Source organism: Solilutibacter pythonis (genome assembly GCF_003697345.1).
GTDB classification, from domain to species: domain Bacteria; phylum Pseudomonadota; class Gammaproteobacteria; order Xanthomonadales; family Xanthomonadaceae; genus Solilutibacter; species Solilutibacter pythonis.
This window is the reverse complement of the sequence record NZ_RFLY01000004.1, coordinates 109,741-166,729: the sequence shown is the minus strand read 5'-3', so window position 1 is coordinate 166,729 and position 56,989 is coordinate 109,741. Positions and strand designations below refer to the sequence as shown.

53 protein-coding genes and 1 pseudogene (2 of these 54 running past the window's edge) are annotated in these 56,989 nt (G+C 63.8%); 24 read left to right on the top strand and 30 right to left on the bottom strand.

Going from position 1 to position 56,989, the window contains the following annotated elements; all coding sequences use genetic code 11:
• The 6 genes from EBB59_RS04235 to dnaA all read right to left on the bottom strand — a co-directional run.
• Positions 1-313, bottom strand: partial view of a M48 family metallopeptidase gene (locus EBB59_RS04235; RefSeq protein WP_425451794.1) — the beginning only. It extends 494 nt beyond the left edge of the window; 313 of the gene's 807 nt are visible here — the first part of the coding sequence; its start codon is at positions 311-313; its stop codon lies off the left edge, out of view.
• A 104-nt stretch (positions 314-417) separates the two neighbouring features.
• Complete coding sequence (locus EBB59_RS04230; protein WP_122100896.1) at positions 418-1,236, bottom strand: CPBP family intramembrane glutamic endopeptidase; 819 nt, start codon at positions 1,234-1,236, stop codon at positions 418-420.
• A gap of 34 nt (positions 1,237-1,270) precedes the next feature.
• Positions 1,271-3,721 (bottom strand): DNA topoisomerase (ATP-hydrolyzing) subunit B, encoded by a 2,451-nt coding sequence (gene gyrB, locus EBB59_RS04225; RefSeq protein WP_122100895.1) that lies wholly within the window; start codon positions 3,719-3,721, stop codon positions 1,271-1,273.
• Between the two features lie 181 nt (positions 3,722-3,902).
• Positions 3,903-4,991: a DNA replication/repair protein RecF gene (gene recF / locus EBB59_RS04220; RefSeq protein WP_122100894.1), complete on the bottom strand. Its 1,089-nt coding sequence runs from the start codon at positions 4,989-4,991 to the stop codon at positions 3,903-3,905.
• An 83-nt stretch (positions 4,992-5,074) separates the two neighbouring features.
• Positions 5,075-6,172 (bottom strand): DNA polymerase III subunit beta, encoded by a 1,098-nt coding sequence (gene dnaN, locus EBB59_RS04215; RefSeq protein ID WP_122100893.1) that lies wholly within the window; start codon positions 6,170-6,172, stop codon positions 5,075-5,077.
• 245 nt (positions 6,173-6,417) lie between these two features.
• Positions 6,418-7,743 (bottom strand): chromosomal replication initiator protein DnaA, encoded by a 1,326-nt coding sequence (dnaA, locus tag EBB59_RS04210; protein ID WP_122100936.1) that lies wholly within the window; start codon positions 7,741-7,743, stop codon positions 6,418-6,420.
• A 197-nt stretch (positions 7,744-7,940) separates the two neighbouring features.
• Here dnaA and rpmH point away from each other — a divergent pair, with 197 nt between their 5' ends.
• From rpmH to EBB59_RS04125, 17 genes are all read left to right on the top strand, one after another.
• Positions 7,941-8,081: a 50S ribosomal protein L34 gene (gene rpmH, locus EBB59_RS04205; RefSeq protein ID WP_076585856.1), complete on the top strand. Its 141-nt coding sequence runs from the start codon at positions 7,941-7,943 to the stop codon at positions 8,079-8,081.
• 59 nt (positions 8,082-8,140) lie between these two features.
• A complete protein-coding gene (gene rnpA / locus EBB59_RS04200) occupies positions 8,141-8,605 on the top strand; it encodes a ribonuclease P protein component (protein WP_122100892.1) in 465 nt (154 codons plus the stop codon).
• Positions 8,602-10,290, top strand: coding sequence for a membrane protein insertase YidC (gene yidC, locus EBB59_RS04195; protein WP_122100891.1), 1,689 nt, complete (start codon positions 8,602-8,604; stop codon positions 10,288-10,290). Before rnpA ends, yidC begins: the two co-directional genes overlap by 4 nt.
• A 51-nt stretch (positions 10,291-10,341) precedes the next feature.
• Positions 10,342-11,694, top strand: coding sequence for a tRNA uridine-5-carboxymethylaminomethyl(34) synthesis GTPase MnmE (mnmE, locus tag EBB59_RS04190; protein WP_122100935.1), 1,353 nt, complete (start codon positions 10,342-10,344; stop codon positions 11,692-11,694).
• A 171-nt stretch (positions 11,695-11,865) separates the two neighbouring features.
• Positions 11,866-13,308: a cytochrome-c oxidase, cbb3-type subunit I gene (gene ccoN, locus EBB59_RS04185; protein ID WP_122100890.1), complete on the top strand. Its 1,443-nt coding sequence runs from the start codon at positions 11,866-11,868 to the stop codon at positions 13,306-13,308.
• Between the two features lie 10 nt (positions 13,309-13,318).
• The gene (ccoO, locus tag EBB59_RS04180; RefSeq protein ID WP_122100889.1) at positions 13,319-13,951 is read left to right on the top strand and encodes a cytochrome-c oxidase, cbb3-type subunit II; all 633 of its coding nucleotides are present in this window, start codon (positions 13,319-13,321) and stop codon (positions 13,949-13,951) included.
• A 1-nt stretch (position 13,952) separates the two neighbouring features.
• Positions 13,953-14,129, top strand: a complete 177-nt coding sequence (locus EBB59_RS04175) for a cbb3-type cytochrome oxidase subunit 3 (protein ID WP_122100888.1) — start codon at positions 13,953-13,955, stop codon at positions 14,127-14,129.
• The gene (ccoP, locus tag EBB59_RS04170) at positions 14,126-15,097 is read left to right on the top strand and encodes a cytochrome-c oxidase, cbb3-type subunit III (protein ID WP_122100887.1); all 972 of its coding nucleotides are present in this window, start codon (positions 14,126-14,128) and stop codon (positions 15,095-15,097) included. The genes EBB59_RS04175 and ccoP overlap by 4 nt, the downstream gene beginning before the upstream one ends.
• A complete protein-coding gene (locus EBB59_RS04165; RefSeq protein ID WP_122100886.1) occupies positions 15,097-15,393 on the top strand; it encodes a hypothetical protein in 297 nt (98 codons plus the stop codon). Before ccoP ends, EBB59_RS04165 begins: the two co-directional genes overlap by 1 nt.
• A 7-nt stretch (positions 15,394-15,400) precedes the next feature.
• Positions 15,401-16,960: a 4Fe-4S dicluster domain-containing protein gene (locus tag EBB59_RS04160; protein ID WP_122100885.1), complete on the top strand. Its 1,560-nt coding sequence runs from the start codon at positions 15,401-15,403 to the stop codon at positions 16,958-16,960.
• Entirely contained in the window at positions 16,961-17,473 is a 513-nt protein-coding gene (locus tag EBB59_RS04155; protein WP_122100884.1) for a FixH family protein, read from the top strand. It abuts the gene before it with no gap.
• A 51-nt stretch (positions 17,474-17,524) separates the two neighbouring features.
• Complete coding sequence (locus EBB59_RS04150; protein ID WP_122100883.1) at positions 17,525-17,902, top strand: hypothetical protein; 378 nt, start codon at positions 17,525-17,527, stop codon at positions 17,900-17,902.
• Between the two features lie 45 nt (positions 17,903-17,947).
• A complete protein-coding gene (locus EBB59_RS04145; protein ID WP_122100882.1) occupies positions 17,948-20,341 on the top strand; it encodes a heavy metal translocating P-type ATPase in 2,394 nt (797 codons plus the stop codon).
• Positions 20,338-20,562, top strand: a complete 225-nt coding sequence (ccoS, locus tag EBB59_RS04140) for a cbb3-type cytochrome oxidase assembly protein CcoS (RefSeq protein ID WP_122100881.1) — start codon at positions 20,338-20,340, stop codon at positions 20,560-20,562. The genes EBB59_RS04145 and ccoS overlap by 4 nt, the downstream gene beginning before the upstream one ends.
• Entirely contained in the window at positions 20,552-21,274 is a 723-nt protein-coding gene (locus EBB59_RS04135; protein WP_122100880.1) for a sulfite exporter TauE/SafE family protein, read from the top strand. Before ccoS ends, EBB59_RS04135 begins: the two co-directional genes overlap by 11 nt.
• A 146-nt stretch (positions 21,275-21,420) precedes the next feature.
• The gene (locus EBB59_RS04130; protein WP_158601707.1) at positions 21,421-22,101 is read left to right on the top strand and encodes a helix-turn-helix domain-containing protein; all 681 of its coding nucleotides are present in this window, start codon (positions 21,421-21,423) and stop codon (positions 22,099-22,101) included.
• Between the two features lie 118 nt (positions 22,102-22,219).
• A complete protein-coding gene (locus EBB59_RS04125) occupies positions 22,220-23,233 on the top strand; it encodes an energy transducer TonB (protein WP_122100934.1) in 1,014 nt (337 codons plus the stop codon).
• A 67-nt stretch (positions 23,234-23,300) separates the two neighbouring features.
• Here EBB59_RS04125 and EBB59_RS04120 read toward each other — a convergent pair whose 3' ends face one another.
• Genes EBB59_RS04120 through EBB59_RS04110 form a run of 3 tightly spaced genes read right to left on the bottom strand, consistent with a single transcriptional unit; the run spans position 23,301 to position 26,754 of the window.
• Positions 23,301-24,509, bottom strand: coding sequence for an ABC transporter permease (locus EBB59_RS04120; RefSeq protein WP_122100878.1), 1,209 nt, complete (start codon positions 24,507-24,509; stop codon positions 23,301-23,303).
• Complete coding sequence (locus EBB59_RS04115) at positions 24,506-25,261, bottom strand: ABC transporter ATP-binding protein (RefSeq protein WP_122100933.1); 756 nt, start codon at positions 25,259-25,261, stop codon at positions 24,506-24,508. The genes EBB59_RS04120 and EBB59_RS04115 overlap by 4 nt, the downstream gene beginning before the upstream one ends.
• A complete protein-coding gene (locus EBB59_RS04110) occupies positions 25,258-26,754 on the bottom strand; it encodes an alpha/beta fold hydrolase (protein WP_122100877.1) in 1,497 nt (498 codons plus the stop codon). Before EBB59_RS04110 ends, EBB59_RS04115 begins: the two co-directional genes overlap by 4 nt.
• A 544-nt stretch (positions 26,755-27,298) precedes the next feature.
• On the opposite strand from EBB59_RS04110, the gene EBB59_RS04105 reads away from it, so the two are divergent.
• From EBB59_RS04105 to EBB59_RS04095, 3 genes are read left to right on the top strand one after another with little or no spacing between them, the layout of a single operon-like run.
• On the top strand, positions 27,299-28,390 hold the full coding sequence (locus EBB59_RS04105; protein ID WP_147455503.1) for a PilN domain-containing protein: 1,092 nt from the start codon (positions 27,299-27,301) through the stop codon (positions 28,388-28,390).
• Positions 28,387-29,034, top strand: a complete 648-nt coding sequence (gene gspM / locus EBB59_RS04100) for a type II secretion system protein GspM (protein WP_122100875.1) — start codon at positions 28,387-28,389, stop codon at positions 29,032-29,034. Before EBB59_RS04105 ends, gspM begins: the two co-directional genes overlap by 4 nt.
• Positions 29,034-29,729 (top strand): hypothetical protein, encoded by a 696-nt coding sequence (locus EBB59_RS04095; protein WP_147455502.1) that lies wholly within the window; start codon positions 29,034-29,036, stop codon positions 29,727-29,729. Before gspM ends, EBB59_RS04095 begins: the two co-directional genes overlap by 1 nt.
• A 295-nt stretch (positions 29,730-30,024) precedes the next feature.
• On the opposite strand, the gene hrpB is transcribed toward EBB59_RS04095, so the two are convergent.
• Both hrpB and EBB59_RS04085 read right to left on the bottom strand, forming a co-directional pair.
• Entirely contained in the window at positions 30,025-32,658 is a 2,634-nt protein-coding gene (gene hrpB, locus EBB59_RS04090) for an ATP-dependent helicase HrpB (RefSeq protein ID WP_245979018.1), read from the bottom strand.
• A 63-nt stretch (positions 32,659-32,721) separates the two neighbouring features.
• Positions 32,722-35,643: a TonB-dependent receptor domain-containing protein gene (locus EBB59_RS04085; RefSeq protein ID WP_245979016.1), complete on the bottom strand. Its 2,922-nt coding sequence runs from the start codon at positions 35,641-35,643 to the stop codon at positions 32,722-32,724.
• A gap of 322 nt (positions 35,644-35,965) precedes the next feature.
• On the opposite strand from EBB59_RS04085, the gene EBB59_RS04080 reads away from it, so the two are divergent.
• The 3 genes from EBB59_RS04080 (at position 35,966) to EBB59_RS04070 (ending at position 41,089) form a co-directional block, all read left to right on the top strand.
• Positions 35,966-36,757 carry a TatD family hydrolase gene (locus EBB59_RS04080; RefSeq protein WP_122100873.1) on the top strand — a complete coding sequence of 264 codons (792 nt, stop codon included), beginning with the start codon at positions 35,966-35,968 and terminating at the stop codon, positions 36,755-36,757.
• A gap of 82 nt (positions 36,758-36,839) precedes the next feature.
• Positions 36,840-37,979, top strand: a complete 1,140-nt coding sequence (locus EBB59_RS04075) for an efflux RND transporter periplasmic adaptor subunit (protein WP_122100872.1) — start codon at positions 36,840-36,842, stop codon at positions 37,977-37,979.
• Positions 37,976-41,089, top strand: a complete 3,114-nt coding sequence (locus tag EBB59_RS04070; RefSeq protein WP_122100871.1) for an efflux RND transporter permease subunit — start codon at positions 37,976-37,978, stop codon at positions 41,087-41,089. The genes EBB59_RS04075 and EBB59_RS04070 overlap by 4 nt, the downstream gene beginning before the upstream one ends.
• 47 nt (positions 41,090-41,136) lie before the next feature.
• Here EBB59_RS04070 and EBB59_RS14185 read toward each other — a convergent pair whose 3' ends face one another.
• The 19 genes and pseudogenes from EBB59_RS14185 to EBB59_RS03985 all read right to left on the bottom strand — a co-directional run bounded on the left by EBB59_RS14185 (position 41,137) and on the right by EBB59_RS03985 (position 56,446).
• Entirely contained in the window at positions 41,137-41,805 is a 669-nt protein-coding gene (locus EBB59_RS14185; RefSeq protein WP_245979025.1) for a hypothetical protein, read from the bottom strand.
• A 415-nt stretch (positions 41,806-42,220) separates the two neighbouring features.
• A pseudogene (locus tag EBB59_RS14360) lies at positions 42,221-42,343 on the bottom strand (TadE/TadG family type IV pilus assembly protein); the annotation flags it as partial.
• A gap of 66 nt (positions 42,344-42,409) precedes the next feature.
• The gene (locus EBB59_RS04060) at positions 42,410-42,760 is read right to left on the bottom strand and encodes a DUF192 domain-containing protein (protein ID WP_122100870.1); all 351 of its coding nucleotides are present in this window, start codon (positions 42,758-42,760) and stop codon (positions 42,410-42,412) included.
• Entirely contained in the window at positions 42,757-43,647 is an 891-nt protein-coding gene (locus EBB59_RS04055) for a type II secretion system F family protein (RefSeq protein ID WP_122100869.1), read from the bottom strand. Before EBB59_RS04055 ends, EBB59_RS04060 begins: the two co-directional genes overlap by 4 nt.
• Entirely contained in the window at positions 43,644-44,492 is an 849-nt protein-coding gene (locus EBB59_RS04050) for a type II secretion system F family protein (RefSeq protein WP_122100868.1), read from the bottom strand. Before EBB59_RS04050 ends, EBB59_RS04055 begins: the two co-directional genes overlap by 4 nt.
• Positions 44,489-46,174: a TadA family conjugal transfer-associated ATPase gene (locus EBB59_RS04045; protein ID WP_122100929.1), complete on the bottom strand. Its 1,686-nt coding sequence runs from the start codon at positions 46,172-46,174 to the stop codon at positions 44,489-44,491. Before EBB59_RS04045 ends, EBB59_RS04050 begins: the two co-directional genes overlap by 4 nt.
• A 53-nt stretch (positions 46,175-46,227) precedes the next feature.
• Complete coding sequence (locus EBB59_RS04040; protein ID WP_245979013.1) at positions 46,228-47,556, bottom strand: type II and III secretion system protein family protein; 1,329 nt, start codon at positions 47,554-47,556, stop codon at positions 46,228-46,230.
• Between the two features lie 233 nt (positions 47,557-47,789).
• On the bottom strand, positions 47,790-48,596 hold the full coding sequence (gene cpaB, locus EBB59_RS04035) for a Flp pilus assembly protein CpaB (RefSeq protein ID WP_122100866.1): 807 nt from the start codon (positions 48,594-48,596) through the stop codon (positions 47,790-47,792).
• Positions 48,597-48,604: 8 nt separating this feature from the next.
• Entirely contained in the window at positions 48,605-48,787 is a 183-nt protein-coding gene (locus tag EBB59_RS04030) for a hypothetical protein (RefSeq protein WP_122100865.1), read from the bottom strand.
• Positions 48,788-48,798: 11 nt separating this feature from the next.
• Complete coding sequence (locus tag EBB59_RS04025) at positions 48,799-49,467, bottom strand: hypothetical protein (protein ID WP_147455501.1); 669 nt, start codon at positions 49,465-49,467, stop codon at positions 48,799-48,801.
• Positions 49,460-50,242 carry a TadE family protein gene (locus tag EBB59_RS04020; protein ID WP_245979011.1) on the bottom strand — a complete coding sequence of 261 codons (783 nt, stop codon included), beginning with the start codon at positions 50,240-50,242 and terminating at the stop codon, positions 49,460-49,462. Before EBB59_RS04020 ends, EBB59_RS04025 begins: the two co-directional genes overlap by 8 nt.
• Before the next feature lie 35 nt (positions 50,243-50,277).
• Positions 50,278-50,970, bottom strand: a complete 693-nt coding sequence (locus EBB59_RS04015) for a hypothetical protein (protein WP_122100862.1) — start codon at positions 50,968-50,970, stop codon at positions 50,278-50,280.
• 128 nt (positions 50,971-51,098) lie between these two features.
• Positions 51,099-52,310: a hypothetical protein gene (locus EBB59_RS04010; protein ID WP_245979009.1), complete on the bottom strand. Its 1,212-nt coding sequence runs from the start codon at positions 52,308-52,310 to the stop codon at positions 51,099-51,101.
• Positions 52,311-52,520, bottom strand: a complete 210-nt coding sequence (locus EBB59_RS14175) for a pilus assembly protein TadG-related protein (RefSeq protein ID WP_245979002.1) — start codon at positions 52,518-52,520, stop codon at positions 52,311-52,313. It abuts the gene before it with no gap.
• Positions 52,521-52,584: 64 nt separating this feature from the next.
• Positions 52,585-52,806 carry a pilus assembly protein gene (locus EBB59_RS04005; RefSeq protein ID WP_122100861.1) on the bottom strand — a complete coding sequence of 74 codons (222 nt, stop codon included), beginning with the start codon at positions 52,804-52,806 and terminating at the stop codon, positions 52,585-52,587.
• Positions 52,807-53,069: 263 nt separating this feature from the next.
• The gene (locus EBB59_RS04000) at positions 53,070-54,059 is read right to left on the bottom strand and encodes an OmpA family protein (protein ID WP_122100860.1); all 990 of its coding nucleotides are present in this window, start codon (positions 54,057-54,059) and stop codon (positions 53,070-53,072) included.
• Positions 54,060-54,158: 99 nt separating this feature from the next.
• Complete coding sequence (locus tag EBB59_RS03995; RefSeq protein WP_147455500.1) at positions 54,159-54,605, bottom strand: hypothetical protein; 447 nt, start codon at positions 54,603-54,605, stop codon at positions 54,159-54,161.
• A gap of 96 nt (positions 54,606-54,701) precedes the next feature.
• Positions 54,702-55,487: an ABC transporter permease gene (locus EBB59_RS03990; RefSeq protein ID WP_122100858.1), complete on the bottom strand. Its 786-nt coding sequence runs from the start codon at positions 55,485-55,487 to the stop codon at positions 54,702-54,704.
• Positions 55,484-56,446: an ABC transporter ATP-binding protein gene (locus EBB59_RS03985; RefSeq protein ID WP_122100857.1), complete on the bottom strand. Its 963-nt coding sequence runs from the start codon at positions 56,444-56,446 to the stop codon at positions 55,484-55,486. Before EBB59_RS03985 ends, EBB59_RS03990 begins: the two co-directional genes overlap by 4 nt.
• 89 nt (positions 56,447-56,535) lie before the next feature.
• Between EBB59_RS03985 and EBB59_RS03980 the strand changes: the two genes are divergently transcribed.
• Positions 56,536-56,989 carry the 5' portion of an FAD-binding oxidoreductase gene (locus EBB59_RS03980; RefSeq protein WP_122100856.1) on the top strand. The gene runs 317 nt beyond the window's last position, so 454 of the gene's 771 nt are visible here — the first part of the coding sequence; the start codon lies at positions 56,536-56,538; the stop codon falls past the right edge of the window.

Below are 56,989 nucleotides of genomic sequence, written 5' to 3'. Positions count from 1 at the left end.
CCTTGCCGCCGGGCAGGGCAAAGGCATTGGGCGAATCGTCTTTGAACAGGGCATTTTCCCAGCGGTATTGCTGCCAATCGGTCGGTAGCTGGCGCACCACGGCGTTCACCACGCAGTTGACGTAGGCGCGCTGACGGGCATCCGGGGACAGCGGCTTCTGGGCTTTCACCTTGGCGAACGCTTCCTCGCCCATTCGGTCGAGTTCTTGTTGCGATTGCGCGCCGACCCGCTGCGTACGTCCGGTGGGTGAGGTGGTGGTGGCGCAGGCCGCCATGCCAATGACGATGGCGGCGAGCAGCACGGGGCGATGGATGCGCATGAGGGTTATCCGTAAAACCAGGGGGGCTTGTTGTAATCCGGCTTGCCTGAAAGCCACGTCAACACAGTTGCATGCCGTGACGACGCGAGGGTACCGCTTCATCCGGCGTTAAAGCCGTCCATCATCAGCATCGCGCATCCCAGGGCATTGTTGACCGCATGCGCGATCACCGCGGCCCACAGCGTGCCGGTTCGGCGGTAAATCGCCGCGAAAGCCATACCCATCGCGGTATAGAACGACAGCAGCCAGAGCACGCCTGGCCATGGCGCGGCGCTGAACCCGGGTAATTCGTGCATCAGTGCGAACAACAGGCCGCTCGCCACCATACCCACCCCAGGTTTGCCGGCCGCCCACAGCCGGCCGAACAACACACGGCGAAACAAGAGTTCCTCGGCGAAAGGCGCGACCACCACCACCAGCAGCCAAAGCAGAACGGGGTCGTAGGCGAACAACGCCTGGACCATCGGCAAATTGCTCGGTTCAGGTGCCTGGTTGGTGACTTCCAGCCCGTACATCAGAACACTGCCGGCGATGAACAGGACAACGCCGAAGGCGATGGCTTCGAGCCAGGTGCGTGGCTGGCGAATCGCCGCCCGCGAGTGGATTCTCTCGGCCACGCTGGCGCGACGGCGCAGGAAATACAGCGCCAATGCCGCCATCAGCGTCGCCAAGCTACTGGCCAGCAGCAGGAAGGCCAGCCCGGGTTGGGCAATCCCGGCGGCCATGCCGCCGGAATGTCTCATGGCCTGAACCGTTTGCCAGAGTCCCCAGCCAAACGAGGCCAGGAACACCACCGCGAACAGGATCAGCGCGGCAAGGGCGAAATCCAGCAGCATCGCCATCAAAGGATGACGTTCCGACCAGCGGGCTGGCGGCGGGGAGGCCGGTGGAACAACGGCGGACGGCACGGGATTCATCACCGCATTGTGCCCATCTCCGTCGCCACCGGCATCACACGTCGAGATTGGCCACCTTCAGCGCATTGTCTTCGATGAATTCGCGGCGTGGCTCCACCACATCGCCCATCAGGCAGGTGAATATCTGGTCCGCGGCCACCGCATCCTCGATCCTTACCTGCAACAAGCGCCGGGTTTCGGGGTTCACGGTGGTATCCCAGAGCTGATCCGGGTTCATTTCGCCAAGGCCCTTGAAGCGCTGGATCTGGCGGCCGCGCTTGGCTTCCTCCAGCAACCAGGCCTGGGCTTCGGCGAAGCTGGCAACCGCCTGTCCACGGTTGCCGCGGACGATCCGCGCGCCCTCCCGGATCAAACCATGCAAGGCGGCGGCGGCCTCGCCCAATGGCTTCAATTCACCATGTTCGAATACCGACAGCGGCAGGATCTGGGTCAGTTCCTCGCCCATGTGGGCACGGGTGATCGTCAGCGCCGGGGGATGGCCCTCGGTGGCCGGCTTCAGTGCCAGCGTGTAGCGCGGCTTGCCCAGCCCGGTACGGTTGAGACGCGCGGCCAAGGCGTCCAATTCCTGCGCTTCGTCCGTGTTCTGAACCAATGACTGGCTATCGAGTGGGCTGAAATCGATCAACGATTCCAATACGATTGGATCGTACCGATGCGCGTTGCGGGTGATCGCGGCACGTGCTTCGGCATAGCCCAGCAGCAGTTTTTCCAGCGCGGCGCCTTCGATCGGCGGCTCGCCTTCGGCCGGGATCAGCGCGGCGCCTTCCACCGCGTTGCCCGCCAAATACGCGTCCAGCGCGGCATCGTCTTTCAGGTACAGCTCGTTCTTGCCCTGCTTGATCTTGTAAAGTGGCGGCAGGCCGATGTAGACGTGACCACGCTCGATCAACTCCGGCATCTGCCGGTAAAAGAAAGTAAGCAGCAGGGTACGGATGTGCGAGCCATCGACATCGGCATCGGTCATCAGAATGATGCGGTGGTAGCGCAATTTATCCGGATTATATTCATCCTTCCCGATACCGGTACCGAGGGCGGTGATCAGCGTGCCCACCTCGGCCGAAGCCAGCATGCGGTCGAAACGGGCGCGTTCCACGTTGAGTATCTTGCCCTTCAGCGGCAGGATGGCCTGGGTCCTGCGGTTGCGGCCTTGTTTGGCGCTGCCACCAGCGGAATCGCCCTCGACGATGAACAGTTCGCTGAGCGCCGGGTCCTTTTCCTGGCAATCGGCCAACTTGCCCGGTAAACCGGCGATATCCAGCGCGCCCTTGCGGCGGGTCAGGTCCCGCGCCTTGCGCGCGGCTTCACGAGCACGCGCAGCATCGACGATCTTGCCGGCGATGGCTCGGGCTTCGTTCGGATGCTCTTGCAGGAACTCTTCCAAACGTTGGCCGAAAGTGGACTCCACCACCGGCCGCACTTCGGACGACACCAGCTTTTCCTTGGTCTGGCTGGAGAAGCTCGGGTCGGGCACCTTGACCGAAAGCACCGCGATCAAACCCTCGCGCATGTCGTCGCCGGAGAGCGAGACTTTAGCCTGTTTGGCAATGCCACTGTGCTCGATGTAATGGGTAAGCGTCCGGGTCAAGGCGGCACGAAAGCCCTGCAAATGGGTACCGCCGTCCTTCTGCGGAATGTTATTGGTGAAGCAGAACATGGTTTCCTGGTAGGCGTCGGTCCATTGCAGGGCCACGTCCACGGTGATGCCATTGGCTTCGCCCGCCACCGATATCACGTTGGGGTGCAGCGGATTTTTAAGCTGTGCCAGGTGCTCGACAAAACTGCGGATACCGCCTTCGTACTCGAATGTAATGCTTTCACCTTCGCCACGTTCGTCCGTCAGAGTGATCCTGACACCGGAATTGAGGAAGGAAAGCTCACGCAGACGGCGGGCCAGGATGTCGAAGTGGAACTCGACATCGGTAAAGATATCGGCCGACGGCCAGAAACGCAGGGTCGTGCCACGCTTCTCTCCCTGCTCGCCGGCCCGCCGTAGCGGGTGAACGGGCTCACCGAGGTGAAATTCCTGCTGGTGATGGCCGCCATCGCGCCAGATGTCCAGTGTCAGCTTGTCGGACAGCGCATTGACCACGCTGACGCCGACGCCATGCAGGCCACCGGAAACCTTGTAGCTGTTGTCATCGAATTTACCGCCGGCGTGCAACACGGTCATGATGACCTCGGCCGCCGAGACCCCCTCTTCCTTGTGGATATCGACAGGAATGCCGCGGCCGTTGTCGCTTACCGAAACCGAACCGTCCGCATGGATGGTGACGATGATGTCGTCGGCGTGGCCGGCCAGCGCCTCGTCCACCGCGTTATCCACCACCTCGAACACCATGTGGTGCAAGCCAGTGCCATCGTGCACGTCACCGATGTACATGCCCGGACGCTTGCGCACGGCCTCCAGGCCGCGAAGGACGGTGATCTTGCTGGAATCGTAATTACTGTTCGGCTGCCCGCGTAGGGCGTCTGTCGCTTCCGTCATACGGATGGGAACTCCCAGTGAGACGGCCCGAAAATAGGCGTCTGAAGGCGGAAAATTAGCGTGAAATTGTAGCACTTTCGTACACGGGACAGCCGTTCCGGCCTGTATTCACTGCCAGGGCGGATATCCGATTGGACTTCATTCAAGCCCAGAAACGAATCCTTGAGCGCGAACGAGAAGCTCAGCTCGCCGATAACTGTCGGCGCACGACACCTTGTTCCACGTGGAACAAGGCAACAGGAGCATCCATCAGCTCAGGCGGTGATTCGACTCCGGTCATGAATACCTGCGCTCCCCCCGCCAAAAGTTCGTCGAGCACGCGGCGACGATGCTTGGCATCGAGTTCAGAAGCGAAATCGTCCAACAACATCAACGGCCAAGCGCCGCGCACTTGGTTCAGGTGCCGAGCCTGGGCCAACAGGCAGGCCAATGCCACCAATTTCGCCTGGCCTCTCGAATAAGGTTCTCTTTCCGGCCGGGCCACGAAATCTACCCGCCAATCGGCCCGATGCGGCCCAACGCCCGTATGGCCCAATGCCAGATCACGATCACGGCCAAGCAGCAAAGCATCGGCCAGCGACATCGATTCTTTTTTCCAGCCCGCCTGAAGGTTCAATGCGACGATGCCAAACGCCGGCAACAATTGCTCAGCCACCGCCTGCAAATGCGGCAACAACGCGGCGACATAAGCTTCGCGTTGTCGTTGCAGCGGCAATGCGGCTTCCACCAATTCATGATCCCAGGCGTCCAGCTGAGTACCGGTACGCCGCACTTTTAGCAAGGCATTTCGCTGCTTGAGGGCCCTGACATAGCGCCGCCACGCATGAAGATAGTCTTGTTCCACGTGGAACAAGCCCCAATCGAGAAAACGTCTTCTCGGCTCCCCGCCACCCGCAACCAAGCCATAACTACCCGGCTCGAAGGTGGAAACAGCAAAAGTGGCGCACAGATCACCCAATTGGGCAACGTCAGTCCCATCCCGGCGTGCGCTCCAGTTGGCTCCTTCATGTCGTAATCCCGCGCGATGTTTGGAGGCGCCCGTGTCTTGCCATTCGGCATAGATTTGCAAAGCTTCCGCACCAGTACGGATCAGCCCATCGCGCACTCGTCCTCGAAAACTTCGCCCGTATCCCAGCAAATGCAATGCCTCAAGCACGCTGGTCTTTCCGGCACCGTTTTCGCCAAACAACAAATTCAAACCGGGGCCTGGTTCCAACCGAGCTTCGGTAATCGAACGGATGTCTTGCAGATCTAAACGGGTGATGCGCATTTCAGTTTTTTGGGTGCGCGGATACAGAACCGCCCGGCTTGGCCGGGCGGTGATGTTTCACGTGGAACAGAAGTTCCGACACGTCAAAGCCTCAAAGGCATCACGACGTGGCGGCTACGTTCGTTACCCGCTTCTTGCACCAACGCGGAAGAATTGGCATCGCGCATGGAAATCACCACATGCTCGTCGCGCAAGGCACTGAGCGCTTCCAGCAAATAAGTCACGTTGAAGCCGATCGCCAATCCATCCACGCGCGTATCGGCTTCGACGTCTTCTTGAGCCTCTTCCTGTTCGGGATTGTTGGTCTGGATGCGTAATTGGTTGGGCGAAACTTCCACGCGAACGCCGCGATATTTCTCGTTCGACAGGATCGCCGCACGCTGCAAAGCCGCCCGTAGCGCCTCACGATCGACCGTAACCTGTTTGTCTGCGCCAATCGGAATGACCGCTTCGTAATCCGGGAAGCGACCATCGATCAATTTCGAAGTGAATGTCACATCATCACGCTTGACGCGGATATGACTGCGTCCCAGCTCCAGGTCCAGCACGCGATCACCGCCTTCCAAAAGCCTTTGTAGCTCTTGCACGCCCTTGCGTGGAACGATGATCTGACGTTTCTGGCCGTCCTGTTCCAATGCCGCTTCGCAAAGTGCGAGACGATGACCATCCGTCGCCACGCAGCGTAAGGTCTGATCACGCAAGTCGAACAACAGGCCATTGAGGTAGTAACGCACGTCCTGCTGAGCCATGGCGAAAGCGGTGCGGTCGATCAATTCCTTCAACGCCGATTCCGGCACTTGCACGTGTTCCGTGGCGTCGACTTCGTCGATCGAGGGGAAATCAGTCACCGGCAAGCTGGCCAGGCTGAAGCGGCTTCTCCCCGCTTGCACGCTGATCTTGTCACCGGCCTGGCTGACGGTGATCTTGCTACCGTCGGGCAGGGCACGAACGATATCGAAGAACTTGCGCGCCGGGATCGTGACTTCTCCGGGTTCGGTGTCCTGGGCTTCGCTACGCGCGATCATTTCCACTTCTAGATCGGTGCCGGTCATGGATAGACGACCGTCTTCCACCTGGACCAGGAGGTTGGCGAGTACCGGCAAAGTTTGCCGGCGTTCGACCACGTTGACGACTTGGGCGAGGGGCTTCAGTAATGCCTCGCGTTGCAGGGAGAAACGCATGGTCGGTAGTTCCTTGACAGTTGCCTGAGACGGCTTTTCTAAGGTGTATAAACTATAAACGAGGTGGCGGTGGTAGCGGCGATTTCGCTGGAAAACGCCTTATCTAATTGATTTCAAAAAAGAATTTTCGGGTTTCAAATGGGTGTACAGCCGGAGGCTCTGGTTGGGTACAGGTTGTGGATGATTTTGGGTGAAAATTTAATCGACACTTTTTCCACAGCTTGCCAGACGGGTTGTGCGCAGAATCATTCGGTGAGCTTGCGCATCAGCTTCTCCCAGTCCTCGTGGATCTTGGCGTCGCTCTCCACCAGCTTGCGAATCACCTTGCAGGCATTGATCACCGTGGTGTGGTCGCGGCCGAAGGCTTCGCCGATTTCGGGCAGGCTGCGGTCGGTCAACTCGCGCGCCATCGCCATCGCCATCTGCCGGGCACGGGTGATGGTGCGTTTCTTGGTGTCGGAAAGCATCATCCGCAGCGGCAGATCGTAGTAGTCGGTCACTACTTTCTGGATGTTCGGGATGCTGATGACCGCCTGCTGTGAGCGGAACAGGTCGCGCAGGGTGTCGAAAGCGAACTCGGTGGTGATCGGTTGCGCCAGCAGGTTGGCGCGCGCCACCAGGGAATTGAGCGCGCCTTCCAGTTCGCGGACGTTGGAGTGCATCCGCTTGGCGATCAGCATCGCCACTTCTTCTGGCACTTCCGCGCCGCGTTCGCGGGCCTTGGCTAGGACGATCAGCGCGCGGGTCTCGAAATCCGGCGGGTCGATCGCCACCGACAGGCCGGAGTTGAGTCGCGATTTCAGTCTGGGTTCCAGACCTTCGACCTCCTTGGGGTAGCGGTCGCTGGTCAGGATGAGTTGTTGCTTGCCGGCCAGCAGCATGTTGAAGGTGTGGAAGAACTCCTCCTGGGTGCGGTCCTTGCCGGCAAAGAACTGGATATCGTCGATCAGCAAGGTATCGACTTGCTGGAAGCGACGTTTGAACCGATCCACGCGGCTTTCCTTGAGCGCCGCGACGAATTCGCTGTAGAACTCGTTGGAGCGCATGTAGAGCACCCGCGCGGCCGGGTTCACGCGGTGAATCTCGTTGCCGGCGGCCAGCATCAGATGGGTCTTGCCAAGGCCCGTGCCGCCGTAGAGCAGCAGCGGGTTGTGCTCGCGCGCGCCGGGCGCCCGGGCGGACATCAACGCGGCGGCGCGGGCCAGTTGATTGCTGCGGCCCTCGACGAAGTTCTCGAAGTGGTAATAGGGGTCGAGGTTGCTCTGGAACGGTTCCGCGGCCACGCCTGAGGGCGTGGTCGTGGCAGGCTTGGCGATTGCATCCGGGCGCGGTGCGACCGGCCCCGCGCCAATCGCGAGATCGACCCCGGAGATGCCGCCGAAATGGCGGGCCAGTTCCCGGATGCGCGGCAGGTGGTGATCGCGCACTTCCTCCAGCACGAAGGCGTTGGGCGCGTACAGGCGCAGGTTGTCCTCGTGCATGCGCGCATGCAGCGGCTTCAGCCAGGTATGGACTTCTTCCTGTGGCAGTTCGGCCGATAGCCGCTCCATGCACAATCCCCAGACGTCCATGGTGGAGGAAGGGGCGGGGTGCAAGGGCTGGTTCATCGAAAAAGCTTCCAGAAGTGCGGGTGGCAGGATCGCGCGAACTTGCCAGATTACCATTCCCACCCGTGACCAAGCGGGGTTTGAGCGGGATTACCGCTTGACGTCATAGGCTTTCCGGGTTAGGATTTCGGGTTCAGTTTTTTACTTATGACGGCATTGCCATGGCCACCAAGCGTACCTACCAGCCCAGCAACCTCAAGCGCAAGCGCGATCACGGCTTTCGTGCCCGCATGAAGACCGCCGACGGCCGCAAGATTCTGGCGCGTCGTCGCGCCAAGGGCCGTAAGGTCCTCTCGGCCTGAGCGCCGCCGCCGGCTGGCCGGCGGTTCATGGACAGCCCACTCGCGTGCTGTCTGTCGCGATGAACGAGCCCGCACCCGCCCGTTTCTGCAAAACGGCGCGGGTGCGTTCACGTACGCAGTATGCGCGCGTCTTCGAGTCGGCCAGGCGCTTCCACCATTCCGCCTTTACCCTGCATCGCGCCCCGGTCGAAGCGGGTATCGGAGTTTCTCGGCTCGGGCTTGCCGTCTCGCGTAAGGTCGATCCGCGCGCGGTGGGGCGCAATCGCATCAAGCGTGTATTGCGCGAGACATTTCGCCGCCTTCATGCGCGAATGCCGGCGTTCGATTGGGTAATCGTGGTGAAGCCGGTGGCCGCGACGATGGACAATGCCGCGCTTGCCGCCGCATTGATCGAAACCCTGCGCCGGGCCGGTGCGTTGCCGGCATCGGATGCGACCTGCACAATGCATGCCGCTTTTCTTCCTTCTCCCCCGAATTCCGAGGCCGCCCCGAGCGGTCGGCCTGATATGAGCACGCCCGAATGAACCAGTCCCGTATTTTCCTGCTTATCGCCTGGTTGATGGTGGCCATGCTTTTGTGGATGGAGTGGGGCAAAGAGCAGCAGGCGGCACGCGAGCCGGCCAAGCCGGTACCCGCCCAAATGACGGTGCCCGACATGGTGCCGGGGCAGGCGCCGGCCATCCCCGGCGTGGCGCCGGTGGCGACGCCCGCCGCGAGCGCGGCCACGGGCGCCACGCCGGGGAGTGCCCGTGCCCCGGTGGTGGTGAGCACCGATGTGCTGCGATTGACTCTGGATGGCGGCGGCGTGCGCCAAGCGGAATTGCTGAAGTATCCGCAAAGCCGCGCATCCGGTAGCGCGCCGGTGAGGCTGTTCGATGCGGAGGCGGCGCGTTTCTATGCCGCTCAAAGTGGCTGGGTCGGCCAGAACGGTAGCCCGGCACCGAGCCATCAGTCCGGCTTCGTGCCAGTGGCGCCTGAAAAGACCTATGCGTTGAGTGATGGCCAGGCGAGTATCGAGGTGCCTTTCATCTGGCGCGGCGCCGATGGCGTGACCATCCAGCGCACTTACGCATTGAAACGGGGCGATTACGCGGTCGAGGTGCGCGACGAGGTCGTCAATGTCGGCGGCAAGCCGTGGAACGGTTACGTCTACCGCCAACTGGTACGGGTGCCGCCGACCATCGAAGCGAGCATGTTCCACCCCGAGTCCTACAGCTTCAATGGCGCGACGTGGTGGAGCAAGGCCGGTGGCTACCAGCGCCGCGCGTTCAAGGATTACCTCGACGACGGTCAGCTCAACCAGACCATCGGCGGCGGTTGGCTGGCGATGTTGCAGCATCATTTCTTCACCGCCTGGATTCCCCAGGCCGATCAACCGGCCTTGTACGCGCTCGACCAGCGTGGTCCGCTGGCTTCGATCGCCGCGACCGGCCCGCAGTTCAACCTAGCGCCGGGACAGAAGGCGGAAACCCGGGCGCGGCTGTGGGTCGGCCCCAAGCTGGTGGACCGGATCAACGCCGCGCATGTGCCGGGCCTCGACCGCGCGGTCGATTACAGCCGTTTCTCGATCTTCGCCGTGCTCGGCCAGGGCCTGTTCTGGGTGCTGTCCAAGCTGCATGAGCTGATCGGCAACTGGGGTTGGGCGATCATCGGCCTGGTGGTGCTTTTGAAGATCGCCTTGTTCCCGTTGTCGAACGCGCAGTACAAGTCGGCGGCGAAGATGCGCAAGTTCCAACCGCGCTTGCAGCAGCTCAAGGAGCGTTACGGGGACGACAAGCAGAAGTTCCAGCAGGCGATGATGGAACTCTACAAGACCGAGAAGATCAACCCGATGGGCGGCTGTCTGCCGATCATCCCGCAGATCCTGATCTTCATGACGCTTTACTGGGTGCTGTCCGAAGCGGTCGAACTGCGCCATGCGCCGTGGATCGGCTGGATTCAGGACCTCACCGCGCGCGATCCTTATTTCATCCTGCCGGTGCTCAACGCCGCCATCATGATCGCCACCCAGCATCTGACGCCGATGGCACCGGGCATGGACCCGATGCAGCAGAAGATGATGAAGTTGATGCCGGTGATCTTCGGCGTGCTGCTGGCTTTCCTGCCCGCGGGTCTGGTGCTTTACCAGGTGGCGAACGGCGGCCTGGGGCTGATCCAGCAGTGGTACATGCTGAAGAAATACGGCGATGCCCCGGCCAAGGCCAAATAAGCTACCCGACCGGCCCGCTCGATGCGGGCCGGCTCGTCCGTGCCGATGACGATGACCGAAGCCCCAGCCCCGCGTGACACCATCGTCGCGCTCGCCACCGCCCATGGCGCGGCCGGCGTCGGAATCGTCCGGCTGTCCGGGCCGCGGGCGATCGCCATCGCGGAAACGATTTGCGGCGGGCCACTGTCGCCGCGCCGCGCCCGTTATTCGCGTTTTCACGATGGCGGCGGCGAATTGATCGATGACGGCATCGCCATTGCTTTCCCCGCGCCGGGCAGTTTCACCGGCGAGGACGTCGCCGAGCTGCAAGCGCACGGCAGTCCGGTGTTGCTGCGCCAGTTGACCGATGCCGCGATCGCCGCTGGCGCGCGACAAGCCCGCGCCGGTGAATTCAGCGAACGCGCCTTCCTCGAAGGCAAGCTCGATCTCACCCAGGCCGAAGCCATCGCCGATCTGATCGGCGCTGGCAGCGAGCAGGCCGCGCGCGCCGCGCGCCGTTCGCTCGATGGCGCCTTTTCCCATGAAGTCGAGGCGCTGTCCGCCCGCCTCATGGCGTTGAGAGTGCAGGCTGAAGCGGCGATCGATTTCGCCGACGAGCCACTGGAAACGCTATCGGACACGCGCCTGTCCGCCACGCTTGAGGGCATCCGCGTCGATCTTGCCGTGCTGCTTGGCCGCGCCGAGGCCGGCCAACGTCTGCGCGACGGCCTGCACGCGGTGATCGTCGGGCCGCCGAATGCGGGTAAAAGCTCGCTGTTGAACGCCCTGGCGCGCAGCGATCGCGCGATCGTCACCGATGTCGCTGGCACTACCCGTGACGTGTTGCGCGAAGCGGTCAACATCGGTGGCGTGGAACTATTGCTGGTCGATACCGCCGGCCTGCGCGAGAGCGATGACGCCATTGAGCGCGAGGGTATCCGCCGTGCGCGCGCCGAATTGGCACAGGCCGATCTCGCTCTGATCGTGGTCGATGCCCGCGACCCGGCAGCCGCGGTGATGCTCGAATCCGAATGGGCCGGCCTACCGCATCGCATCGTCCTGCACAACAAGGCCGATCTACTCGACGAAACGCCCGACGCGCGGGCGAACGAAGGCGAAGCCCTGTGGATTTCCGCGACCACCGGCGCGGGCCTCGAACGTCTGGAAGCGGCGATCGCCGCCATCGCAAACGCCGGGTTGGAGGCGGGCGAGGGCGCATTCAGCGCGCGCGCGCGGCATGTCCGCGCTCTGGCCAACTGCGCCGGTTGGCTGGCCGGCGTCGGTGGCGAGTGGCTGGCTGGCCGGCCTGAATTGGCCGCCGAATCGCTTCGGCTGGCGCGGGACGCGTTGGGCGAAATCACTGGCAGGTGCTTGCCCGACGATCTGCTCGGGGAGATCTTCGGCACGTTCTGCATCGGCAAGTGATTTCGCCGCGTCCGGTGAAAATTCGCCCAAATGAGAATGAATCGCGGACAAGTGGAAACGGGTGCGTAAACTATGCGCACACCGTTCATGTGCGTCACGCTTTCTTGACTTCAATCAAGTGCGTGTCTTAACGCCTATCTAACAATGCGTGGCGTCATCGAGGACTCTGCAATGACTACCGAAACCAAGGGCTACTACAACGACAAGGTGGTGCTCCAATTCGCGCTGGCGACAGTGCTCTGGGGCATCGTGGGCATGCTGGTCGGCGTGATCATCGCCGCGCAGCTCTACTGGCCCCAACTGACCGACGGCATTCCGTTCCTGCAATACGGCCGGTTGCGCCCATTGCACACCAACGCGGTGATCTTCGCCTTCGGCGGCTCGGCACTCTTCGCCACCAGCCTGTGGTGCGTCCAGCGCACCAGCCATGTGCGACTGATCTCGGACAAGCTCGCGGCCTTCGTGTTCTGGGGCTGGCAATTGATCATCGTGGCCGCCGCCGTCACCTTGCCGCTGGGGCTGACCCAGGGTAAGGAATACGCCGAGCTGATCTGGCCGATCGACATCGCCATCGCCGTGGTCTGGGTGGCCTACGCGGTGCTGTTCTTCGGCACCATCGCCATCCGCAAGGTCAAGCACATCTACGTGGCCAACTGGTTCTACGGCGGCTTCATCCTCGCGGTGGCGCTGCTGCACATCGTCAACAGCCTGGCCATTCCGACCAGCCCGATCCACTCCTATTCGCTGTACTCCGGCGCGGTCGACGCCATGGTGCAGTGGTGGTACGGCCACAACGCGGTGGGCTTCTTCCTGACCGCGGGCTTCCTCGGCATGATGTACTACTTCGTGCCCAAGGTCGCCGGCCGGCCGGTCTATTCCTACCGCCTGTCGATCGTGCACTTCTGGGCGCTGATCTCCATCTACATGTGGGCCGGTCCGCACCACCTGCAATACACCGCGCTGCCGGACTGGGCGCAGTCGCTCGGCATGGTGTTCTCGCTCATCCTCCTGGCCCCGAGCTGGGGCGGCGCGATCAACGGCGTGATGACGCTGTCGGGCGCCTGGCACAAGCTGCGCACCGACCCGATCCTGAAGTTCCTCATCGTCTCCATCAGCTTCTACATGATGTCGACCTTCGAGGGCCCGATGATGTCGATCAAGACGGTCAACTCCCTCTCGCACTACACCGACTGGACCGTCGGCCACGTCCATGCCGGCGCGCTGGGCTGGGTGGCGATGATCTCGCTGGGCGCGACCTACGCGCTGATCCCCTGGCTGACCGGGCAGAAGTCGATGTACTCGGTGAAGGCGGTCGATCTGCACTTCTGGATGCACACCATCGGCGTGGTGTTCTACATCGCCTCGATGTGGATCGCCGGGGTGATGCAGGGCTTGATGTGGCGCGCCACCAACGCCGACGGCACGCTGACCTACAGCTTCGTCGAATCGCTGAACGCTACCTACCCGTACTTCCTGGTGCGTCTGCTTGGCGGCGTGCTGGTGCTCTCCGGCATGTTCGTGATGGCTTGGAACGTGGTGAAGACGATGCAGGCCGCCAAGAACGTGGCCCCCAATCCGGTGCTGCCGCCGGACGTTTCCGAAGCCCGCGCCTGAGGACCCCGACATGAGCAACGACAACAACACGGGTTTCACCCACGAGAAGATCGAGAAGAACGTCGCGCTGATGGCGATTCTAGTGACCATCGCGGTGTCGTTCGGCGGCTTGGCGCAGATCGTGCCGCTGATGTTCCAGGCCGAAGCGGTCAAGCCGCTGCCGGGCGTCAAGCCCTACCCGGCACTGGAACTGGCCGGCCGTGACGTCTACATCCGCGAAGGCTGCTACAACTGCCACTCGCAGATGGTACGCACGCTGCGCTTCGAGACTGAGCGCTACGGCCACTATTCGTTGGCCGGCGAATCGGTCTACGACCATCCGTTCCAGTGGGGTTCCAAGCGCACTGGGCCCGATCTGGCGCGCGTCGGCGGCCGCTACTCGGATGATTGGCACCGGGTCCACCTGAACAACCCGCGCGACGTGGTGCCGGAATCGAACATGCCGGCCTTCCCGTGGCTCAACAAGGGCACCATCGATGCCGGACAGTTGCAGGCCAACATGCGCGGCCTGCGGAAGATCGGCGTGCCTTATACCCAGGCCGATATCGATGGCGCCGGCGCCGCGGTGGACGGCAAGACCGAGATGGACGCGGTCGTCGCCTATCTACAGGGCCTCGGCAAGGCCGCGCCGAAGGGGGGCTGACATGCTTTCCGGGATCGTCACCGCCATTTTGCTGGTGTTGTTCGTGGGCGGCTGGATATGGGCCTGGAACCCGAAGCGCAAGCAAGCCTTCGATGCCGCCGCCCGCCTTCCGCTGGATGACCAAGAACCCGTTGCCGGCGAAGCCGCCGGCAACCGCAACAAGGAGCAATCGCCGTGAGCGACTGGACCTCTTCCCTTACCAGCGGCTGGTCGTTGTGGATCATCGCGCTGGTCATCATCAACGTCTTTGGCTGCATCTGGCTGCTGGTGAGCAATTCCAAACGGCGTCCGGGCGATCCTGCGCCGGATGAAACCAGCCACGTGTGGGATGGCGACCTGACCGAATACAACAAGCCGATGCCGAAATGGTGGATCAACCTGTTTTGGATCACCATCGTCTTCGCGGCCGGCTATCTGGTGTACTACCCGGGCTTCGGCGCCTTCGCCGGTACCTCGAAGTGGACCTCGGCCGACGAAATGAAGAAGGAACAGGTGGTCGAGAACAAGAAGCTCGAGGCCGCTTTCGCCCCATTTGCCGGTAAGCCGGTCGACGTGCTGGCCAGCGATCCGGCCGCGGTCAAGATCGGGCGCGGCATCTTCAACAACACCTGCGCGGTCTGTCACGGCTCCACGGCCCAGGGCGCGGTCGGCTATCCCAACCTGACCGACAGCATCTGGCACTGGGGTGGTACGCCGCAGGACGTGCTGACTTCGATCCAGCAGGGCCGCCAGGGCGTGATGGCCCCGTGGGGCGACGTATTGAAAGGCACCGGCGGCGAACAGGCCGTGGAGCAGGTGATTGCCTACGTGCGCACGCTGTCGCAGCCGAACGCCAGCTTGCAGAACGACTTTCTGGCCAGCCAGGGCAAGAAACTGTACGACGGCGTCTGCGTGGCTTGTCATGGCCCCGACGGCAAGGGCAATGCCATGCTGGGCGCGCCTGACCTGACCGATAACTACTGGCTGTATGGCAGCAGCACCGAGTCCCTGCGCGAGACCATTAGCAATGGTCGCCACGGCGTGATGCCGGCGCACCTGGAACTGCTGGGCGACACCCGGACTCGTCTGGTTGGTGCTTATGTTTGGTCGCTTTCACACGGTGGTGGCAACATGGCGGCCAAGCCAGCCAATGCCAGCGCCCGGTAATGACCGATTCCGCCGATCCGCAGTTTGATCATCCTCCCCGCCCGCTCTCGCAGCGGGTCGGGGCGATTCTCTGGCCGAGTTTCTTCGCGGCCTGCGTGGCGACGATGGTGTTCTTCGCATTCGTCGATCCAATCGCCTTGCGCGACATGACCTTTCCCGATCTGCCGATGAGCCGAGTGACCGGCTACAGCATCGGCTTTTTCATGTTCTGGCTGGCGACCGCGTCTTCCAGTCTGTTCACCTGGATACTGCTGAGACCGGCCAGCCGCTTCAACCGAGCGCTCCCGCCGGAGTGAGATCGCGATGAGCAAGAAGATTCCGTTGGACGTCGTCGACGACGCCGGCAACTCTTATTACGTCAGCGAGCGCAAGATCTACGCTCGTGAAGTGAGTGGCCGCTTCGATCGCCTGCGCAAAGTCGCGGTCTGGGTGTTGCTGGGCATGTTCTACGTATTCCCGTGGATCAACTGGGATGCGCGCCAGTCGGTGCTGTTCGATCTGCCCGCACGCAAGTTCTACGTGCTTGGCCTGACCTTCTGGCCGCAGGACTTCATCTTCCTGGCCTTGCTGCTGGTGATGGCGGGCTTGGCGCTGTTCTTCTTCACCGCGCTGGCCGGTCGGCTCTGGTGCGGTTACGCCTGTCCGCAGACGGTGTGGACCGAGATTTTCATGTGGATCGAGAACGTCATCGAAGGCGATCGCGGCAAGCGCATGAAGCTCGATAGGATGCCGTGGAATCGCGAGAAGATCCTCAAAAAGGGCGGCAAGCATTTTGTCTGGCTGGTATTCGCGCTGTGGACGGGCTTCACTTTCGTCGGCTTCTTCACCCCGATCCGCGACCTGGCCGCGCGCGCGCCGTTTGTCGCCAGCGGCTGGCAGTGGGGTGGCTGGGAAAGTTTCTGGGTGTTCTTCTATGCGTTGGCGACCTGGGGCTTTGCCGGCTTCATGCGCGAGCAGGTCTGCAAATACATGTGCCCTTACGCGCGCTTCCAGAGCGCGATGTTCGACCGCAATACGCTGATCATCGCCTACGACCCGATGCGCGGCGAGCCACGCGGCCCGCGTAAGCGCGGCCTGGGCAGCGTGCTGGAACGCGGCCGCGGTCTGATCGACAAAGTGGCGGCCTACGATTTCGTCTTCCGCGCCTCCGGCCATGCGGTGGCCGCCGATGCCGCCGCCCAGGCGCGGGGCCATGAAGGCATGGCCGCGTTCCATCCCGAGCGCGAGCCGCTGCCGAAATTCCCACCGGACGAACTGGGCGACTGCATCGACTGCACCATCTGCGTGCAGGTCTGCCCGACCGGCATCGATATCCGCAATGGCCTGCAATACGAGTGCATCGCCTGTGGCGCGTGCATCGATGCCTGCGACGATGTGATGGACAAGATGGGCTACCCGCATGGCTTGATCCGTTATTCCACCCAGAACGCGATCGACAGCAAGATGACGCATGTGCTGCGCCCGCGGGTGATCCTGTATGGTCTGCTGCTTGGCGGCATCTTCGCCGCCTGGCTGTGGGGCGTGACCCACCGCACGCCGTTGATCGTCGAGGCGATCCGCGACCGCAACGCGCTTTACCGCGTGGTCGAGGATGGCCAGACCGAAAACGGCTACACGCTGCGCGTGGTCAACAAGGACAGCCGTGAACGCAGCTATACCATCGACATCAAGGCCAGCGACGGCATCGCGCTGGTTGGCGGCCCGCTGAAGGTGAAGGCCGATGGCGAGGAAGTGCTGACTCTGCCGGTCAATTTGCGCGCACCGGCCGAAGTGCGCGGACAAAAACCGGTAACCTTCGAGGTCAAGGCCGATGACGGCTCGGTGAGCAAGACGGTGGACAGCAATTTCTTCGGGCCGATGTAGATGACCGAACAACAGCAGAAAAAAGCCCATCGCGAGCCGATGGTGTGGTTGGTCGTGGCCTTGCCGGCGGCGGTGGTGGTGGCGGGCCTGGTCACGCTGGGAATATCGATCAAGCATCGGGATGGCGGCGAGGTGCGCGACGAGGTTTCGCGCATGGGCCGGGTGCTTCAGGAAACCGACCTTGGCCCCGACGAACAGGCGCGAAAGCTGGGGCTGACCGCGCTGCTGCGCGAACGCGATGGCCGGGTGGAGGTCGTGCCGATGGCCGGGCAGTGGCAACGCCAGGACCCGCTCAAGCTGCTGGCCGAACACCCGACCGACAGCGCCCGCGACCGCATGTTGGAATTGACTCCGCAACCCGGCGGCAACTGGCTGTCGAGCGTGCCGTTCGAGGACGAACGCAGCCACGATTGGAAGTTCGTGCTGAGCGACCGTGGCGATAGCTGGCGCCTGCGCGCGCGGATGCCGAGGGACCAGATGTCGGCGGTGCTGACGCCCGCCCTTGGCGAATGAGGACGGCGGCGGACGGTCTGCATGAAACCCGCTGATCCCGAATGCGAGCCGATGGCGTCCGTGGCGCGGCGGTTGACCGCGCGCGCGGCGATCTTCCACCGGGCGGAGTTCGGAGCATCGCGCGAAAATCCCGGCCGGATGACGGATGGCGATGCTTGCGAGGTCGGCGTGTCCGGCAACAGATACGCCCGTGTCTGCGCATTGTTGGATGCACTTGAGCGGCGCCACGCCTCGGCGCTTCGTGGTGACTGTGCCGAACATGGCCGCATCGCGGCGGGCACATATCTGGCTGCCTGCCAATTGAAGCGGGTCGGCAACCGTTCCACCTGGCGGGCGGCACCTTGGCGGGATTCGCCGATGGGTTGGAAAAACCGGTATCGCCATGGTCCCCCGACTTCGGAGCGACGCCATGTCGCGGCGACGGGCTGAGAAAGTTCAGCCGCGCGCCTCGCGGCATGGCTCGGGCGATGCGTGATGTCTAAACCGGCCACGCGCTGTTTCCATTGCGGTGAAACCTTGCCGCGTGATGCGGTCCGCGCCGAGATGGCGGGCGATCTGCAACTGTTCTGCTGCGATGGTTGCCGTGCCGCCGCCGAATGGATTCGCGACGCGCACCTCGACGATTACTACAAGCTGCGCAGCGAGGCCGCCGATCGCGTCGGCACCGATCGCGTCGATTACGCGATCTGGGACCGCGAGGATATCGTCGCCGGCCACGTGCGCGGCCTGCCCGGCGGTGCCCGCGAAATCACCGTGCTTACCGATGGCATGCGCTGCGCCGCCTGCGCTTGGCTGATCGATAAAGCATTGCGGCGCGAGGATGGCGTGGAGGAAATCATCGCCAATGCGGTCACCGGCCGCGTGCGCATCCGTTGGCGGCCCGGCTCCACCTTGCTTTCGCGGCTGCTCGAGCGCATGGCCTCGCTTGGCTACCGGCCCTATCTCGCCACCGGTCTCGAACGCGAGGAGGCGCGCCGGCGCGAGCGCAACCGCTGGATTCTGCGCATGGGCATCGCCGGGCTGGGCGCGATGCAGGCGATGATGTTCGCCGAGGCGCTCTACCTCGATACCGCCGGCGAAATGCCGCCAGCCACCCGCGACTTCTTCCGCTGGATCACCATGCTGGTCTCGGCGCCGGTGGTGTTCTATTCCGGCTGGCCCTTCCTCGAAGGCATGTGGCGCGAACTGCGCCACCGTCGCCTGGGCATGGATACGCTGATCGCCACCTCGACCCTTCTGGCCTGGTTCGCCAGCGTGTACGAGACGCTCGTGCGCGGCGTTCACGTCTGGTACGACGCCGCGGTGATGTTCGTGTTTCTGCTGCTGGCGGCGCGGATGATCGAGCAGGGCGCGCGCAAGGCCGCCAGCGCGCAGGTGGACGCGCTCGCGCGCGCCCGGCCGGTGCTGGCGACGCGCGAGAACGCGGCCGCCGAGAACGGCCGCGAACAGGTGCCGGTGGCGCAGGTGACGGCCGGTGACATCGTGCGGATTGCGCCGGGCGAGCCGGCGCCGGCCGATGGCGTGTTGCTGGATGAAACCGCCGCCTTCGACGAAGCCCTGTTGTCCGGCGAATCGACCCCGGTGCAGAAGACTCCGGGCGACGCGGTCTATGCCGGCAGCCTGTGCGTGGATGCGCCGGCGCGAGTCGAGGTGCGCCGGATCGGTGCCGATACCCGTCTGTCCGAGCTGGCGCGACTGGTCGAAGAAGCGCAGGCCGCGCGACCGCGGCTGGCCCAGGTCGCCGACCGCATTGCCCACCGTTTCGTCGCCACGCTGCTGGTATCGGCGCTCGTCGTCTGGTTGTTCTGGCGTTGGTACGATCCGGCGCGCGCCTTCGAGGTGACGCTGGCGGTGCTGGTAGTGAGCTGTCCTTGTGCGCTGTCGCTGGCGATTCCATCCGCGCTGGCCGCCGCGCACGGCGCGTTGTCGAAGATCGGCGTGCTCGGCGTACGCGGCGACGCGCTCGACCGCCTGGCCGGGATCGACGCGCTGGTCTTCGACAAGACCGGCACCCTCACCGACGGCCAGCCGGCGATTGCCGCCATCGAGACCATGAACGGCCTTGGCCGCGACGACGCGCTGGCGATCGCCGCCGCGCTGGAGCGCGACAGCCGCCATCCGCTGGCGCGCGCGTTCGCCGCGATCGCGCCCGAGGACCCGCCCGAGGCCGATGAAGTGCGGCAAGCGCCGGGGCGGGGGATCGAAGGCATGGTTCACGAACGCCGGTGGAAGCTCGGCCAGGCCGCGTTCGCCGCGCGCCGTGTGGCCGAGGACGATCCCGCGCTGTGGCTCGGCAATGGCGAAACGCCGTATGCCCGTTTCCAACTGGCCGAAACCCTGCGCCACGATGCCCGCGCGGCGGTGCGCGCGCTTGGCGAGGAGGGCATCGCGGTGGAACTATTGAGCGGCGATGGCCAGGCCGCGGTGGCGAAGCTGGCGGGCGAGGTGGGCATCGAACGCCATGCCGCGCGGCAGACGCCGGAACGCAAGCTCGAACGCGTGCGCGAATTGCAATCGCGCGGCCACCGCGTGGCGATGGTCGGCGATGGCATCAACGATGCGCCGGTGCTGGCCGGCGCCGACGTGTCGTTGGCGATGGGCGAAGGCGCGGCGCTGGCGCAGCGCGCGGCGGATTTCGTCGTCACCGCCGAAAGCCTCGCCCGCGTCCCGCAGGCCATCGCCATTGCGCGCCGCAGCCGCGCGGTGATCCGGCAGAACCTCGGTTGGGCCACGTTCTACAATGTCGTCGCGCTGCCGCTGGCGGCGACCGGCCACGTCACCCCGTGGATGGCGGCGTTGGGCATGGCCGCCTCGTCGTTGTTGGTGACGCTCAATGCGCTGCGGCTGACGAGAACGCCATCGACATGAACATCCTGCTCGCGCTCATCCCGATCAGTCTGATCCTGCTCGGCATCGCCGTCGCCGCCTTCGTTTGGGCGGTCAAGCGCGGCCAGTTCGACGACATGGATACGCCGGCGCTGGACATCCTGCGCGAGGACCCGAACGAGCGCATCGCCCGTGAACGTGCCGAAGCCGCCGACCCCGGGCGCGGCGGACACCAAGCCGACCCGAAATCCCATGCCGATTGACTGGCTGGTGATCGGTTCGGCCTGGCTGACCGGGCTGCTTGGCGGCGTGCATTGCGTGGCGATGTGCGGCGGTATCGCCACCGGGCTCGGGACCAGCGCGCGGCGCAAGGGTTGGTTCGATGCCGCGCTGGTGAACCTCGGCCGGGTTTCCGGCTACGTGCTGGCCGGTGCGATCGCCGGCGGCATCGGCGGTGGCATTCTCGCCGCGGCCAGGATCGACTGGCTGGCCACGGGCTCGCGCATGCTGGTCGGCCTGGTGCTGGTCGTCGCCGCGCTGCGATTGCTGCTGCCGGCGGGGTCGCTGGGTTTTCTGGCTCGTCCCGGCCAAGGCATGTGGCGACGCCTGCAACCCGTGCAGCGCGCCCTGCTGCCGGCCGATTCCGCGCCCAAACGCTTTGCGTTGGGAATGCTGTGGGGCTGGCTGCCATGCGGGCTCAGCACCACCTTGCTGGCCGCCGCCTGGTTGCAGGCATCGGCTTTTCATGGCGGCTTGACCATGCTGGCCTTCGGCCTGGGCACCTTGCCGCTGATGGTGCCGCTGACCTGGTCGGGCGCGCGCATGGCCGGCTGGATGAATCGGCATGGCCTGCGACTCGCGCTCGGCCTGCTGGTGCTGCTCGCCGGTCTGTTGACCCTGGCCGCGCCGTGGCTCATGCAAGTGCCCGCGATGCATGGCTTGCTCTCGGCGCTGGGCTGCCGCAGCATGCCTTGAGGCGTAGAAACCCGGTGTCGCCATGCGGCTATGCACGGCTGGCATAATGTTCACCTATGGATACGTCCACCGCCGTTGATCTTCCAGGGCTGCGACGCAGTTGCGCGAACTGTTCCCTACAGCAGCTATGTCTGGCAGGTGGCGGGATGAGCCACGTCGACATGGAGCGGCTCGATGAGATCATCCGCAGCCGCCGCCCCTTGGCGGCGGGCGTTCACCTGTTCCGTATGGGCGATACGATGGGCTCGGTCTTCATCACCCGCGATGGCGCGGTCAAGACCGTCACTTACAGCGAAAGCGGCGACGAGCAGGTGGTCGGTTTCCACTTGCCCGGCGAATTGATCGGCCTGGATGCGCTCTCCAGCGGCCAGCATCGTTGCGATGCCATCGCGCTTACCGCCGCCAGTCTGTGCGAGATCCCGTTCGATCAGCTTGGCGGCATTGCCGCGCAGATACCCGGGTTGCAGCAGCAACTGATGCGGGTGATCGGCATGAGCCTCGACCGCGACCAGGACCATAAGGAAATCCTGGTGCGGCGGCAGGCCAACGAGCGCATCGCGCTGTTCCTGCACGGCCTGTCGGAACGGCTGAAGGCGATCGGTCGCGACGAGCTGCGCCTGCGCCTGCCGATGAGCCGGATCGATATCGCCAACTATCTGGGCCTGGCACTGGAAACCGTCAGCCGCGGTTTCAGCAGGCTGGAGGAGGACGGCTTCATCAGTGTGCACGGCCGTCAAGTGGAAATCCTCGATACCGGCGCGTTGACCCGTCTGGCCCACGGGGTGGCCGAGGCGCCGCCATTGCCACGGCGTAAACGCGCGAACTGAGCGGCGGCGCGGCCGTCCCGCCGGCGCGCACGGTTGACAAACCGGTCTTCCGGCGCAAAGACTTCGGACTTCGAGTGGCCGTGCCGGCCGTTCCAACGGGGGACGAAGCATGAAGCGGATGGATTTGGGAGGGTGCCTCTTCGAACGCCCCGTGCTGTTGATGGCACTGGCTTGCGCCTTGGCCGCCTGTGGCGGAAAAGACGAGACGGCGGCCGAGACCCGCACGGCGCCGACGACCGACGCCGCCGCGCCGGCGGTGTCCGCGCAGGTATCGGTGATGGGGGCGGACCAGTTGCGCGCGGCCGCCGGCAAGGCGGTGAGCGAGCAACGTCTGTATGCGCCGGCGGGCGAGAATGCGATGGAATACTATCTCGCCCTGCGCGACAAGATTCCGGGCGACGCGGCGGTCGCCAGCGCGCTGACCGATTTGCAGCCCTACGCGCTGATCGCCATCGAGCAGGCGATTGGTCGTGACGATTTTGCCGAAGCCAAGCGCCTGTTCTCGCTGCTGGAAAAGACCGACCCCAATGCGCCGGCGTTGCCACGTTTGAAGATCGGTATCGCCGATGCCGAGGCCACCTTCGACCGGCGCAAGGAAAACGCCGCTGCCGATGAAACCCGCCGGCTCGAACTGGAGAAGCAGCGCCGGGAGCAGCAGCAGCGTATGCAGCAGCAGGCGGCGCAGCAACTGGCCGCCAAACAGGCCGAGGCCAATCGCCTAGCTGCCGCCCGGCAGGCGGAGGAAGAGCGCCAACAGCAGGAAGCGCAGGCGGCGGAGGAACGTCGACAGGCCGAATTGCGCGCGGCCGCCCAGCGCCAGGCCGCGAATCCAGCGCCGCCGCCGCCCGCGCCCGCGGCGCCGCCGCGCGCGGCCAGTACCGAGCTGCGCGCGCTCAGCACGCCGCAACCGCGCTATCCAGGCGCCGCCTTGCGCAATGGGCAGTCCGGCAGCGTGCAGGTGGAATTCACGGTTGGCCTGGATGGCAGCGTGACCTCGGCGCGGGTGGTCAGCGCCAACCCCCCGCGGGTGTTCAACAACGAAGTGCTGAATGCGGTCAGGCGCTGGCGTTTCCAGGCGGTGGACGCGCCGGTGACGACGCGCCGTACTTTCACCTTCAATCCACAGGAATGAGGCGAAGGACGAAGACGAAACGCCCGGCATTGGCCGGGCGTTTTCGTTTTGATGCGGTCATGAGCGATCAGGAGGCGATCGCCAGTTTTTCCTGCTTGTAGCGCCACACCGCCGCCGCCCACAATGCGGTGGCCAGCGCCAGGGCCGCCGCCAGGTACACCGCCCATTGCTCCGGCCCCGGCATTTCGCCGCGCGATACTTTCGCCAGCATCTGGTTCTGCGACAGGAACGGCACCGCGTACTGCCACAGTTCGGTGTCCTTCAGCGGGTAGGCCATCAGCGCGTAGGCCGGGACCATCGGTAGGAACAGCAGCCAGGTCATCTGCGCTTGCGCTTCTTTCATGCTCTTGGAGTTGGCCGAAAGGAAGGTCAGCAGCGCGGTGCCAATCAGCACCAGCGGCAGCAGGATCAGCAGCATCCCGGCGATGGCCGGCAGGCTGACGTCCATCATCCGCGCCATGCCGGTGCCGGCCAGGTTGGCGCTGAGCTTGAACGCCAGCAGGGTCAGCACCAGGCTGGTGATGCCGACCAGGGCCGCGGCCAGCATCTTGCCGCTGACCAGGGCCGCGCGCGACGCCGGGGTGGCGAGCAAGGGTTCCAGCGATTGACGCTCGCGCTCGCCGGCGGTGGTGTCCATCGACAGGTGCGCGCCGCCGATGAAGGCCAGGATCAGCAGGATCAGCGGCATGACCACCGAGAGCAATACGCCGCGCTTGGCCTCCGGTGTCGCCATGTCCTTGCGGTCGACGCCGAGCGCCCGGGTGATGCCGGGGTTGATGCCGCGGGCCAGGAGGCGCGTCGCGCCGGTGGTCTGGCTGTAGGCATCCAGCGCGGCGTTCACGCGGGCGACCGGTATATCGGCATTGCGTCTAGTGGAATCCGCGACGATGGTGACGCGCGCCGGCCGTCCGGCCGCCCAGTCGTCGTCGAATTTCTCGTCGATGACCAGGGCGACGTCCTGATCCTGCGCGCGGATGGCCGCCTCGACGTCGCCGGGCGGCGAGTTCATCGCGGTGATGCCCTGGCTGGCCAGGAAGGCGGTGAGATTGGGCACGCGCTGGTGCCCGACGATGGCGATCGCCAGTGGCTTTTCCAACTGTGTGCTGCGGCGCATTTCGCTCAGCTTGCCCATGCCGAGCATCATGATCGGATAGACCAGCGGGCCCATCAGCAGGGTGAGCAGGAGGGTTTTGCGGTCGCGGGTGAAGTCGCGTAGTTCCTTCCTCATCACGGTCAGCAGCGCGGCGAGGAAGCCGGTTCGACGGGCGTTGTTCATGCGGACAGGCCCTCCTCGGTGCCGATCAGTCTGACGAAGGCGTCTTCCAGGTTGTCCAGGCCGGCCTGTGCGCGCAGTTCGTCGGGGGTGCCCTCGGCCATCACCCGGCCCTGGGCGATGATGACGATGCGGTCGCAGAGTGCGGCCACCTCCTGCATGATATGGCTGGAAAAGATCACGCAGCGGCCTTCGCCGCGCAGGCGCTTGAGGAATTCGCGCAGGCCGCGGGTGGTCATCACGTCGAGACCGTTGGTGGGTTCGTCGAGGATCACGTTCTTCGGGTCGTGAATCAGCGCGCGGGCGATCGCGGTCTTGGTGCGCTGGCCCTGGCTGAAGCCTTCGGTGGGACGGTCGAGGAAATCCTCCATCTGCAACGCTTTCGCAAGCACGTCGATGCGCGTGGCGATTTCAGGTTTCGACAGGCCGTGCAGCTCGCCGAAGTATTCGATGTTCTCGCGCGCGCTCAGGCGCTTGTAGACGCCGCGCGCGTCCGGCAGCACGCCGAGCACGCGACGCGCGGCGTCGGCCTGGTTGACGGCGTCATGGCCATCGACGTGGACGTGGCCGGTCTCCGGCCGCATTAGGGTGTAGAGCATACGCAGCGTGGTGGTCTTGCCGGCGCCGTTGGGGCCGAGCAGGCCGGTGATCTGGCCGTCGGCGGCGGTGAAGCTGACATCGTCCACCGCGATGACGGGCTTGGCGTTTTTCCCCTTGCCGGGAAAGGTCTTGCGCAGGTGTTCGGCGACGATCATGGATTCCATCCGTTGAAGGAAGTGAACGGCGGCACGGGGCCGAGGGTGTCGAGGCATTTCGCGTCGAGCGCCTTGGGCTCGGCTTTATCGACGAACTGCGCGAAGAGTTTCGGCATGCAGCCGGTGCCAAGTACGCTGTGGCCCTGGCCTTTCAGCACCAGGTGGCGGGCATTGGAGAGCTTGGCGATGGCCACGTCGCCATAGCGCGGCGGCGTGACCGGGTCGAACTCGCCGGAGATCGCCAGCACCGGGATGCCGCCGGTGAGCGGGGCGCGGAAATCCTTCGGCACCTGTGTGGCGACCGGCCAGACTTCGCACATCGCGCCCATCGCCCGGGCCATGTCCTGTCCGAGCACGGTGTCCTTGTCTTCCTCGCGGGCGTCGAAGCTGCCGGCGTCCTCGCTGCATATCACCGACATCTGCATGCCCAGCGCCATGGCGTCGCGCATTTCGCCGGTGAGCATTTTCGTCAGCGCCATCAGGCCCTCGTAGCGGCCTTGGTTGGCTTCGTGGATCAAGACCGGCAGCAGTGATGCCGCGGCCGGCATGTAGGCGTACATCCGCACCAGTCCGGCGACCGATTCGGCGGTGAGGCGCGCCTCCTTCGGCGCGTGGGTGTTGGCGTCGCGGTATCGCACCAGCGGCGGGTCGGCTTTCAATTTCGCCAGCAGGGTGTCGAGCTGGGCGCGCGGGTCGCCCAGTTTCTCGCGGCAGGCGGTGTCCTTCGCGCATTGACCGAATTGCAGGGCGAGGGCGTCGTCGAGGTTGCGGGCGAAGATATTGCCGAGTGGCAGGGTGTTGGGCACCACCGAATCCAGCAGCACGGTGCGGGTGTGTTGTGGATGACGCAGCGCGTATTGCTGGGCAACGCGGGTGCCGTAGGACACGCCCATCAGGTTGATCTTCTCCACGCCCAGCGCCTGGCGCACGGCATCGAGGTCGCGCACGGCGTCGGTGGTGGTGTAGAAGCGCGGGTCGGCGCGTTTTTCCAGCGCGCTCAGGCATTGGCGGGCGTAGGCGGCGGCGCGCTCGGGGGAGAAATTCGGTGTTTCCTCGTCATCCTGCTGGCAGGTCAGCGGATTGGAGCCGCCGGTGCCGCGCTGGTCGACCAGGATCACGTGGCGCTGCTTGCGCACGTCGGCGAAGGCGGGATCGAGCTGGGGATAGCTTTGCAACGCGGACTGCCCCGGCCCGCCGGCCAGCATGAAGACCGGATCGGGCATTGCGCCGGCTTCGTTCTCCGGCGTCAGCCAGGCGATCTTCAGGCCGATCTTGCGGCCTTGCGGCCGGGCCGGGTTTTCCGGCACCTGGAGCGTGGCGCATTGCGCTTCCAATGCCTTGCGGCTGTTCGCCGTGGACAGTGCGCACGGCTGGAATTCCAGCGTGCCGAACAGACGCGCGCCGGGTTTGGCGGTGGGTGGGTGGCCGCCGCCGCAGGCCGACAGGGCCAAGGTCAGCGCTGCCGCCAGCGGTGGCAGTGAGGTGGATTTCATCGATGGCTTCCCCGGATGGATACCGCGATTGTGGCGGCAGCGGCAGTGGACACGTATGTGCGCATGGTCATTTCTGGTGGATGAGAATGTATTCGATGGGTTCGCCAAATGGCCAGGCGGTGTGGAAGGCCAATGGCGGCGAGGGGCGTGCATGCCGGTCGCCGGTGCGTGGATGGTCCGCGGCGGGATTTCCATCCGTTTGAGTGGCGCTGCCCGCGTTCAATTCAGAGGTTACCGTTTTTCGTGTCAAGGGCCTGATGGAGGTTGGTGGGATCGCTGGGCATTGGGGGGTGCCGGCGATGCCATCGATTGGCCGGGCGTTCCGCCGGCGGGCGTCGTCGTATCGCGTTGGCTGCGGCTCCCGGCGGGAATACCCGGGCGAAAGGCGAATCCGTTCGTATCGGCGGCGGCGGCGGGCACTTGGCCCGGCCCTGGCGGCGGCACTATAGAATCGATGGCTGAATTCCCGGCAGTATCAGCGGGACGGGGAAATGCCGGAAGCGGGGCTTTCCGGACGGAGGGGGATGGCATCGGCATGGCTTGCATGGGAGCACCGTGGATGGAGGCGATCGTCGGCGCCGGCCCGCCACGCGGGTTCGCGGGCGCAATGGTTTTCAAGTGGCATCGCCTGCTGGATTGGTGGGGACGGGGGCTGCGGCTGGCATTGCCGACCGGGCTGCGGCGGCGCTGGTTTGCCGCTCCGCCCAGGGCATGGCTTCGGCTGGAAGAAGACCGCCTGCAAGTTTGGATCGCGGATTTGGAGGGGGCGGCGCCCGGGGAGGTGAGGGGTGTCGAGATTCTCGCCAACCATGCGCGGTTGCCGCGTTGGTGGCTGGTGCCCGCCGCCAGTGCGGTACGGGCGAGGGTATTTTTGCCGTGGGCGGCATCGGGCCATTTGCGTCGGGCGATGCGGTTCGAGATCGACAGGCGGACACCGTTCGCCGAGGCCGACGTGGCCTGGGACGCGCTGATCCGCGGCGTCGATCCGTTGAGCGGAACGATCGAGGCGGAACTGGTGGTCTCGCCCCGTGGCCGGCTTGCGCCGCTCCTGACCCGGGCTCGGGAGGCGGGCGTGTGCTTGCAGGGCGTGGACGTGGCCGACGAGGCGGGCCAGCCCCTGGGGGTGAACCTGCTGCCGCCCGGCCTGCGCCGGAAACCCGTTGGCCGCTGGCGCTGGAATGCGCCGCTGCTGGGCGCGTCGGTGGCATTGATCGTGGTCGGTTGCTGGGCGTCGTTGGCCGCCACCCGCGCGGCGGCGGATCGGGCGGAAGCCGAACTGGCGCGAGAACGCGTCCAGGCGCGACAGGTTGCCCTTCAGTTGGAACGCGCCCGGCGGCTGGCGCATGCCATCGGCCAGGCGCGCTCGGCACAGGCGCGGCAGGTGCCCGTGGTGACGGTGCTGGACGCGCTTGCCGAGCGGCTGCCGGACGACACCCACGTGGAGCGGCTGACGTTGCAAGCCGGCCATCTGCAAATCCAGGGGTTGACCACGCGGGCCAGCGGATTGCCTGCGCGCCTGCAAGACAGCGCGAGGTGGCGGGCGGTCGGCATGAGCACCCACGCGGTTGGCGAGCCCCGGTCGCGCCGTGAGCGCTTCGATCTCAGGCTCAAGTTGAAGCAGGGGGAGCCCGAATGAGCACGACGCCCGCGCCCGCCGATTCGGCGCGCCGGCATGCCTGGCTTGCCGTGGCGCTGCTGGCCGTGTTGCTTTGCCTGGTGTCCGGTGTCTTCCATCGGGCCTGGTGGGTGCCTTGGCAGGCGGAGCGCGGGCGGCTTCTCAAGGCGGATGAAGCGCTATCGCGCGCGCGATCCTTGTTGGCCCAGAAAGAAAGCGTGGCCGGGCTGTCGCTGCGGGTGGAAGCGGAAGCCCAGCGGCAACGGTTGTGGTTGACGGAATCCACCGTGCAACAAGGCGAAGTCGAATTGGCGCGGCGCATCGACGAGGTGGTGACGCGCGTGCGCCGCAACGGGAAATCCTGCCGGATGGAGAGCCGGGCCCCGGTCCGCCTCGAACCGGCCCCGGCGAGCGATCGGCCCGGACGGGCCGGGCTGTCGGTGCGGTTGCGCTGCGGCAATGCCGAAATGCTGCGGGTATTGGCGGCGCTGGAACTGCAAGCGCCCCGCCTGCGCATCGATAGCCTGAATATTTCAGGGATGCCGGCGCATGGCGGCACGCCCCTGGCCCGGCAGGCGGGTGTGTTGGATGTCGGTTTTGTGGTGATCGGCGGTCTTTCGCCGGCCGGGAGCGCAAGGGCCGAGCCTGGACAGGGAGCGATGTGATGACCCGGCTCGAACGGCTCCCGGGCACGATGCTGCCATCGATGGCCGTGTTCGCGGGAAGCCTCGCCTTCTGCCTCTGGGGGCTGGCGGGAAGCCTTCCCAGGCGCGCCGCGCTTCCGCCCGCTTCCGCTCACCGGCTGGAATTCGGGGAAGCGGCCAGTCTGGAGGTCGCCTTGCCGGGCCCGGCCAACCCGGCATGGGCGCGGCCTTTGTTTTTTTCGTCGCGCGCGCCGCGTGTGGCGGACTTGTCGCCGGATGGCGGGGGAGAAGCCGCCGCGCCCCCGGCGTTCGAAGTCAGACTGACCGGCATCGTTCGCGCCGCGCGCACAGGTCTCGTCACCTTGGCGCCGCCCGCCGGTGGTCGGCAAGTGCGGGTCAAGCTGGGGCAGGAGGTGCCGGGATATCCCGGCTGGCGTCTGGTTCACCTCGCCGGACGGAGCGCCACGTTCCGCTCGGGCGATGACAGCCGGGTCGTGAAGATCGACCCGCGCGCCGCCCTGCCCGCGCCCGTGGCGATGGTGGGCGCGGGCGGATCGTTGCCCTTGGCCGGGGCGGCGGCATCCACTGCCGGCCAGGGCGCGCCGTCTGGCGCCGGGCCGATGCGGCAGCCGGATCAGGTCGAGGAGGTGCGTCGCAGGATCGAAGCCGCGCGCCGCCACATGTCCCGCATGTCGGAACAGGCCCGGAAGCGGTAACGCGCCATGCCGCCCCAGGTATCGCGCCGCCGTGCGCTTCCGTTGCGGCCCCGCGTTTTTGCGGCCAGACGTTTCTCAGCGCGGCGTTGTCCCGCGCCGCCGCCGTTGAGCTTCGTGTTCCGGCATCCAAGGCCTCGCGCCGTGTCGGGTCGTGTCGGGTCGTGTCGGGTCGTGTCGTGTCGGGTCGTGTCGTGTCGTGCGGGCCATGTAGGGCCGTGCCCGGCCGGCGCCGTCACTCTGTAAGGGCAGGCCGATGTGCGGCCGGCCTGCCCATCGGGCGGGAAATCCGGCAACGCTACGGTCTGGGTTTGGCGCGGTGGGTTGCCTTCGCGCGCCACGGGTCTTCCGGCCACGGGTGCTTCGGGTATCGCCCCTTCATTTCCTTCTTCACTTCCGGGTAGGTGCGCTCCCAGAAGCCGCGCAAGTCCCGCGTTACCTGCAAGGGCCGGCCGGCTGGCGAAAGCAGGTGCAGGGTGAGCGGGATGCGGTCCTCGCAGATACGCGGGGTTTCCGCCAGTCCAAACAGTTCCTGAAGTTTCACGGCCAAGACGGGCGATGCGGCTTCGCCGTGGTCGTCGAGCGAGTATTGGATGCGCCGCTCAAGCCCGGAAGGGACGCTGATGCGCAGCGGCGCCAGCGGGTCGATGCGGCTGCGGATATTCCAGCCGATGCCGGATTTCAGCGCTTTGGTCAGCGCCTCGGCGGAAAGCGCGTCCAGGCGGGTCTTGCCGGCGAAGGCGGGCTTTAGCCAATCGTCGAGCGTGCAGAGCAATGCGGCGTCGGAAAGGTCGGGCAAGGCCAGTTCCGGCATCCACGCGCGCAGGCATTGCACGCGGATGCGCCATTGCGTGGCGGCCTCGCTCCAGGGCAGCGCGTCTAGGCCAAGCGTGCGCACCGCATCGGTCAGCGCCTTGGCCGCCAGCACGGTATCCACCTTGCCGCCGGCGCGCGTCGACAACACGATGCCGTCGAAGCGCTCGATGCGCTCGCTGATCAACGCGCGCTTGGCCGTGTCCCAGCGCACTTCTTCGCCCTCGCGGAAATGCGTGGCGAAATCCCCGCGCAGGCGGGTTTCGTCGAGCGGCGCGGCGCGTAGCAGCAGGGCGTCCCTGGCTTCGTGGCGCAGCTCGGTGGCGACCAGCCAGGGTTCGCCGACCAATGCGCTGTCCTCGAACAAGCGAGCCATCCGGCCGTTGCTCAACTGGTAGCGCAGGCGGTCGTTCGCATGGCGGAAGGCGATACGGTCGGGGAAGGCGCGCGCAAGCAGGTCGCCAAGCGCGTGCGCGGTGGCGTGCGCCGGTGGTTTGGCCGCCACGCGCAGGCGGCGGCGCCATTGCCGGGCGGCCGTGTCGATCGAGGCCAGCGCGCCGCGTTGAACATCGGCGGGCGGGCGGTTCTGGCGGAAGGCGGCGAGCGCCTGCCATCGTTCGGCCAGTGCATCGCCGCGGTTGCGCAAGGGGTCGCGTGCTTCGACCAGCGCGGCGAGATCGCAGGCCAGCGCGCGCGCCTCGTCATTCGGGGCGGCCAGCAGCATGGCGGCCAGGCGCGGATGGGTGCCGAGCGCCAGCATGCCTCGGCCCGGCGCGGTGATCGCGCCGGTGGCGTCGAGGGCGTGGAGGCGCGTCAGCAAATCGCGGGCGGCGGCGATGGCGCCGGGCGGCGGTGGGTCAACGAAACGCAAGGCGTCGCTGCCCCAGGCCGCCAGTTCCAGTGCCAGGCCGGCCAGCTCCACCTGCATGATCTCGGCGCGGCGTTGCGGCGCGAGGCGTTCGGATTCCGGCCACAGCCGGTAGGCCCAGCCCGTGGCGACGCGACCGGCGCGGCCGGCGCGCTGGTCGGCGCTGGCTTGGGCGATGCGTACCGAGTCCAGCCGGGAAAAGCCCGAATTGGGATCGAAGCGCGGCTCGCGGGCAAGGCCGGTATCGATCACCACGCGCACGCCGGGCAGCGTCACGCTGGATTCGGCGAGGTTGGTGGCGAGCACGATGCGGCGTGCGCCCTCGGGGGAAGGTTGCAGCACCCGCGATTGCTGCTCGACCGGGAGCTCGCCATGCAGCGCGAGGACTTCCAGGTTTTCCCACGAAAACGGACTTGATGCGCCGGTATCGGACGGGCCGCCGGGAGGACGCGTCCGAGCCGGGACGTGGCCTTTCGGTGGGAAAGGAAGCGGGGAGGCCATTTCACGCGCCGCCTCCAACAGGCGCCGAACCTGGCCGATTTCGCGTATGCCCGGCAAAAACACCAGTACGTCGCCGGGATGCGTGAGCAATGCGTGCTCCACCGCGCGTTTGACCAGCGGCGCCAGCGCCTCGTCGCGGCGGCCCGGAAAATGCGCCACCTCGACCGGGAAACTGCGACCGGCGCTGCTGATTCGCGGTGCGTCGAGCCAACCGGCCAATCGCTCGCCTTCGAGCGTCGCCGACATCACCACGAGGCGCAGGTCCTCGCGCACGCTGGTCTGCACGTCCAACGCCAGGGCGAGGCCGAGGTCGCCGGCCAGGTGACGTTCGTGAAACTCGTCGAACAAGATCGCGCCAACGCCTTCCAGCAGTGGATCGTCTTGCAGTAATCGGGTGAGGATGCCTTCGGTCACCACCTCGACGCGCGTCGCCTTCGACACCTTGTTTTCGAAACGGATGCGATAGCCCACCGTCTCGCCGACCGGCTCGCCCAATTGCCGGGCCATGAATCCGGCCGCCGCGCGCGCGGCGACCCGGCGCGGCTCCAGCATCAGAATCTTGCGGCCGGCCAGCCAATCGGCATCGAGCAACGCCAGCGGGACTTGCGTGGTCTTGCCGGCCCCGGGCGGCGCCTCCAGCACCAGCCGCGACCGCGCGGCCAGCGATTCGCGGATCGCGGGGAGGACTTCATGGATGGGGAGGGTGGGGGAGTTCACGACCAAAGGATATGTAATCGTATCGGCTGACATAAAAGGAGAAGGCCGACAGCTTGCTGTCGGCCTTCTTTCAGTACCAGAAAATGATCAAATGGATCAAAATTTGTAGGTACTGGTCAACATATAACGACGGCCCAGTGAATCATCTACAAACGGGTACGGGCCAATCTTATTACGTAAATTGATGATCGACAGATTCACCCGAACTTTTTCATTGAATTTATAACCGAGATATCCGTCCCACTTGGTAAACGATGGGCGAGTGTAGATATCACGTTGTTCAGGAAGATTACTTGCCTGTACGTCCAAAATAGTACTGCTGTTGTAGTTGGCTGCTAGCCCGTACATCCAGTGTTTGCCAACAAACCCGGCTGACCACTGGTATTGACGCCTGGAGTAACCATATGAACCGATGCTCTCCGCCGGGGGCACGACGGGAGTGACTTGCGATTGGAGAGATTTCGGGAAGTAACCGAAAAATCCCAAGTTAATACGCCCTTCACCCCAACCGTAATCCGCAAGATTCAACGAGTAGCGTACTTCGCCCGTCCAGCCTTTGAAGTTCAATAATTGTCCATTGACCCGTTGCGTACGGATGCTATTTGCAACACCCGTGGAAGGATCACGAGAAATCATCTTGCAGAACTCGTTGCCATTTTTGGGGTCATTGGCGTTGAAGTTTGGATTGTCAAAACAGGCACTGACAATTTGGGCTGCCCTTAGCGAAGTAATGGCTTCGGTCATGTTGATCTTGTAGTAATCGACAGCCATCGTTAGGCCTTTCACGAAAGTTGGCTGGAAAACGATTCCGGCAGTCCAGGACTCAGCCTGCTCGTTGCGCAAGTTGAGATTACCACCGCTTGTGCCTTGCTGAGTTCCGGAATTGGCGGCAAACGTGGAAGGATCTACTCCGGGATAAGCGGCAAAGAATGCCTGGCAATTGCGTCGGCGAATGTCGGGAGTCTGGCCTCCGCCAATGTTAGAAGGAGTACATGCTTCTGGAATCGAAAAAAATGCGGTCGAAACCGGTTGGAACAACTCTACAATGGCAGGCGCGCGGAAGGAGCGAGTCTTGTTGCCACGGAGTTGCAGGCCAGCAAATGGTTCATATTGCAGACCATAAGTGTAGGCATCAAAAAGACCGGCAAGTGAATTGTTCACCCGGCGGCCTTTCAGTGTCACTTCAAGACGATTCAATCCCGGGTAGCTGCGGTCACCACCAAAAATCGGGGCCAATGCCTCTACAAATATTTCCCGTGTCTTGAAGCTGCCACTGATCGCCTGGATCGGTACGGAACGACCAAGACCGGCCTGCTGGAAGGCGTCGGGAGTGAAGCTACCTTTTTCGTGGCGTTGCTCGTAACCACCATTCACCTTGAACTCACCGCCCGGCAAATCAAATAGCCCCACGGTCATGTTGGCATTGAATACTGTTTGCTGGTTAGCTGCGTGGGCTAGGGTTGGAGTAGTGACATAAGCCTTGGCTTCAGCAGAAGGTGAGTTCAGGCCAAACAAGTTGAGAGGCACGCAGGCTGGATCGGCTACCGTACCGGTTACGCTGCTGTCGCAGACGATGTTGCCGTTGGTGTCACGACGCACATTGATCGCATTGATGAATTTTTGCTGATTAAGTGCGTAGCCACCGTATTCGAAGTTGCCCCGGCCGTGATTGATGCTGACTTCCCACTGAGCCTGACGGGAGCCAATATCGAATATGCCATCCAGTCCAAACACGATGCGCTTGATAGTGCTTGTGGAAGATGAATTGTTTTCGACGATATCTCGGGAAGCACGAGAAAGCCGGAAACTGGTAACTCCCAATGCTGCCAAGGTGGCACGGTCTTCCGGATTGATGAATGGATTATCGATGCTGAAAGTCAGTGGCAAGCTTAAATTACTAAAATAGGGGCCGTTGTAAATACTCTGGTCGGCAATTTCCAGTGCCTTGGATTTGAACCAGCTTAGCTCGGCAAAGGCCCGGATACTATCGGTGAAGTCGTAACGGCCCGTTGCAAAGACATTTGAACGGTCGAGATCGGAGATCAGCTGGATGGTGTCATTGAGACGCATGCCATCGCCGCCTGAAGACTGCATTCTGGTGCCAAATGGCATGCCCGGATCGAACGTTGCCAAACGTCCGGAAGAATTGAATTGGAAGTACTGGTCACTGCCCGGACCAAAACCCAGCAACTGGCCAGCGCCATTCTTGATCAAGTTACCGGTTGCCGGTAGCAACATGCCACCAAAGGTTATAGCGGAAAGGGTGCGATTGCGAATGTATACGCTTCCCGGAATCCCATCGGCTGAACTGGTGTCGAAGCCTACCCCGGGGCTTAGTCGACCATCAGTAGCCGGGTCACGGCCGGGCATGAATTTCTTTATCATGTCCGCATTCGGGTTTGGAACAATCGCTATGTTTTGTCGATAGAATTCACGACTGTTCGCCAGAACGCCATTATTGCGGTCATGTGAAGCCGTAATAGTGAAGTTTCCGCGGTTGTCCGAGAAATTCTTACCGAAAGTTGAGGAAAAGTTGAAACGGATGTTGTCTCCATATGTCGTGGAGCCAAAGCCCATTGTGGTTTCCACGCCCTCGAAGTCCTTACGCAGGATGAGGTTGGTAACACCGGTGATCGCATCAGAGCCATACGTGGGTGCGCCGCCGATTCCGATGCTTTCCACACGCTCGATCAACGCCGTTGGAATGGCGCTGAGATCGACTTGGAGACCACCGCTTGCGGGGCCGAACTGAGTCGGTGGATTAGAACTGACGAAACGACGACCATTGACCAGGGTCAGTTCTCGGTTGGAACCCAAACCGAAACGGCTAATGAAGTTCACACCAGCACCAAAGCCAGATTGATCGCCACGATAGCTGGCACCAGCGCTGAAGCCTGGCTGACGGAACAGTGATTCGGCTACATTAGTGATGCCGAGCTGAGTGATTTCTTCACGGGAGATAACCTGAGCCGGTTCCAAGGTGTCAAAGCCCGCCCTCAAAATGCGCGAACCGGTCACGGTTATGGTGTCCAATGACCTGGGTGTTTGCTTGGAAGTTTGGCCATCAGCGTCGGATGGTGGTTGCGTAGTACTCTGGGCCAAGGCAACACCCGGGGCGACCAAGGCAGCAAACACGGCACAGGCTAGCGGATGTCGGAAGATTTTTCCGAAGTTCTTGTTCACGATGACGTTTCTCCGTATGTAAGAAAGCTGTGAATGAATGGCCAAATTTCTAAGTCATGGGACAATTCAACTCAACTTGTGAGTGCAAGTTTGATCTGGCTGAATAAAATTTGAATGCCTATCATCACTCTGCCTTTTTACAGATTCTTAATATTCAATGCAACTCATCGATATCGGCGCCAACCTCACCCACGACAGCTTCGATCATGATCGCGAGGCGGTGCTCGAACGCGCGCGCGCGGCGGGGGTGGGGCGGATGATCGTCACTGGCGCGTCGCGCGAGCATTCGCCGGAAGCGCTGGCGCTGGCGCGGCGGCATCGGGGCGAATTGTTCGCCACCGCCGGGGTGCATCCGCATCACGCAGCGGAATACACCGCCGAATGCGACGCCGAGATGCGCGCCCTGCATGCGCAGCCGGAGGTGGTGGCGGTGGGCGAATGCGGGCTGGATTACTTCCGCGATTTCTCGCCGCGGCCAATGCAGCGCAAGGCGTTCGAGCGGCAGTTGCAGATCGGCGCGGACACCGGCAAGCCCTTGTTCCTGCATCAGCGCGATGCGCATGCCGATTTCATGGCGATGATGAAGAACTTCGATGGCCGTCTTGGCCCGGCGGTGGTGCATTGCTTCACCGGCACGCGCGAGGAGCTGTTCGATTACCTCGACCGCGACTGGCACGTCGGCATCACCGGCTGGCTGTGCGACGAGCGCCGTGGCGAGCATCTGCGCGCGCTGGTGAGGCACATCCCCGCCGACCGGCTGATGATCGAGACCGATGCGCCCTACCTGTTGCCGCGCACGCTGAAACCGATGCCGAAGGATCGGCGCAACGAGCCGGCCTTTCTGCCGCACATCGCCGAGGAATTGGCGCGCGACCGGGGCGAAAGCGTGGAAGCCGTGCGCCATGCCACCACCGCCACCGCGACGGCCTTCTTTCGCTTGCCGGCGTGAGGCAAGCGGCGTGAAACCTGGTTAACCGCATTACTGTACCTGCCAGTACACTGGCGGCGAAACCGACTCAGCGAAACGTCTCATGCCCCGCACCCGACCGCCGCGCGCCACGCGTGCGTTGTTCCTAGCCGTCTGCCTGCCGCTGGCATTGGTTGCCTGCAATGAAGACGAGCCCGCCGCCGATGATGCGAATTCCGCGCAGACCGTCTCCACCGCGCCGGTGGTGCGTCGAGAGATGGCGAGCGGGTTGAGCGTTTCCGGCCCGGTGTCGGCGGTCGAGGAAATGCAACTGGGCGTGGAGGTCTCCGGGCTGAGAGTGACCGCGTTGAACGTCGATGTCGGGCAGCGGGTGCGTCGCGGCCAGGTGTTGTTGACGCTCGACCACCGCATGCTGGATGCCGATCTCGCCCAGGCCAATGCTTCCTTGCGCGAGGCCGAGGCTGGCGCGAATTTGGCCCGCGCGAATCTGGCCCGTGGCGAGAACCTGGCGCGCGGCCAATACATCAGCACCTCGCAGTTGGATGAACTGCGCGCCGCCCGCACCCAGGGCGAGGCGCGTCTCGGCACGGCGCGCGCCGCCCGCGACACGGCCGCGCTGCGCCGGGGTTTTGCCGATTTGCGTGCGCCGGCGGCGGGCGTTATCGCCAAACGATCGGTGCAGCCAGGCCAAGTGGTGGCGGCGGGGTCTCCGCTGATCTATCTGATCCGTGATGGTCGGCTGGAATGGCGCGCGGAACTGCCGGCCACGCAGTTGGCGCGGGTGAAGCCGGGTGACGTGATCCGCCTGACCGGTGGCGAGGGGGGGACGGTCGAAGGCCGGGTGCGCGCGGTCAGCCCGGGCGTGGATGCGGCCAACCGTACCGGTACGGTTTTTGCCGACCTGCCGCCCGACCTGCTCGAGGCCGGCACTATGCAGGTGGGCGCCTATCTTGAGGGCCGCATCGATACCGGCAGCGGCAGCGTGCTGGCGGTGCCGGCCGATGCGCTGGTGTTGCGCGATGGCTTCCCAACAGTGTTCGTGCTCGATCGCGCCAAGGCGGTCGTGCAGGCCCACCGGGTCGAGACCGGCACGCGCGAGGGGGGCTTCGTCGAAGTGCGCGGCGGGGTGGAAGCCGGCGCGCAAGTGGTGGTCGAAGGCGCCGGTTTCCTGGCCGAGGGCGACCGCGTGCGGGTGGCGCCGGCCAGCACCGCCGCGCCGGCGAAGCGCGGCGCCGCGCCATGAGCGCGCATCCGCCCGTGCCGGCGGCGAAGAAGAGCGGCGGTAATCTTTCGACCTGGGGCATCCACAATCCGGTGCCCTCGGTCATGTTGTTCTTCGTGCTGTGCGTGGCCGGCTTCTGGGGCTTCCACAAGCTGCCGGTGGCGATGTTCCCCGACATCGCCTTCCCGATGACGGTAGTGACCATCACCCAGCCCGGCGCTTCGCCTTCGCAGTTGGAAACCGAGGTGACGCGCCGGGTCGAGGATTCGGTCGCCACGCTCAAAGGCGTGAAGCGGATCATATCCACGGTGGTGGAGGGCGTCAGCACCACCTATGTCGAGTTCCATCTCGATACCGACGTGATGGAAGCGCTCAACGACAGCAAGGATGCGGTGACGCGCATCCGCATGGATCTGCCGCAGGATATCCAGGAGCCGATCATCGCCAAGGTGGAGATCGGCGGCGATCTGCTGACTTATGCGGTGTCCGCGCCGCGCATGGATGCCGGCGGCCTGTCCTGGTTCGTCGACCGCGAAGTCAGCCGCGCGCTGTACGGCGTCGATGGCGTGGCGGCGGTGCGGCGCATCGGCGGCATCGAGCGCCAGGTGCGGGTCGATCTCGATCCGCGGGCGTTGGAAGCCTGGGGCATCACCGCCGGCGAGGTGTCGCAGCAACTGGCGCAGATGCAGGTGGAGCGGCCCGGCGGCCGCGCCGAGATCGGCGGCGAGCGCCAGACCATTCGCACCATCGGCACCGTGCCGGATGCGCAGGCGCTAGCCGATTACAGCATCGCCCTGCCCGATGGCCGCGCGTTGCGGCTGTCGGGCATCGCGCGCGTCCACGATAGCGCGGCCGATCCCAGCCAGTTGGCGCTGCTCGATGGACGGCCGGTGGTCGGCTTCTCGATGTCGCGCACCCGCGGCGCCGACGAGCTGAAGGTGCGCGAGGGGGTGCAGGCGGCGCTGAAGGCGCTGGAAAAGGCGCATCCCGGCGTATCCTTCCGCCTGGTCAACGACATGACCACCGAGGCCGAGACTTCGTACAAGTCCTCGATGACGATGCTCATCGAGGGCGCGTTGCTGGCGCTGGTGGTGGTGTTCTTCTTCCTGCGCAATTGGCGCGCGACCTGGATTTCGGCACTGGCGCTGCCGCTGTCGATCATCCCCACCTTCGCGGTGATCTGGGCGCTGGGCTTCAGCCTCAACATCATCACGCTGCTGGCGCTTTCGGTGGTGATCGGCATCCTGGTCGACGACGCCATCGTCGAGATCGAGAACATCGTCCGCCATCTCGGCATGGGCAAGCCGCCGCTGGTGGCCGCGCGCGATGCCGCCAACGAGATCGGCATCGCGGTGATCGCCACCTCGATGACCCTGGCGGCGGTGTTCGTCCCGGTAGCCTTCATGCCCGGCATCGCCGGCAAGTTCTTCAAGGAATTCGGCTGGACGGCGGCCACGGCGGTGCTGTTCTCGCTGCTGGTGGCGCGACTGCTGACACCGATGATGGCGGCTTATCTGCTCAAGCCCGAACCCGAGCACGAAGGCGAGAGCCGGCTCATGCGCCGCTACCTGGGCTGGGTGGATACCGCGCTGCGCAACCGCTGGAAGACCCTGGCGATCGCGTTCGGCCTGTTCGTGCTTTCGCTCGGCATGATCAAGTTCATCCCGACCACGTTCATTCCGCCTTCCGACCCCGGGCGCAGCATGCTTTCGATGGAATTGCCGCCGGGCAGCCGGATCGAGCAGACCCGGGCCGCCACCGAACGCGCGCGCGCCCTGCTGGCCGACATCCCCGAGTTGAAACAAGTCTTCAGCCAGATCGGCAGTGTTCCCGACTTGGGCGACCCGGGTAAATCCGGTGGCGCCGACGTGCGTCGCGCGGTGATGACACTGGAATGGGGCGATCGCAAATCGCGCCAGCGCCACCAGGAGGTGCTGGAAGCCGAGGCGCGCAAGCGTCTGCAAACGCTGCCCGGCGTGCGCGTCAGCTACATCAGCAGCGAGCCGGGCAAGACCATGCCGCTGGTGCTTTCCGGCGACGACCCGCGCGCGTTGGATCAGGCGGCGGCGGCGGTACAGCGCGACCTGCGTACCCTGAAGGGGCTGGGTAGCGTGTCGTCCTCGGCCTCGTTGCTCCGCCCGGAAATCCGCATCGTGCCCAACCCGGCGCGCGCCGCCGACCTGGGCGTATCCACCGCCGCCATCGCCGAAGCCGCGCGCGTGGCCACCGCCGGCGATTACGTCCAGCGCATGGCCAAGCTCAATCTGCCCGACCGGCAGATTCCGATCCGGGTCGGCTTCGCCCAAGAATCGCTGGAAGACCCGGCCACGCTTTCCCAGTTGCGCGTGCGTGGCAAGGCCGGCCCGGTGCCGCTGGAGGCGGTGGCCGATATCCAGCCGGATAGCGGGCCGTCGGTCATCAGCCGTTACAACCGTCAGCGCAACGTCACCCTCACCGCCGAATTGAACGGCCGGCCCCTGGGCGAGGCGATGAACGAAGTGCAGGCGCTGCCTTCAATCAAGAATCTGCCGCCGGGCATCGCCTTCGGCAATACCGGCGACAGCGAGGTGTTCGTCGAATTGTTCGTCGGCTTCGCCGCGGCGATGGTGGCCGGCATCGTCTGCATCTACATGGTGCTGCTGCTGCTGTTCAAGCACCCGCTGATGCCCGTGACCATCCTGGCCGCCGTGCCGCTCTCGGCCGGCGGCGCGTTCGGCGCGCTGCTCGTCACCCAGAACATGCTGTCGCTGCCGGCCTTGATCGGCCTGCTGCTGTTGATCGGCATCGCCACCAAGAATTCGATCCTGCTGGTCGACTACGCGGTGATGGCCGAGGACGAGCACGGCATGAGCCAGCACGATGCGTTGATCGATGCCTGCCGCAAGCGCGCCCGCCCGGTGATCATGACCACCATCGCGATGGGCGCCGGCATGCTGCCGCTGGCGCTCGGCCTGTCGGGCGATTCCAGCTTCCGCGCGCCGATGGCCTGGGCGGTGATCGGCGGCTTGATCACTTCCACCTTGCTCAGCCTGATCGTGATCCCGGCCACTTATACGGTGATGCACGACCTGGGCGATTGGTTTGCGCGGAAACTCGGACGCGGCGGGCGGGCGGCGGGTGGCCGGGCCTGATGCAAGGGGACGGTGCTCGCATCGGCCAGGCATCGGGAAAGGGAGCTTCAGTCCCGCCGGGAGGATTGCCTGGGGGGTAGAAATGCCTCTTCTTCCTGTGGTGCATAGCGCACCTGCATGACGATCCACAGCTGCTTTTGGCGAGAGCCGCTCCTTTCACCGGTGTACGCGAGCACGAAACCGGTTGCCTGGTCCAACCACATGTCGCCGACATTGCTGCCACCCGGTCCGCGTCGGTTGCTGCCACGGTATCTCCAGTGCACGGCATTCCTGCCGCTGTGGATGCCCGAGGCCAGCTTCCGGCAATCGCTCATCATCCCCATGGCCGCGCAGGGGTTGCCGGGGTCGTAGAAGAGGTTGATCCGGCCTGCGGGCACCGGCAAGCCGGTGCCGGCCTCCCGATCCAGCAGCAGCATGGGCTGAGCCGGAGCGTTTCGCAGCAACGTGTAGTCTCGCCCGTCCTCGCCGGTGAACTCGATGCGCAATTGGTCGCCACTGAAGCGTAATTCGGCCGGAATCAGTTTGTCCCGCGCGATACCGGCGAAACCGGCCAGCTCGTTGGTGAGGATGCCGGCCGTTCCTTCCACGGCGGTGGCGTCGCCGACGCCCGAAAGCAGCAGGGACAGGCCGATCGATATCGTAGATTGGCGATTGCATGCGAACGATGGCGTAGCTCTCGATCGGCAATCGCCCGCTGAGGCGATGGAGACCGCCATTGTCGAACGCATTCGACGATTTGACGAAGAGCGACTTTCCCTGGAGCACCCAGCCCACGAACGGCACGACCAACGGATATTGATAGGTCACTTTCACCTTGAGGATGTTGGCGTCCTGGACGTTGACGCCGCTGCGACCGACCCGGGCATCGCGAAACGACAGATTGTCGTTTGGCAGAGCGTATCTGCCGTTGTATTGGCGTTCCTTGTGCTCGTTCCACATGGCGCGGGTCGGGCTGATGATCTCGACCTTGGTGTAGAGCGGATGGTTGACTTCGTAGCCAGCCTTCGCCCGGGCCTTGCTGATCCCGGCCAGGGAGCTTTCGGTGGTGAACAGCGGTGTCAATCCCTGAGCCAGGCCCTTCTTGATTTCGGACATTTTCGCGCCATGGACGGCTCCCGCGCGGGCGGCTTCCAATGCCGCGTAATCGAGGGTCGATTTAGCCCGGTAAAACAGAACGAACTGCACCGTGGCCAGGACCAGGAAAAGCAAGACGGGAACGGCGATGATGAACTCGACGATCGATTGTCCCGCCATGTTCCGGCGGGCGGCGGACGGGCGGCCGCGAACAGAGGGATGAGGGCGCAAGATCGTCTTCTCCATTTATTGGGAACGAGTGGCTTGCCACTCCCAGTGTTCGCCGATGCGCGGGGCCAGGGTTCCCAGTGTCCCCGCATGCATCTCCACGGTGGCGGCGGCGCCACGGCATGTGGCCGTGCGCCAGGGCCGCAGGTTGGACTGCCAGCCGCAGACGCGTCCCTGCCGGTCGAGAAAGACCAAATCGAGCGGATAATGCATGCCGAAGGTGTGGACACTGGCGCAAGGCGTGAGTAGCAAGGCTTCCTGGTGTGGTCGCAGTAGCAGTCCGCGCAGGCGGGACCACCAGCGGTTGGCGAGCCAGACCCGAGCCACCACGATGCCGCCGCTGTCGCGTCGAATCAGTCCCCGTTTCATAGGATGCCTTCCTCCAGCATCTTCAAGTAGATGAAGTAGCCGATGAACAGGAAGATCAGCGGGAAGAAGAATACGACCAGCGGGAACATCATCTTGACCGGGGCTTCCAGTGCCAGCTTTTCGGCGCGCAGGAAGCGTTCATCGCGGCGCTGATGCGCCTGGGCGCGCAGGGTTTCGCTGAGGTTCGCGCCCACTTTGTCGGTCTGGATCAATGCACTGGTGAAGTTGGTGATCTGTGGGATGTCCATTCGTTCGGACATGCGTTTCAACGCCTCCGAACGCGGCAAGCCGGCCCGCAGGTCGCGCAGCATGCGCGAGAATTCCTGCGACAGCGCCCCGGACGGTCCTTTAGCCACGGCCTGCTCGATGGCGCCGGTGATGTTCAAGCCGGCCTCGACGGCCATGGTGATGAAGTCGAGGAAGATCGGCAGATCGCGGACTACGGCGCGCTGACGCAGCTTGCGGCGGTCGTTGAGCCAGATATCGGGATACATCCAACCGAGCAGCCCGCCAAACAGCAAGGCCATGAAAGCCGATGCGATAGATAGCTGGCCCAGCATCAGCAGACAAGAGCAGAAAAACAAGAAAGCGATGCACGCCCCGACCACCTTGAGACCGTAGAACTCTTCGGCAGTCAGCAGATAGTCCTGTCCGGCGGCCTGTAGGCGACGGTGGGTTTGCTCGAAGTGGATGGTCTTCATCCGTGGAGCGATGAAACGAGTGGCCACCGTGACCAATGGCCACATCATCCGCAAAGCGGCGGGCAACGGGTCCTGGTAGCTGCGATCGTCGATCTCGACTTCACGCAACGCACCGCGGGAACCCAGCATCACCAGCATCACCGCCGATGCCGCCATCAACGCAACGAGGATCAGCATCCAGCTCATACGTCGATCGTCATGATCTTGCGGCACATGCGGTAGCCCAGGTATTCCATCACCATGCAGATGCCGATGACCAGATAACCGTGCCAAGTATGGAACATCGGTTCCATCGTTTCACGGTACATCAGGGTGAGATAGCCGATCAGGAATACCGGTAACAACGCCATCACGATGCCCTGTAAACGTCCCTGGGCGGTCAATGCCTTCACCTTGTTCTCCATGATCAGGCGACGACGCAGCGTTTCGGCCAGTGTTGACAGCGTTTCGGCCAGGTTGCCGCCGACTTCGCGCGAGATGTTCACCGCCGAGACGAACAATTTGACGTCGATGATCGGCACGCGCTCGCTGAAGTTTTCAAGCGCTTGCTCGGTGCGGACGCCCAAGTGCTGTTCACGCAGGACAAGGGCCAGTTCCTGCGCCAGCGGCGGTTGTCCGTCGTGAACCATGACCTCAAGCGCCGGGGCGAAACCGACACCGGCGCGCAGGCTGCCGGAGAGCATTTGCAGCGCGTCGGGCAACTGTTCCTGGATCTGGTTGAGCCGCCGCTGCTTCATCCATGCGTAAACCTTGCGCGGCATGAAGGCCAGCACCAGTGCGATGCCGGCGGCCACCAGCGGGTTGCCGGTGACGAGCCACAGCAGCAGCGGGACCACGACAAGGGCGACGATGTTGAATATGAACAACTGCGTCGGGTCCATGAACATGAACATGTCGGCCAGGTTCAATCTCGCCTGCTCCATGAAATTCTCGCGATAACGCTTCATGAAGCGATCGCCGGCGCGCACGGCCACATAGGCCAGCATGGCGAAGCAAGCGAATGAGGCGACGGCGACGACCCAGATGCTCATCTCAGATTTTCCCCCGCGCCGCCGCGAAAGATGCTGAGATCGACCTGTACCCCGCGCTGCGCCAGTTCCTCGTAGAACTCGGGAACGGCGCCGGTGGCGATGAAGTTGCCTGCGACCCGGCCGTCCGGGCCATGATAGGTGGTGGGTTTGAAGAGGAAAACGTCCTGCAACTGGATGGTTCCGCTTTCCACGCCGGTAATTTCGGTGATGTGGCTTACTTTCCGGGAGCCACAGGGGTAGCGACGCTGGTGCACGATCAGATCCACCGCCGAAGCGATTTGTTCGCGCACCACTACCATCGGGAGTTCCATTCCAGCCATCATCACCATGACCTCCAGGCGCGAGAGCGTTTCGCGTGGATTGTTGGCATGGGCCGTGGTCAGCGAGCCTTCGTGACCGGTGTTCATCGCCTGTAGCATGTCCAGCGCTTCGCCGCCGCGGCACTCGCCGACCACGATGCGGTCGGGACGCATGCGCAGCGCGTTCTTGACCAAGTCGCGGATGCTGATCTGTCCCTTGCCTTCCATGTTCGCCGGACGGGCCTCCAACGCGACCAGATTCGGCTGCACCAGTTTGAGTTCGGCCGCGTCCTCGATGGTGACTACGCGGTCGCTGTCGGGAATGAAGTTGGAGAGGATGTTGAGCAGCGTGGTCTTGCCCGAGCCGGTACCGCCGGAAACGACGATGTTCCTGCGCTCGCGCACGGCGATTTTGAGGAATTCGAGCATCTCGCGGTTGAGTGAGCCGAATTTCAACAGGTCCTCGCCCAGCAGCTTGCGCGAAGCGAACTTGCGGATGCTGATGCTCGGGCCGCGCAAGGCCACGGGCGGGATCACCGCGTTGACGCGCGAGCCGTCCTTGAGGCGGGCATCCACCAGGGGCGAGCTTTCGTCGATGCGTCTGCCCAGTGGGGTGACGATGCGTTCGGTGGCGGCGAGTGCGGCGCGCTCTGAAGTGAAGGTCACGTCCGAGCGAACGATCCTGCCCGAGCGCTCGATGAAGATTTGATCGTGCGCGTTAACCATGATTTCGGTGACGGTGGGGTCGTCTATCAGATCCTCGAGTGGCCCCAGCCCGATGGCTTCGTCGAGCACTTCCTTGGCCAGCTTGCGCGGGTTGATGGTCTTGGGCAAATCATTGAAATCACGCTTCAGGATTTCTTCGATCAGGTTGATGGTGGTGTTGCGCAGGGATTCGTCGCTCATGCCGCGTACGTCGACCCGGCGCAGATCCATCTGTCTGACCAGCGTGGCATGCACCCGGGTACGCCAGTAATTGACATCCACCTCCGGAGTCGTGGGTTGCATCTGGGTGGAGGTGTCGGAAGGCGTGGGCACGGAGTTGTCCGCCGAGACGACGACGCCCTCTCCAGGCGTGGAGGCCGTGACGTGTCCACTATTGAAATCCATCGCCGGTGCGGGCGACGGGGTACGCGCTTCCGGCTCGTCATCATTGATTCGCAAGGTGTAGTCGCCGATCACGATCCGATCCCTGCCGCGGATCGGGCCGTGTCGGGAAACCACACGCGTACCGTTGACGGTGATCGGCGCCTTGCCACCCAGCGAGAGGATGTAGATGCCATCGTCCTCGCGCACCAGCGATGCGTGCTTGCCGGCGATCGTCCAGCCTTGCAGCATTACCAGATTGGCATCGTCGCGTCCGATGCCGCATTCCCGGTGCATGCATTTCACGTGCCGGGGGTCACGGCCGGGCGCGTCGATCTGGATGTTGAACATCATTTTTGGGCCGGCCTGATCAACTTTTGCTGGCGCTTGCTGATTTCCGTGTCCAGCGAGTTGCGGATATCCTCGCCGCGTCGCAGGCCTTCCCGGTTCTCGGGTGAATCGGGCGAGACGATGCGTGGTGTCACGAACACCACCAGTTCGGTTCGTTGGCCGCGGAATCCATCGGAGCGGAACAACTTGCCGATGATCGGTATGTCGCCGAGGATCGGGAACTTGTCCGCACTCTTGGACGCAGAACTGTCGATGAGCCCGGAAATCACCATCGTTTCCCCGGTGCGTAGATTGATTTCCGATTCCGTGCGGCGAGTGAGAAAGCCCGGCACCCCCTGCACCGATACCGAGGGGTCGATGCGGCTGACTTCCGCCATCACGTTGGTCGATATCTGGTTTTGGCTGTTGACCGAGGGGCTGATGTTGAGGCGGACGCCATATTCCTTGAATTCCACCTGGTTTGCGCCGAGGACGCTGGGGATCACGATCGGCACTTCACCGCCGGCCAGAAAGGTGGCTTCGCCGCCGCTTCTGACGCTTAGCTGTGGCGAAGCCAGGATCCACGCCTTGCCCTGGCTCATGAGCAGGTTGATGCTCGAGGCGATGGATGTGGCAATACCGAAATAAGCCTGGGTTCCGGGCAGTCTCGTTGGCAGGCGGTCCCTGATGTTCTGGAAAGTCTGGTCGTCCTTCGGCAGTACGCGGAAATACGGATTGGTGGTGAAGTCTTTAATTACGCCGCCAAGCGGACCCTTGATCGCGCTGTCCCAGCGGATGCCGAGTTGCTCCAGCGCATTGCGATTGAATTCCATGATCTGCACGTCCATCAGTACCATCGGGCGCATCCCGACGGGATCGGTGCTGGCGAAATTCAGCACTTGCGGATACAGCTTCTGGATCGCGGCGATGCGCGAGCTGGCGGCCTCGTCAAGATCACTGCCGGCGATCACCACATTGCCGCCCACCGGCGTCACCGTGAGTCCGGCCACGTTGCCCAGCAGCAGGCGCACGGTATCGGCCACGGAATCACCGCTGTCGGCAGAAACGTCGACCTTGATGTCGCGCTGGGTACCGTCGGCAAGCCAGAGATGGACATTGGTCGTGCCGGTTTGGGTGCCGATCAGCACCAACTCCCTCTTGCCGACCGTGTGCACGCTGAGCAGGTCTCCATTGCCCACCGCCACGCGGCGGATGCTGCCGGGGACACGATGGACGACCGCTTGCCCGGCGAACAGGGAGAGCCGGTCGGGCAGGGGCGATGCGGTGGATGGCCGACCGTCGCCGGCCAATGCGCCGGAGCGCGTGCCGCGCGCCGGTTCATCTAGCATCTGAAAAGGCTGAGCGCGACGCGGTGCGGTTTGCGGTGTGTTTGCCGGTGGCTGCGCGGAGGCGGGTTGCGACGCGTATCCGGTTACCGTGCCCGCGGCCTGCCCGATGTCCGTGGCCGGGATTTGCTGCGACAGCAGGCTACCCGGGACGAACGTCAAGGTCATTCCAAGCGCAAGGCTGGTGAACGGGCGGCGCCGGTTGGGCCCCCTTCCTGAATTGTTTTGCATGTGGCTCAGCTCCGACCGCCGATGATGAATTCGATACCCTGGTTGCGCCGGGTGGATTGCATCCCGCTGAGCGAGTGCAACAGCTCGCGTTCGGAAAGGCCGTTGGCCGTTCCGGGCGAGGTGTCGGTGATTTCCCGTAACAGCACACGCAAGTTGCCGGATCGGTTGGCGACCGCAAGTTGTTTCGCCTGGTGCTGGTCAAGCTCCAGGGTGAGGCTTGAGTAGGCGTCGTTGGCCTCATTTTCCTCGCCGGGTGGATGAATTTTCTCGCCGACCTGGGTGCCGGTTGCCAACACCTTGATCTGTTGCAGAAGAGGGAAGAGGCGGGGCCCGCCTTTGGCTTCATCCATGTCCTTCAGGAAGAAGATGTCGATCATGTCGCCAGGTGAGATCATGCCCGATATCGAGTTGTTCTCGTCCACGCTCAGGTTGTAGGCCACCTTGCCTTTGGGGATGATCCGGGAAAACTGGTCATACAGCGGCACCAGTGCCGAGGCGCTCAAGGGTGCGCCGCCTCTGACTGGCGAACGCAACATGCGACCGGTGTATTCCTCGTAGTTTTCGGGCGTGACCGCGTCGGCCGGCACGAAATCGGCCGGCACGCTGCGGCTGGACAAATCCTCGGGGGAAAGAATCGCGCCTTGCGTCAAGTCGTTGTTGGCTACCGCCACTTCCACCATTTCGCGGTCGTCGCGGGTTTTCTCGGCAACTGTGGTCTGCACGTATTTGACGGCAATGCCAGATGCCATCAAAGCCAGTAGCCCGGCGGCGCCTATGTACATGAAGTTCTTGTTGAGCTTGGGCTTCTGCATGGAGCGGATTACACCGGGCTGGGGATGGAAGAGAAGGAAATGGCGTAGACGAAGGCCGAGTAGATTTGCTTGATTGCATCGACGATCTGGGTGATGACATCGGGCTTGGCGAGCAGCACCACGACGGCGCATATGAGGACGATGACGTACTCGATGGTGACGTACCCTGTTTGCTGAGTGGGGGAGCGCATGCCGTATGCCGTCACATGTCGAGGGCGACGATACTGGTGCCGTCGCTTTGCTTGTTGAGGTTGACGACGATGCGACCGTCACCTTTGATGAAATAGGAAATGCACATCGTGCTGTTCGCTTGGCAGGTCATGGAATTGGCTTCACGCGCATAGCCGCGCGCGGTGAGTTCGCGCGTGTAGAAGCGTTCGTTCTGATACGGTGAATTTCGGTTATGCATGCGCAGCGAGCGGCTGCGCTGTGGGGTGTCGAGGTGGATGATGTCCTCGAATACGCGTGTACCCGGAAGCTTGGCGAAGTCCTTGCCCGGCGTGCCAACCGGTTTACCCATTTCCATGATGCCGATCTGTCCCTGTGTCGCGCCGCCCTTGCCGGTGAGTTCGATGGTGATGAAGTGGTTGCGTGTGGCATGGCCGAGGATCGTCTTGTGGCCTAGCGTGTTGCGCACGACCCGTCCGTTCCAGATCTTGCGGTAAAAGGTTTCGACTGCCTCCACGCGGCCGTCGACAACAAAACGGCTGGCACGCATGTTCAAGCCGTTGTAGACCATGTGACGGGAAACCCATTCGCCCTGTGCGCCGTCCGGGATTGGCACATCCGGCCAGCCCCTGGCCATTGCCGCCGCCTGCCACAGGGATGCGGCCAACGCACAGAGGGTCACGAGGCGCGTGCGTTCATTCACGAACTGGATACCTCTGTAACCGGTCGTATGGGACGATGTCCGGCTCGACGGTGCCGATGTCGAGACCATCGAGCAGGCCGACGGCGGGTAGCGGCAAGGCGCCGATGACGTCAAGTACTTTCTGTGTTCCTGCCAGCTTGGAGACAGGTACCAGGGTTCCGACTTGCGATTTAACGCTGCGGCGTCCCTGGGTCGGGCCGCCCGCATTCCATGGATCGGCCAGTAGTGACTGACGTGCGCTCATGGTCAGGCCCAACCGGTCGAACGGCGCCAGGTAACGCGCGGCTGCACCGTCACGGGTCTTCAAATCGCGCACGTTCACACGCACTTCGGCGGTGACGTAGCCGGCTTTGTTGGGTGGAAACGCACCGGGCAGCGCGCCCAGCAGCGACGACACCGTCGAGGAGGCAAAACCCGGCGATTTCGCATCGGTGAGGCTGCGAACCCGCATGCCGTCACGTTCGAGCAATGGCTGCCCGGAGAACGTATTGAGTAACGGATCATCGAACCTGCCGCGCGCCGGCGGGTTCTCGTTGCTGCGGATCGGCGCATCGGCGTTGGCGAAGCTGCGCGAGAGCATGGCGCGTTCGACACCGGCCTGCTGAGCGTTCACCCCGTACTCGGGAAACGCGATGGCGTTCCAGGCCGCGTTGCGCGCCGCCTGCTGCGTCATCTGACGCATGTGGATGTACTTGCCCAGAATCGGGATCAATAGGAAGAGCGGCACCAGCACCGCGCATACCACGGCCATCTCGGTCAACGCCTGGCCATGCATGCGTCGGCGCGGGGCGCGCGTCGTGTGGGGATGATTCATGGGCTGCCTCCGCGTGTTTTGAGCGCCAGTACTGCGGGCGAAAGGGGCGCGCCGACGTTGATGCTTTCCACGGTGATACGGCAACCCGTGCCGTTGGCCGGTTCCTGGCCGAGAGGTAGACCTTTCAGAAAGGCTTCGGCGGGCTCGGTCACGCAGAGCGGACTGGGGTTGGGTGCGAAGCCCAAGGAGAGCCCGGCCGTCCACATGCAGACGCGCTCGCCGCTGCTGTTGCGCCACCAGGTACAAGCCTGTCCTGCCACCTGGGAGGCGGTTTCCTGCTGCCAGCCGGTGGCTTGATCGGCACTGTAGTCGACTTCTGTGATTGCGACTTCCAGGTCGCTCGGGTCGGCAGGCGCCTCCTGCCAGTGGGCGTCGGCTTCATCGCTGGTGTAACCGATGATCCGTTCGTCCGTATAGTCCTCGCGTACCTTTTCGACGAACTCGAATTGACACAGTGCGTCATGGGGCTCGTTTGGGCTTGACCAGTTCCATTCGGTGCTGCGCGCCAACCGATGGCCGGCATCGACGGCCAGTTCGATGCGGCGGGTTCCCAGCTTCGCCACCTGTGCTTCGTTCAGTGGTTTGACCGCCCAACCTGCTTGTTGGCAGCGACTGACTGCTTCGTGATAACTGGCGATGACTGGGTTACGACCCTTTTCCAACTGTTCGAGTATGAGCTTTGCCTGCATGGACGGTGCCTGCCCGGATCGTGCCGGGGGTGCCGGCTGGGTTTCGTCGCGTGTATCCACCTCTTCCGCGGACGGTGAACATGCCGTTGCGGCCAGCGCGAGCAATGACAGGAGGTGACGGACGGCCATCAGGGCACCGCCGCCAGTTGGGCTTTCATATGCAGCGGTGTTTCGATCAACCGCACTTGCCAGTATGGGCTGAACAAGCTGCCCATTTCGTACTTGCCGTCGGCGCGGCCCCAGACCCGGCGCGCGAAACGAGAGTATTCGTGCGGTCGATTGAAGTAGACCTGTGCGGTGGCGAGCGCCCGTAGCTGGTTGCCGCGGGCCTGCTCGGGTACGTCGAGGCGGCCAGTGGTCAGGTTGAGCTTCGAACTCGTTCGTGCATTGGCGATGGCATTTTGTACCTCGATGGTGAAATATGGCCCGGCATTGCGTGTGTTCTCTCCCGGCGTGCGCGCCTTGTCGCGTTTCACGTCGTGATAGCGGTGCGCCAGTCCGTTCCTGTATCCGCGAAAGTAAGCCTGCGACTTGTTGCCGCCTGCGAGTCTGCCGCCCGGGTCGCTCTCGATCAGCATGCCGGCAATGCTGCGGCGTGAGACGCCGTTGTAGGGGCGGTAGCGGCGGCCTTCGTACTCGGAGCGCCAACCACTTCCGCGGTGGATGCCTGGGAAGAAACGAGGTTGCCCGCGTGATACCGCCTGCGCGCCTCCCCAGCCCACCGGTATGCGAAACAGGAAGAGATTGATCTCGAAGACATCAACCGCCGCCCAGCGGTCGTAGTCGACCAGGTCGGTGCCGCCGTTGGCGTCGAGGATCAGCCAGTTGTCGCGGCGTTCGCGGGTAAACTTGTCGCGTGACTCCATTACCACGTTGCGGTAGCGTTCACCGCCTTCACTACGGCGGTTGCGGCCTGCCGGCACGTTGAATTCGTTCAGATAATCGCGTTCAGCCGCCAACAGTTGGCTGGTGAGGAAGCCAGCCGTCAATGGCCGCAACGTGGCATTGGGTGAGTTGTCCTTGGCGACTTTGTAAGCGGTCTGGATTGCACTGGCGCCGCCGGTTGCCTTCACCGCCGCATAAGCGGCGCGGGCATATAAGGTGTTGGCTACGTCGAGCGTGGTGATGTAGAAATTGCTGCCGGTGCGTAGACCAGTCCGTATTTGGCGTATGACTCGGTCCGCTGCCTGGAGCGCGGCGGCGATGGCTTGGCCTACGTAGGGGATGAAGCGCGAAACCTTCTGGATGTTGGCGGTCGAGACGTTGATTTGCGTCACCCAGGAGTTCAGGCTCACGGCCTGGGCGATGGCCACTTCGTTGGCTACCCGGCCACGGTTCATCTAGGCCGCGAAATTCCAGGCGCGCGCCTGTTCGGCAGCTACGCTGTAAGCGGCGGCGTCTGCGGCGTTGGTGAGTTCGACTTTCTTGTTGACCACTTGCCCGGTGTTGAATGTCACCAGTAGGCCAATGCACAGCACGAAGAGGAAAATCAACGCCAGTGGCAGGGCCTGGCCTTGCTGCCGGGGGGGAGAGGGGGAGAGGGATTGCATGTCTTGCCTCGGGGGAAAGGCGCGCGAAGGGCATAATCAGCGATGCCCTTCGCGGGAGCATGGTTCACTCGGAATCGTTGCCTTGGTTGTATTTGCCCATGCCCTTCGGCTGGTTGGCACGTGAACTGGCGTCCTTGGAGGCCGTTTGGGCGTTCTTCACCTGGGTATCGGCTTTCTTGCCAGAAAGCTCCATCGCCAAGCCCGCGGCTTGGTTGCGAACGGTCTTGCCAAACATCGAGAACACGCCGATGGCGATAAGGGCGACAATGATGATGTATTCCGTCATACCTTGGCCGCGCTGGCGACGGTTGCCGATGATGCGGTATGAGGTTGTCCTTGTCTGGAGCGAATTCAGGTTGGGGGTTCCATGCGATATCGCATGGAATCCTGAATCTAGGCAAGATCACATTACAGCGCAACCTGCATGGGCCTCTGGGGCAAGGCATCGCCCATGACCAGACCCTAAATAGAGCAAAGAACGTACCAATCAGTAGGGATGACACAATTTTTATTAAAAATCAAATAGTTATAAGAATTTTCGTCATTCATTTAGCGTTTAATTAGTTCAACGCGTCTATTTTTTGCCTTGCCTTCTTCCGTGGTGTTGTCGGCCACTGGCTGGGTATCGCCATAGCCCTTTGCACCCAGTCGGGATGCGTCTATGCCCTTGGTCTCCAGTGTGGCCAGCACGGATCTTGCGCGCCCTTCTGATAGTTTTAGGTTATGTATCTTATCGCCGGTGCTGTCGGTGTGGCCATTGATGTCGAGTTCGAGTTGCGGGTCTTCTTTCAGCAATGCGGCCACCTGCTCGATCTGCGGCATCGACTCAGGAAGGATATCGGTCTTGTCGGTGGCGAAATTGACTTGTAGGGCGACCTTGCCGTTGGCATCGATTTGTTTCTTCAATTCGGAGGTGGGCAATAGCGTGGCGGTTTGCTGGAAGGCTTGCTCCCGGCCTATGGTCATCCAGCCCTCGGAGGTGTTCTGCACGAAGTGGATCCAGATGTTGCCATCGTTCCTGCGCACCAGATAGGTGGTGACAGGTTCGTTGTAGACGTCGCCGATTCCGGTACGGAAACCCATCGTGACTTCTTCTCCGAAACCCTCGATGGCTTCACCGGGAATCTTGCCTTCGGAGACTTTCACGCCGCCAAGCTGTTGTACGAGGGCCTCGAGGTTTCTCCTGACTTCGAGCGGGGCGTATTGCTTGTCGTCTTCGGTCAGGATGTTCACTTCATGGAAGCGGCCTTCGACCCAGTGCGCATTACCGTCCACCCAGAACGGGAAGCGTGCGAACTCCTTATCGACCGGGTCGCCGTTGCTGCGATAACCCCGAGGCAGGGTGATGTAGGGGAAGTCGCCGAGCGTTGCGGTGCTGACCGGCACGCTGTCGATATCGAAGCCTGTTTTTGCCGGCGTGGCGGATTCCGTGGCTGGCGGGGTGGCGGTGGGGTCGGTGGCGATTGCGTTTTCGGGCGGTTTCTTGCAGCCGGTGGCCAGCCCGGTGGTCAAGGCCAGGCAGATCAAAATCTTTTTCATGGCAGTATTCTCTTTCCCAGGGATGTGCTGTCACGGGGCTAGCGACAGCCTCGGCGGTGGCAGCCACGCCGGTCTTGAGCCGGCGCGCACGCCGGAAACTTATTGTTTCAGTTGAGCTTCGGCCTGGGCGGCCATTTCTTGCAGTTTCTTGAGCTCGGCCGGGTCGGCCATCTTCTTCAAGACACCGCAATCGCGCTGCACCTTGGCCGGATCGGCGGCGGCCTTGGTTTTCGCCTCGTCGAGGCTGGCGGTGTATATCTGGTCGACTTCGGCGGGGGAGCCGCCTTCGGCGGCCATCTTTGCTTTCAGCTCGGCTCGAGCGGCTTGGGCCTCGTCGGGTTTGGTCATGCCGCAAACTTCGGTCATTGCGGCCATCACGGCGGCAAGCTTCACGACGTTTTGCTGATCGGGGGTCAGAGGGTTTCCGCCGGCTTCGGGAGTACGCGTCGTGGCATCGGCGGAAGGCGCCGCCGCCACGGTTTCATTGCCGGGCGTGGGGGTGGGGGATGCGGCGGAATCGGGTTGATTGCAGGCCGCGATCAACAACGGGCAAAGCAAAAGCAGGGAAGCGCGCATCGAGCAGCTCCATTTTCGGGGGAGTGGCGAGTGTAGCAATCTCCCCGGTTGGTGGAGGTCGTGCGTTCAGCTCCGCATTCCAGTGCCGCGCTTCAGCAGCCATAGACCAAGTGCGCCGAGCACGGCGACGAACAGGAGCATCAATGCGAATGCGCTCCACACCGGCACGTCGCTGACGCCGAGCAGGCCATAGCGGAAGGCGTTGACCATGTAGAAGATCGGGTTGAGGTGGGTGGCGGTTTCGGCCCAGGCCGGCAGCAGCTTGACCGAATAGAACACGCCGCCGAGGTAGGTGAGTGGCGTGAGGATGAAGGTCGGGACGATGGTGATGTCGTCGAACTTCTTGGCGTACACGGCGTTGACGAAGCCGGCCAGCGAGAAGATCGTCGCGCCGAGCAGTACCGAGCCGAAGGTGATCAGCGGATGCGGCACGCGCACCGGGGTGAACAGCATGGCGATGGCCATCACGATCGCGCCGACCATCAACCCGCGCAGCACCGCGCCGGTGACGTAGCCGGTCAGGATCACCCAGTTCGGCATCGGGCTGACCATCAGTTCCTCGACGTGACGGCCGAACTTGGCGCCGAAGAAGCTGGAGCTGATGTTGCCGTAGCTGTTCTGGATCACACTCATCATCACCAGCCCCGGCACGATGAAGGCCATGTAGCCGATGCCGTCCATCTGCCCTACGCGCGAGCCGATGAGCCCGCCGAAGATCAGGAAGTAGAGCGTCATGGTGATGGCCGGGGGCACCAGCGTCTGCGGCCAGATGCGCAGGATGCGCATCACTTCGCGTCTGACGATGGTCGCCAGCGCCACCAGGTTGGGATGCGCGGAGGCCGGCGCGCTCATGCGCGCGTCTCCTGGCCGGTGGCCGGCATGGGGGCCGAGATCATCCGCACGAACAGCTCCTCCAGCCGGTTCGATTTGGTGCGCATCGAGCGCACGCGGATGCCGGCGGCATCGAAGGCGTCGAACACGCGGTTGAGGTCCATCGCGCGCGGCATGTCCAGGTCGAGGGTATGGGCGTCGAGCGCCAGCAGCGTGGCGCCCTCGATCGACGGCAGTTCGGCCGGCAGCTCGCTTTCGACATCGAACAGGAAGCCTTCCACGTCCAGCCGCGCCAGCATGGATTTCATCGAGCCTTCGGCGACGATCCGGCCGTGATCGATGATCGCAAGCGTGCGGCACAGCGCCTCGGCCTCTTCCAGGTAATGGGTGGTGAGAATGATGGTGGTGCCACCGGCGTTGATCTTCTTCAGCGTCTGCCACATGCCGCGGCGGATCTCGATGTCGACGCCGGCGCTGGGTTCGTCGAGGATCAGCAGCTTCGGTTCGGTCATCATCGCCCGGGCGATCATCAGCCGCCGTTTCATGCCGCCGGAGAGCGTGCGGCTCATCACGTTGGCCTTGTCCCATAACTGGGCCTCGCGCAGCACCGCCTCGGCGCGAAGTAGCGCCCGCTCGCGCGGGATGCCGTAGAAACCCGCGTAGTTCACGCAGATGTCCAGCGGCTTCTCGAACATGTTGAAGTTGATTTCCTGCGGGACCAGGCCGATCTGACGCATCGCCCCGCTGCGATCCTGGTCGATGTCGATGCCGAACACCTCGACCCGGCCGGCGCTCTTGTTGACCAGCGAACTGACGATGCCGATCAAGGTGGATTTGCCGGCGCCGTTGGGGCCGAGCAGGGCGTGGAAATCGCCCGGCACGACGTCGAAGGACACGCCCTTGAGCGCTTCGACGCCATTGCCGTAGGTCTTTTCCAGGTCGCGTACGGCAAGTGCCGCGGGCGGTCGTTCAGCGCTCATGGAGGGGTCGGGAGACATGGAAACGCTAGTATAAGAGTCCATTCAATCCCGTTACGCGGCCCGGCCCGCAACGTTGCGTTGCATTCCCCATGTCCAAGTTCTTTCCGATCCGTTTGACCGCCCGCCGGTCGATCGCGCCGGCGGTGCTGCACCTGTCCTTCGTCCGCGACGACGGGCAGCCGCTCGATTACACGCCCGGCCAGTTCATCCAGATCCATTTCCCGCTGGCCGACGGCACGCTGGCGCGGCGCAGCTATTCCTGCGCCACCCGTCACGACCATCACATCGAGACCGGCGAGCCGGTCGAGTTCATCGCCAGCTGCGTGCCGGGCGGGGCCGCCACCGCGCTGTTCCAGGGCATGGCGATTGGCGAGAGCGTGCAGGCCAGCGGCCCGCTCGGCCTGTTCACGCTGAAGCCGGAGGACGCCAACGCACGCTACCTGCTGGTGGCCACCGGCACCGGCATCGCCAGCTACCGCTCGATGTTGCCGGACATCGAGGCGATGCTGGCCGCGCGCGCCGGTCTGCGGGTCGTGGTCGTAC

Bases quoted from the DNA above. Each gene is read 5' to 3' on its own strand.
- EBB59_RS04230 (WP_122100896.1), bottom strand. From the start codon at position 1,236: ATGAATCCCGTGCCGTCCGCCGTTGTTCCACCGGCCTCCCCGCCGCCA.
- gyrB (WP_122100895.1), bottom strand. From the start codon at position 3,721: ATGACGGAAGCGACAGACGCCCTACGCGGGCAGCCGAACAGTAATTAC.
- recF (WP_122100894.1), bottom strand. From the start codon at position 4,991: ATGCGCATCACCCGTTTAGATCTGCAAGACATCCGTTCGATTACCGAA.
- dnaN (WP_122100893.1), bottom strand. From the start codon at position 6,172: ATGCGTTTCTCCCTGCAACGCGAGGCATTACTGAAGCCCCTCGCCCAA.
- dnaA (WP_122100936.1), bottom strand. From the start codon at position 7,743: ATGGACGTCTGGGGATTGTGCATGGAGCGGCTATCGGCCGAACTGCCA.
- rpmH (WP_076585856.1), top strand. From the start codon at position 7,941: ATGGCCACCAAGCGTACCTACCAGCCCAGCAACCTCAAGCGCAAGCGC.
- rnpA (WP_122100892.1), top strand. From the start codon at position 8,141: ATGAACGAGCCCGCACCCGCCCGTTTCTGCAAAACGGCGCGGGTGCGT.
- yidC (WP_122100891.1), top strand. From the start codon at position 8,602: ATGAACCAGTCCCGTATTTTCCTGCTTATCGCCTGGTTGATGGTGGCC.
- mnmE (WP_122100935.1), top strand. From the start codon at position 10,342: ATGACCGAAGCCCCAGCCCCGCGTGACACCATCGTCGCGCTCGCCACC.
- ccoN (WP_122100890.1), top strand. From the start codon at position 11,866: ATGACTACCGAAACCAAGGGCTACTACAACGACAAGGTGGTGCTCCAA.
- ccoO (WP_122100889.1), top strand. From the start codon at position 13,319: ATGAGCAACGACAACAACACGGGTTTCACCCACGAGAAGATCGAGAAG.
- EBB59_RS04175 (WP_122100888.1), top strand. From the start codon at position 13,953: ATGCTTTCCGGGATCGTCACCGCCATTTTGCTGGTGTTGTTCGTGGGC.
- EBB59_RS04165 (WP_122100886.1), top strand. From the start codon at position 15,097: ATGACCGATTCCGCCGATCCGCAGTTTGATCATCCTCCCCGCCCGCTC.
- EBB59_RS04160 (WP_122100885.1), top strand. From the start codon at position 15,401: ATGAGCAAGAAGATTCCGTTGGACGTCGTCGACGACGCCGGCAACTCT.
- EBB59_RS04155 (WP_122100884.1), top strand. From the start codon at position 16,961: ATGACCGAACAACAGCAGAAAAAAGCCCATCGCGAGCCGATGGTGTGG.
- EBB59_RS04150 (WP_122100883.1), top strand. From the start codon at position 17,525: ATGGCGTCCGTGGCGCGGCGGTTGACCGCGCGCGCGGCGATCTTCCAC.
- EBB59_RS04145 (WP_122100882.1), top strand. From the start codon at position 17,948: ATGTCTAAACCGGCCACGCGCTGTTTCCATTGCGGTGAAACCTTGCCG.
- ccoS (WP_122100881.1), top strand. From the start codon at position 20,338: ATGAACATCCTGCTCGCGCTCATCCCGATCAGTCTGATCCTGCTCGGC.
- EBB59_RS04135 (WP_122100880.1), top strand. From the start codon at position 20,552: ATGCCGATTGACTGGCTGGTGATCGGTTCGGCCTGGCTGACCGGGCTG.
- EBB59_RS04130 (WP_158601707.1), top strand. From the start codon at position 21,421: ATGAGCCACGTCGACATGGAGCGGCTCGATGAGATCATCCGCAGCCGC.
- EBB59_RS04125 (WP_122100934.1), top strand. From the start codon at position 22,220: ATGGATTTGGGAGGGTGCCTCTTCGAACGCCCCGTGCTGTTGATGGCA.
- EBB59_RS04120 (WP_122100878.1), bottom strand. From the start codon at position 24,509: ATGAACAACGCCCGTCGAACCGGCTTCCTCGCCGCGCTGCTGACCGTG.
- EBB59_RS04115 (WP_122100933.1), bottom strand. From the start codon at position 25,261: ATGATCGTCGCCGAACACCTGCGCAAGACCTTTCCCGGCAAGGGGAAA.
- EBB59_RS04110 (WP_122100877.1), bottom strand. From the start codon at position 26,754: ATGAAATCCACCTCACTGCCACCGCTGGCGGCAGCGCTGACCTTGGCC.
- EBB59_RS04105 (WP_147455503.1), top strand. From the start codon at position 27,299: ATGGGAGCACCGTGGATGGAGGCGATCGTCGGCGCCGGCCCGCCACGC.
- gspM (WP_122100875.1), top strand. From the start codon at position 28,387: ATGAGCACGACGCCCGCGCCCGCCGATTCGGCGCGCCGGCATGCCTGG.
- EBB59_RS04095 (WP_147455502.1), top strand. From the start codon at position 29,034: ATGACCCGGCTCGAACGGCTCCCGGGCACGATGCTGCCATCGATGGCC.
- hrpB (WP_245979018.1), bottom strand. From the start codon at position 32,658: ATGTCAGCCGATACGATTACATATCCTTTGGTCGTGAACTCCCCCACC.
- EBB59_RS04080 (WP_122100873.1), top strand. From the start codon at position 35,966: ATGCAACTCATCGATATCGGCGCCAACCTCACCCACGACAGCTTCGAT.
- EBB59_RS04075 (WP_122100872.1), top strand. From the start codon at position 36,840: ATGCCCCGCACCCGACCGCCGCGCGCCACGCGTGCGTTGTTCCTAGCC.
- EBB59_RS04070 (WP_122100871.1), top strand. From the start codon at position 37,976: ATGAGCGCGCATCCGCCCGTGCCGGCGGCGAAGAAGAGCGGCGGTAAT.
- EBB59_RS14185 (WP_245979025.1), bottom strand. From the start codon at position 41,805: ATGGCGGTCTCCATCGCCTCAGCGGGCGATTGCCGATCGAGAGCTACG.
- EBB59_RS04060 (WP_122100870.1), bottom strand. From the start codon at position 42,760: ATGAAACGGGGACTGATTCGACGCGACAGCGGCGGCATCGTGGTGGCT.
- EBB59_RS04055 (WP_122100869.1), bottom strand. From the start codon at position 43,647: ATGAGCTGGATGCTGATCCTCGTTGCGTTGATGGCGGCATCGGCGGTG.
- EBB59_RS04050 (WP_122100868.1), bottom strand. From the start codon at position 44,492: ATGAGCATCTGGGTCGTCGCCGTCGCCTCATTCGCTTGCTTCGCCATG.
- EBB59_RS04045 (WP_122100929.1), bottom strand. From the start codon at position 46,174: ATGCACCGGGAATGCGGCATCGGACGCGACGATGCCAATCTGGTAATG.
- EBB59_RS04040 (WP_245979013.1), bottom strand. From the start codon at position 47,556: ATGCTAGATGAACCGGCGCGCGGCACGCGCTCCGGCGCATTGGCCGGC.
- cpaB (WP_122100866.1), bottom strand. From the start codon at position 48,596: ATGCAGAAGCCCAAGCTCAACAAGAACTTCATGTACATAGGCGCCGCC.
- EBB59_RS04030 (WP_122100865.1), bottom strand. From the start codon at position 48,787: ATGCGCTCCCCCACTCAGCAAACAGGGTACGTCACCATCGAGTACGTC.
- EBB59_RS04020 (WP_245979011.1), bottom strand. From the start codon at position 50,242: ATGCATGGCCAGGCGTTGACCGAGATGGCCGTGGTATGCGCGGTGCTG.
- EBB59_RS04015 (WP_122100862.1), bottom strand. From the start codon at position 50,970: ATGCAGGCAAAGCTCATACTCGAACAGTTGGAAAAGGGTCGTAACCCA.
- EBB59_RS04010 (WP_245979009.1), bottom strand. From the start codon at position 52,310: ATGAACCGTGGCCGGGTAGCCAACGAAGTGGCCATCGCCCAGGCCGTG.
- EBB59_RS14175 (WP_245979002.1), bottom strand. From the start codon at position 52,520: ATGCAATCCCTCTCCCCCTCTCCCCCCCGGCAGCAAGGCCAGGCCCTG.
- EBB59_RS04005 (WP_122100861.1), bottom strand. From the start codon at position 52,806: ATGACGGAATACATCATCATTGTCGCCCTTATCGCCATCGGCGTGTTC.
- EBB59_RS04000 (WP_122100860.1), bottom strand. From the start codon at position 54,059: ATGAAAAAGATTTTGATCTGCCTGGCCTTGACCACCGGGCTGGCCACC.
- EBB59_RS03990 (WP_122100858.1), bottom strand. From the start codon at position 55,487: ATGAGCGCGCCGGCCTCCGCGCATCCCAACCTGGTGGCGCTGGCGACC.
- EBB59_RS03985 (WP_122100857.1), bottom strand. From the start codon at position 56,446: ATGAGCGCTGAACGACCGCCCGCGGCACTTGCCGTACGCGACCTGGAA.